This is a genomic window from Rhizobium favelukesii (genome assembly GCF_000577275.2).
Lineage (GTDB): Bacteria > Pseudomonadota > Alphaproteobacteria > Rhizobiales > Rhizobiaceae > Rhizobium > Rhizobium favelukesii.
The window spans coordinates 395,789-453,459 of record NZ_HG916854.1; the positions used below are offsets into that span (position 1 = coordinate 395,789).

Sequence of the window (57,671 nt, forward strand, 5' to 3'; positions counted from 1 at the left end):
CGGCATGGCGGGCTGGGTGTTGTCGTTGGAGAGCTTGCGCGGCTATCGATGACCGCCTCGCGCCGACTGCAGTTGGCCGCCGAAAGCTCAGGCACGATCGGGATTGCCGTCCTCTCCCTTGCCGGTTCCAGGGATCGGCCGGGCGCGCTGGCTGCTCGAGCTGATCCGCTGTCGCGCCGGCGAAAGTGCAGATTTCGAAGTGGAGGCTCCAGATGCCAAGGGTCGTATCGCTCTTCCTTCCGAACTGGTCCACGGATCGCCTCAGGAGGAAACTGGGCGACGCCGCGCCTCCGCCTGAGACGCCACTCGTCCTCGTTGGCCGCCAGCAGCGCCGGCGTGTCGTCCTGGCGGCGAACGCGGCTGCGATCGCCGGCGGCCTGAGGGTGGGCATGCCGGCAACCAAGGCGCAGGCGCTGGTTTCCGGTCTCACCCTTATGGACGCCGATCCCGCCGCCGACGCCGAGGCGCTTGATCGTCTGGCACTTTGGGCGCTGCAGCGCTATGCGCCGATCGTTGCCGCCGATCCGCCCGACGGGCTGGTGATCGACACGACAGGTGCCGATCATCTGCATGGCGGCGAGGAACTGATGCTGTCGGGCATGGTCAACCGCTTTTTCGCCTCCGGCATTGCCGCGCGCGCGGCAGTCGCCGACACCTGGGGTGCAGCCCATGCCTGTGCCCGGTTTCTGGCCCATCCGACACGTGTCGTTCCGCCGGGCGGCCAGGCCGACGCCGTCCAGGGTCTTGCGATCGCCGCGCTGCGGCTCGATGCCGCCATCGTCAACGGTCTTCGCGTTCTGGGCTTCAATACGATCGGTCAGGCGGCCAGCGCTTCCCGTGCACCGTTGACGCTGCGCTTCGGGCCGGAGCTTGGCCGCCGCCTCGATCAGGCGATGGGCAGGATCGCCGAGCCGATCGATCCGGTGCGCACCCCGGATCTCATCGAGGTTCGCCGCGCCTTCGGCGAGCCGATTGCGGCGGCCGAGACGATCGCGCGCTATACCGCCAGGCTCGTGGACCAACTCTGTCGGGCGCTTGAGGAGAAGGGGCTCGGCGCTCGGCGCGTCGATCTTCTCTTCCACCGCGTCGACAACTCTTATCAGGCAATCCGCGCCGGAACCGCGACACCGGTTCGCGACGTCAAGCGGCTGACACGGTTGCTGACCGACCGGATCGAGACCATCGATCCCGGTTTCGGCATCGAGATCATGTCATTGACGGCAACCCAAGCCGAGCCGCTCATTGCTCGACAGGTGATTTCCTCGTTGATCGGGGAACCGGAAGCCGACGTATCCGGGCTGATCGACATTCTCTGCAACCGCATTGGCGAGCGGCGGCTCTATCGCTTCGCGCCGGTCGCAAGCGACGTCCCCGAACGCTCGGTTTCCCGCGTTGCACCGATGGCCCCGGACAACGGCGAGACCTGGCCCGATCATTGGCCACGGCCGACGCGACTGCTGGCACATCCCGAGCTGATCGAGACCATGGCGCTGCTGCCTGATCATCCCCCCGTCAGCTTCACCTGGCGCGGCATCCGACGACGGGTCAGGCGTGCCGACGGGCCGGAGCGCGTCTTCGGCGAGTGGTGGAAACGCGATGCCGAACTGGCAGCCGTTCGCGATTATTTCCAGGTCGAGGATGATGCCGGCGAGCGCTATTGGATCTTTCGTTCCGGTGATGGCGAGCACGGTGACAGCGGCAGTCACCAATGGTTTCTACATGGGATATTCGCATGACGAAGACGCCACGCTATGCCGAGCTGCAGGTGACGTCGCACTTTTCCTTCCTGCGCGGCGCTTCGTCCTGCGAGGAATTGTTTGCGCAGGCGGCGGTGCTCGGTATCGAGGCCCTGGCGATTGTCGACCGCAACAGTCTCGCCGGCATCGTGCGCGCCCATCAGGCGGCCAGGGACACGGGAGTGCGGCTGATCGTCGGTTGTCGCCTGGATCTCACCGATGACGTGTCGGTCCTCGTCTATCCGACGGATCGGCCTGCCTATGCGCGCCTCTGCAGGTTGCTGTCGCTTGGCAAGAAACGGGCCGGCAAGGCAAAATGCCGGCTCGACTGGACCGACCTCGTGGCCTATGGCGAAGGCCTGATCGCCGTTCTTATCCCCGATCAAGCCGATCAAACCTGCCAGTTGCATCTGCGCCGCTTGAAGGAGGCTTTTGGCGATCGCGCCTATGTGGCGCTCACACTGCGCCGCCGACCGAATGATCAACTGCGGCTTCACCAGCTCTCCAACCTGGCGGCGGCCATGGATGTCGAGACGGTCGTCACCAATGACGCGTTGTTTCATGTGCCGGAGCGACGCGTCCTGCAGGACGTCGTCACCTGCATTCGCCACAACGTCACCATTGACGATGCCGGTTTCCGGCGGGAACGGCACGCCGACCGTTATCTGAAGCCGCCGGAAGAAATGGCACGGCTCTTTCCGCGCTACCCCGAAGCGCTCGCCCGCACCACCGAGATCATGGAGCGATGCCGCTTTTCACTCGATGAACTCGCCTATCAATACCCGGAGGAGCGATCCCACCCGGAAATGACGGCGCAGCAGACATTGGAACAACTGACCTGGGAGGGTGCGGCCTGGCGCTATCCGGAAGGGTTGCCGCAAAAGGTCAAGAGGAACCTCGAGCATGAACTGCAGCTGATCGAGAGGCTCCAATATGCTCCTTACTTCCTGACAGTGAACTCCATTGTCCGCTTTGCCAGATCAAAGGACATTCTCTGTCAGGGCAGGGGATCGGCTGCCAATTCATCCGTCTGCTATGTACTCGGCATCACCTCGATCGATCCCGACATAAATGACCTGCTCTTCGAGCGCTTCGTCTCCGAGGAGCGTCGTGAGCCGCCGGATATCGACGTCGATTTCGAGCACGAGCGGCGCGAAATCGTCATGCAATGGGTATTCGAGACGTATGGCCGCGACCATGCAGCCCTCTGCTCCACCGTCATCCGATACCGTTCGAAGGGCGCCATTCGCGATGTCGGCAAGGCGCTCGGCCTACCGGAGGACATGACAAAGATGCTCTCGTCGCAGGTTTGGGGTTGGGGCGAGGACGTTGGCGAGAAACACGCCGAAGAGCTCAATCTCAATCTTGGTGACCGGCGCCTTCGCCTGACGCTGGAGCTTGCCCGGCAATTGATGGGTGCGCCGCGTCATCTGTCGCAGCACCCCGGCGGCTTCGTTTTGACCCGCGATCGTCTGGACGAACTGGTTCCGATCGAGCCGGCGGCGATGGTCGACCGGCAGGTGATCGAATGGGACAAGGACGATATCGACATCTTGAAGTTCATGAAGGTCGATTGCCTGGCGCTTGGCATGCTTTCCTGCATGAAGCGTGGCTTCGATCTGCTGGCCAGCCACAAGGGCATTAATCTCGATCTTACGACCATTCCGGCCGAAGATCCGCGCACCTATGCGATGATCAGGAAGGCCGACACGCTCGGCACCTTCCAGATCGAAAGCCGGGCGCAGATGTCGATGCTGCCCAGGATCAAGCCGCGCACCTTCTATGACCTCGTCATCGAAGTGGCAATCGTCCGACCGGGCCCGATCCAGGGCGACATGGTGCACCCGTACCTGAGGCGCCGGGAGGGAAAGGAAGCGGTCGTCTATCCGAAGCCGGAACTGGAAAAGGTGCTCGGCAAGACGCTCGGCGTGCCGCTCTTCCAGGAGCAGGCGATGCGGGTGGCGATCGAATGCGCCGGTTTCACGCCAGGTGAGGCCGATCAGCTGCGCCGCGCCATGGCGACCTTCAAACATACCGGTGGTGTCTCGAGGTTCGGCGAGAAGCTGATCGCCGGCATGGTGGCGAATGGCTACGCACCGGAGTTCGCGGAGAGGACCTTCAAGCAGCTCGAAGGCTTCGGCAGCTACGGCTTCCCCGAAAGCCATGCGGCTTCCTTTGCGCTGATTGCCTACGCCTCGTCCTGGCTGAAATGCTGGCATCCGGATGTCTTCTGCGCGGCTCTCCTCAATGCGCAGCCAATGGGCTTTTATGCACCCGCCCAGATCGTGCGCGACGCGCGTGATCATGGCGTTGACGTCCGTCCCGTCTGCGTCAATGCCAGCCGCTGGGACTGCACGCTCGAGGCCACGGAAGACGAAAGCCGGTTTGCCGTGCGCCTCGGCCTGCGTATGGTCAAGGGGCTTGCCAATAACGATGCGGCGGCGATCGTCGCGGCGCGCGCAGAATCGCCCTTCAGCTCTATCGATGATCTCTGGCGGCGGGCGGGCGTGCCGGCCGCCTCGCTCGTCGAACTGGCGGAAGCCGATGCCTTCCAGCCATCGCTGAGGCTCGCCCGACGTGAAGCCCTCTGGGCGATCAAGGCGTTGCGCGACGAGCCTTTGCCGCTTTTTGCCGCCGCCTCAGCTCGTAAAGACCGGACGGTATCAGAGCTCAATGAGCCGCTGGTGGCGCTAAGACCCATGACGGCCGGCAGCGAGGTCGTTGAGGATTACGGCCATGTCGGGCTGACCTTGCGCTGCCATCCAGTCTCGTTCCTGCGCGACGATCTTGCCAAGCGTCGCATCGCCACTTGCCGTGATGCGATGCAGGCACGCGACGGCACGTGGCTCGAAGCCGCCGGCCTCGTGCTCGTTCGCCAGCGGCCGGGATCTGCAAAGGGCGTGATGTTCATCACCATCGAGGATGAGACCGGAATTGCCAATCTGGTGGTCTGGGTGAAGACCTTCGAGACGTACCGACGCATCGTGCTCGGCGCCGGCATGCTCGGCGTTTATGGCCGCATCCAGCGGGAAGGCGACGTGGTGCATCTCGTTGCCCACCGGCTGAGCGATCTTTCCGACGACCTTGCAAGCGTCGGCGATCGAGAGGCCGTCTTTCCGCTTCCGCACGGGCGAGGCGACGAGTTTCACCATGGATCGCCGGCGCCCGATCCGCGCGGGCTGCCGAAGGGGCCGCGCCCGCGCGACATCGTCGATCCCTATCTGCATCTCGAGGCGATCAAGGTGAAAACACGGGATTTCAGGTGAGGAAGACAGCGTCATGGACCGCGGGCGTGGGGAGGCTGCGTGCCACGCACCTTTGAATTCCTCGATCTGGGCGATCAGCGGCAGGATCTCAGGCGTGAGACGCGATTTCGATAGGTCGAGCGTAGTCATCCATTATCCCATCCGTTTCCATCCAATGGGCAGTGGCGCAGCGCGATCCATTTTCATCCACTGCCGGAAAGTGTGCAGCGTAAGTTACGGGGTTTGGACTGGAGGATTCCTGGAAGTAAAAACATCCGGCCCGACGCAGGTTGATCGGGAATTGCAAAAAGATGTGTTTGCGTGCGAGACATGAGGATCACACATTGCCTAACCATTACAAAGACAGGACGGAACGATGAGTGGCACTTTCTTTCAACCGGTCGATGCTGCTGAAGTGCCACGCTTTGCCGGCCATTCCACCTTCATGCGCCTGCCTGCCGTGCATACCGCAGCCGGGCTTGATATCGCACTGGTCGGCATTCCCTGGGATGGCGGTACAACAAACAGGGCAGGCGCCCGGCACGGGCCGCGGGAGGTTCGCAATCAGTCGAGCCTCATGCGCCGCGTGCACCATGTTTCGGGCACCGAGCCGTTCAGCATCGCCAATGTCGCCGATGTCGGCGATCTCTCCATCAACCCGATCGATCTTATCGACGGCCTTAGTCGCATCGAAACGGGCATGGATCAGATTGTCGCTGCCGGTGCCATTCCTCTCTCGGTGGGCGGCGACCATCTGACGACTTTGCCTGTGCTGCGTGCCGTGGCAAGGCACCGACCAGTCGGGCTGATCCATTTCGATGCTCATTCCGATACCAACGACCGCTATTTCGGCGATAATCCCTACACGCATGGAACGCCGTTCCGTCGCGCGATCGAAGAGGGATTGCTGGATCCCAAGCGGATCGTCCAGATCGGAATTCGCGGCTCGATTTATGATCCGGGGGAGCACGACTGGGCCAAGCAGCAGGGCGTGCGCATCATCTACATGGAAGAGTTTGTCACTCGCGGCGCCGAAGACGTGATGCGCGAGGCACGAAGCATCGCTGGCGACCTGCCGACATACGTTACCTTTGATATCGACAGCATCGATCCCTCCATGGCGCCTGGAACGGGAACGCCGGAGGCGGGCGGCTTCACGACCCGCGAGGCCCAGCAGATGATCAGGCTGCTTGCTGGCGTCCAGATCGTCGGTGCCGACGTCGTTGAAGTCTCGCCACCGTTTGACCTCGCCGGCATGACGGCGCTTGCCGGCGCCACAATGATGTTCGAACTTCTGTGCGTCATCGCCAAACAGGTCGGGGATCGACGCTACGCGGCCAGTGCCTGATGCCGAGCGATTGTCCTGTCAGGGACAGGTGACTGCCTCTCCGGACAGGCGTCGGTAGCCGCCACGCCAGTAGAGAAGCGGTTCGACATCCTCGCGCGTTTCGATCGCGCAGACGCGGCCGATGAGGATCGCGTGCGAATGGTGATTGAGGACCGTTTCAAGCTCACAATCGAGGACCGTCAGAGCATCCTTCAGGGCCGCAGTCCCGGTTGAAAGACGATACCATTGCGCGTCTTCGTAACGCTCAGCACCTTGCCGTCCGTCGAACCCTGCAAAGGACTGCGCGACGTGCCGCTGGTTAGCGGTGAGCACATTGACGCAGAAGCGACGATACCGCTCGACCACCGGCCACGAGGACGACCCGCGGTTGAGGCTGACGATGATCGAAGGCGCTTCTGCAGACAGCGAGGAAACCGAGGTCGCAGTAAAGCCTGTCCGCTCGTCGCCTTCGCCAACAGTGATGACGCTCACCGCACCGGCAAGCTGGCGCATCGAAAGCTTGAACGCGGATTGATCGACAATGGATCTGGTTGCTAACTCTTCCATCGACTTGCCCCTTCGTCAGCCTTTGGCTCGTGCCGTCGCGAAGCGATTGACCGGCATTGATAGGCCAAGGTTCTCGCGAAGCGTCTTGCCTTCGTATTCTTCGCGGAAAAGCCCACGACGGCGCAATTCCGGCAGGACGAGCTTTACGAAATCCTCAAGGCTCGACGGCAGCGTCGGGAACATCAAAATGAAGCCATCTGCCGCACGGGTCTCGAACCATTCTTCCATGAAGTCTGCAATCTGGGTCGGCGTGCCGGTAATGCCGTTGCCGGTGTGCTTCTCGGCATAGTGGCGCACGAGCTCACCGACGGTACGCCCTCCCTTGACGAAATCGACCAGTTCGTCGAACAGGGCGCGTGAACCCTTCGGTGTCGGCGGCAACCGATCCATGGGAAAGGGCCTGTCCAGCGGTACACCGCGCAGGTCAGCCTCGAGAAACTCCGAAAGCATCAACCGCCCGACATCCGGATGCATCTTGTCGATGAGATAGTCGACCTTTGCCTTCGCTTCGGCTTCCGTTTCGCCAACGTTCAGTACGACGCCGGGCATGATCTTGAGGTCGTCGGGATTGCGCCCGTAGGCTGGCATGCGGCCCTTGACGTTCTCATAGAATGCACGGTTCCGATCGATGTTTGAGGCAAGGCTGAAAACGATCTCGGCCGTCCGCGCCGCCATGTCCATGCCGGGTTCAGAACCGCCGGCCTGCGCGATGATGGGCCGGCCCTGCGGTGACCGGGCAATGTTGAGCGGTCCGCGCACCTGGAAGTGCTTACCCTTGTGATTGAGCGTGTGATGCTTGGTCTTGTCATAATAGACACCGCTCTCGCGATCGAGAAGCAATGCGTCGTCCTCGAAACTGTCCCACAGGCCGAAGACGACATCCACGAACTCGTTGCCGCGCTCGTAGCGTAGCGCATGCGGGTCGAGGCCTTCGCGATTGAAGTTATAGCCGGTCTCGTCGTGGTCGGAGGTCACGACATTCCAGCAGGCGCGGCCGCCGCTCAAATGGTCGATAGAGGCAAAGAGACGCGCGACATTGTAGGGCTCGTAGTAGCTGGTTGAAACAGTGGCCACGAGGCCGAGATCCTTCGTTGTCACCGACAGGGCTGACAGCAACGACAAGGGCTCGAAGCGATTCATCTTCGTCGGGATACGGGCGAGCGCGTCCGGATCGCCAACGGCTGCGGCCGGTGAATCGGCCATGAACATGAAGTCGAACTTCGCCGCCTCCGAGCGTTTGGCGACGTCGAGAAGATGGCTGAATTCATTGGCGCCGTGAACGTCACTTGCCGGATGCAGCCAGGACGCGGGATGAAAGCCGAACGTGTAGACGAAGGTGCCGAGTTTCATCTTGTCGGTGCGGGCCATCGTATTCTCCCCAGGCGCTTTGAACGACGATTGCCTAAGGTAACGTCACGCGACTTTTCACATCAATATCGCAACACTGATTTCCTTTTTAGTTTTTCTAAAGAGTCATGGTGCTGAGTCCTAAAAACCTTTGGGAGCGGAAATACGCTCAAATCTCGCACTTTCCATGCCAAAGGTGGGGTTGGAGATCAAAACATGGGAGGCAGATTGGATATCTGACCAAGTCGATGTCGCAGGCCTGTGAAGTGTGTACTCCAATCCGAGGCTTGCCCCCTCTGCGAAGTATCACGATGACTTGCGCGGTTCAAAAAACGCAACTGCAACGGCCTGCTTGTCCCTTGAAAGTTCTGGAAGCCTGCGGTCTTGCGGGATCTACCAGTTGCCTGGATCTACAGTGTGATCGATGCTTGCGAACTCATCCGCCCTTGCTTGATCGAGCATCACCTCTGTGGTCCTGTTAGTTTCATCAATTACGTGAAAGCTAAGTGGCGGCGGGCCTACTACGAGCTGCTGGTAAAAGAGCAAAGCGGCTTCTTCGACTGTGTCTGCTTGCAGCTTTGACGTGACGGCTACGGTGAACGTATGCATGCCATCGATCTCCGTTCTTGGTTACGTGCCGGGCCCCCATCAACAGCCCAGAAGCTGTATTAAGATGTCTTAGGGCTCGGAATTGACGTAACAGTAAAACATGCGTGGAGAAAGTGCGTTCCGTCGCCGATCTCGTCGAGTCGCCCATGCGTAACCAAGCCTGGCTGTTTGCGAAAGTTCAATGTAGGAGGGGTCGGAGAAGAGAGGCTTGTACTGCTGCATTCCTGCCTGCAGAGGAGCGTGGTATCGTTATGCGGCGCACGGATTCAATGCGAGTGAAATTAATGCCTTTGGAAAGGCAGAAGCCTTGTTATTGCTGGATCAGGCGTCCCACGATGACATAGGCAACCTCTTTTTTGTTCGTCTGACTTCCTGGAAGATAGCGGCGAGTGGCAATCTGCAACTATTGAGCATGCTTGAGAGCGAGTTGTTTTCAAGATACGCGCTTTGTCATAAACCTGTGATCGAAGCAAATTCCTTGCTGCTGGCGTTCGTGCATTGCATCACGGTTGCGTGGCGTGGCTGCGGTGTAAGGATGGCGTTCCAATCCGGTAATTCCTGTAAAGCTGCCCGTTGCCAACGAGAGGTCGGCATGTCTATCGCTTCCTTGCCTGCACCACCCTACTACGTGGTCTGCTTCTCATCGCAACGAACCGATGTCGAAGACGGTTATGGTGAAATCGGCGTTGCGATGGTGGAACTGGCAAAGCAGCAGCCTGGCTTTCTGGGTTTCGAAAGCGCCCGCCGTGCTGATGGTTTCGGCATAATCAACTCTTATTGGAGGAACGAGGAAGCATCCGAGCATGGAAAGCCGTTGTCGATCACGTTGAGGCGCAACGCCGGGGCCGGACAGACTGGTACACGCGTTATGAAATCCGCGTCGCCCTTGTTCAGAGAGCCTACGGATTTGAAGCTGATGTTGTCGAAGTGGGATGATTTCCGCCACAGACCGGCCCCGGCCAAACATGACCGATCCTCATGTTCAAACTTTTGTTGCTATTATTCTTGTTGAGCACATCAAACTCGAACCGTCTGCTCCGGGGGAGAACGCAGAGATGATGCTGGAAGACCTTTGCCGCCTGTTGAGAAGCGGGCATGTCTGGCACCAGGCGTCGTCGATACGATGACCCAGCCAATCGTCGTCCGGAGAATAGCCCTAGCTGCTGCCGTTCGGGAATGCTATTCGACGGCCGCCTTCCGCTCTCGGCCCAGAGCCGCCATTCGATTGCCGCAAAAGTCGGTATGGAACCGCCGATTTTTCCTACGCATAGCTGCGCCATGCGAGCAGTCAAGCGTGGTAGGCACGAACATTCGCGAAGCGTTCGTCAATCGGATGGGTCCAGTCCGCGTTGATGACAAAAGAAATGGTGGACCTTATTTCTTCAAAACGATGTGAGTAGCTTTCTCCGTCGCCTCATGGGCGGCGACCCGAAAGCCGAGCGAAGGCAGGTCGATGCCGGCAAACATTGCTTCGCCTCTCCCGAGCACAACTGGCGAAATGGCAAAGTGTATCTCGTCGACCAAGCCAGCCTGAAGATATTGGCGCACCGTGCTGACACCGCCGCCGATCTTGATATCCCTGCCACCGGCGGCGGCCTTGGCCTGCATAAGCGCCTCCTCGACCCCGCCGGAGACAAAATGGAAGGTCGTGCCGCCTTCCATGACTATTGGCGCGCGGGGATAGTGCGTCAGGATGAACGTCGGTGCATGATAGGGCGGATTGTCGCCCCACCAGCCTTTCCAGTTTTCATCGGGCCATTCGCCGCGAACAGGGCCGAACATGTTGCGGCCGAGGATGAAGGCACCAAAACCGGTATTTCCCGACGATGCGTATTTCGCGTCGGCACCTTCCGATTCGCCCTCTTTACCGAACATCGCCTGGAACGTCCGGGTCGGGAAAAACCACTCAAACAATTCCGCACCGCGCTTGCCCAGGGGGTCGTTCAGGCTTTGCTCCAGTCCGGCCCCGAAGCCATCGACCGAGAGAGAGAATGCTGCAACGCGCACTTTCGACATGATTGCCTCCATCTAATTGCAGATTAAAACTGGTTGCATCTTAAACACGACTGGTCCTACATTGCAATTGGCTCATTAAGGGAAGCAAATATGGATATCGAGCGGCGGTCGGGATGCCCGATCAATCTGACGATGGAGGTGTTGGGGGACCGCTGGAGTCTCATCATCATCCGGGACATCATGTTCGGTAATCGCCGGCATTTTCGCGAGTTGCTCAATCGGTCCGACGAAGGGATTGCCTCCAACATACTCGCCGCGCGCCTAAAGCGTCTCGTCTCGCTCGGCTTGGTCACCAAGCTGGACGATCCCACCCACAGCCAGAAGGCGATTTACAGTCTGACAGAACCGGCGATTCAGCTTGTGCCGATGATCGCTGTGATCGGCGCCTGGGGCCGGCGGCATCTGCCTGTCAGCGAAGACTTGAGCATCCGCGCCGAACTTCTTGAGACTGGCGGATCGGCCCTTTGGGACGACTTCATGAACGATCTTAGAAACATTCACATTGCGGACCCGATCGGCGGAGCAAATGGAAGTGTCACATCGCCTGTCTTGATAGGTCTTACCAACGCCTTTCTCGACGTCCGCGCAAAAATGGAACGCAAAGAGTGAGATTGTTTTGTGCCGACGACAACGGGAATGCTTCGATTTGGTGACAGCGTTCCAAATACCTTGGATTAGGCAAGATCATGTCCGGAAAAACAAAGAAGTACCGGAGCAAGTTCATAGATTTGGCAATGCCTTGGCCACGACATCAACAGCAAACATTCAATGCGTCTCAAGTGGTCTGGCGACAACCGCAATGTCCGGTAATGGCCCCTTTCCGGAATGACCGCTCAACCGCTCTGGGCCCCTTAAGCGGTCGCTATCACGCTCGAAAGATATCGCCAAACTCTGGAGAGACAGCTCGCCCAACCCGTCATATAGCTGTCAATCCGCCTTCTCCTCTCCGGGAAGCCATCCGTAAGCACTCAGAATTGCCATAGCGAGACCTGGAAAGCGTTCATCCAATTCCGAGCAGCGCGAATGGTTATGCATTTCGACGCCCTGACGCTCGCAGCGGATAAGGCCGGCCTCGCGCAGCACTTTGATGTGGTTCGATAGCGATGACTTGGGGATCACGCGCTCGCGCATGTTGGCAAACGCAGCGCACGTCCCGCCGGAGCCGCTGCCCGCAATTTGCGCGAATATCGCCGCGCGCTCCGGATCGGAGAGGGCATGCAAGATCGCCTCAGGCCGTACGTCCTCTATTGCTGGATGAAAGAGCGGTCTCATGACTTTTTGTATATGGGGGCTTGAAACCAAGATCAACAGTTCCGAATTTCCGAACTATGGAACAATGCCGCCAATTCCGACGGCACTCCGAGTTGAAAGGAATGCGCCATGGGTAAGCTCGCTGGAAAAGTCGCCGTCGTGACGGGGGGCTCCAAAGGGATCGGTGCCGCGATTGCCAAGGCACTCGCAGCGGAAGGTGCACAGGTGGTGGTGAACTACGCTTCGAGCAAGGCGGGAGCGGACGCGGTGGTCCAGACGATCACGGCGGCTGGTGGCAAAGCCATCGCGGTCCAGGGCGACGTTTCGAAGGCCGAACAGGCGCATGGACTGGTGGACGCTGCAGTGAAGGAATTCGGCCAGCTCGACGTGCTGGTCAACAACTCGGGGGTATACGAATTCGCGCCGATCGAGCAGGTGACCGAGGAACAGTATCGTCGCATGTTCGACGTGAACGTTCTGGGCGTTCTGCTGAGCACCCAAGCAGCGCTCAAGCATCTCGGCGAGGGTGGCAGCGTCATCAACATCTCGTCGGCGGCGACCAGTCTCGCTCCGCCAGCCTCCAGCGTCTACACCGGGACCAAGGGCGCATTGGACAGCATCACCAGCGTGCTTGCCAATGAGCTAGGCCCGCGCAAAATTCGGGTCAACGCGATCCTCCCGGGCATCGTCGAAACCGAGGGTACCCACACCGCGGGGTTCATCGGCTCGGACTTCGAGCGCAGCGCAGTGACCCAGACTCCGCTCGGCCGTATCGGCCAGCCGGACGACATCGCTGGGGTCGCTGTCTTCCTCGCTTCCGACGATGCCCGTTGGCTGACCGGCGAGCGATTAGTGGCCAGCGGCGGTTTTCGCTAATGATCAGTTGATGTTGTGCGTGCTCCTTCACGGGGGCACGCACCGCCTCGCAGCTGAAACGCGATGGCTTCGACGCGGGCTCGCTGCGCTCTCTGCAGCTAATGGTTCCCGATAGCCCCTCCTTTGAGGATAGATGGCAACGGTCTTTGGTAAATGGGAATGGCACCATGTCCGCATTTGGCGGCTTGCAGCCATTGCAACTGGCCGAATTCAAAAATTCCGGAAGTCCGTGTCAAAATTCCGAAATTTCGCATCCGGCTACAGCCGTTTTCAGGCCGCAAAGCGTCGGATAAAGCGAGAGAGCCGCAGAGGCACATTCGTTTCTACGGCACTTTCCAACATTCAGCCTTTTAGTCAAACCTCTTTGAGTTTGGTTGAGCCATCAAGACGTCCGATCAATGTTGCGCTTGCCTCGTTCAGGCCGCTGACTTGGGTCACGATTCCATGCGCTTTAAAGCGTTCAACGACTTTATCGAGCGCTGCCGCGGCGGTAATGTCCCAGAAGTGCGCTTGGGATACGTCGATATGAACCAACTTCCCTATCGCTTCCTCAATATCAAACGCATCAACGAAGACATCAGCCGACGCGAAAAACACCTGACCTGCTACTTTGTAGGTTAGGCGGTCTACACCAACGGCCGTCTCTATCCGCAAGAGGCGGGCCACCTTAAAGGTGAAAAATACACCGCTCAGGAGTACGCCTACGGTCACGCCCAGCGCAAGATTCGAGCTGGAAACCGTGACAATAACGGTCACTGCCATGACAGCGCTCGACATCTTGGGATGAACAACAAGCGTCTTCAATGACGACCAGTCAAACGTGTCGATGGACACCATGACCATAATCGCCACCAGTGCTGCGACGGGAACTTGCGAAACCCAGGGCTTGAGCAGGACCATTAGGACAAGCAGAAAAGCACCTGCGAATAGCGTTGAAAGTCGACCGCGTCCGCCGTACTTCACGTTGCTGACAGTCTGGCCGATCATCCCGCAGCCCGCGATTCCGCCGAAGAGGCTTGCCGCCGTATTAGCGATGCCGAGGCCAATACATTCCCTGTTCTTTGAACTCGGAGTGCCCGTAAGATCGTCTACGACACTCGCCGTCATCATGGATTCCATCAGGCCAACCATGGCTATGGCGAGCGCCGGTCCGGCGATGATCGTTAGGGTTTCCAGCGTTATGGGAACGGAGGGCCAGCTAAAGATTGGCAGGGAGTCAGGCAGCCTACCGAGATCGGCAATTGTCATGACCGGGAGTTGCAGAGATATTGATGCTGCGGTCAGAACGAGAATACAGATCAAGGGACTTGGGATAGCCGTCGTGATCCTCGGAACCAGGTAGATGACCGCAAGTCCACCGGCGAGCATGCCGTACGCCAACCAGTCTCCCCCAATGATGTGTGGAAGCTGGGCTGCAAAGATGAGGATCGCGAGCGCATTGACGAAGCCTGTGCGGACAGACTTCGAAACGAACCGCATCAATACGCCGAGACGAAGAAGTCCGAAGGCGATCTGGAACATGCCCGCGAGTAGTCCAGCGGCAAAGAGGTAAGGTAGTTCATGGGTGTGAACCAGCGGTGCTGCCACAAGTGCTACTGATCCCGCAGCGGCAGAAATCATGGCGGGACGGCCGCCCGTGAAGGCAATGACGATCCCGATCACGAAAGACGCGAAAAGTCCGATCTGAGGATCGACGCCCGCGACGAATGAGAATGCTATAACCTCGGGGATAAGAGCGAAAGTGGCGACGGCTCCAGCGAGCATTTCGCGCATAGGATTGGCGGACCAATCCCGACGAATGGATGAAAATTGCATGTTATAAGTTCTCGCAAAGCATGGCGAACGCGCTCTGATTGAGCGGTCGATTAAAATGGCATGCTGGTTTTGCGTGGTCTGGCGGATCGGCGGCCAGAAGAGCCACCCGGAGTTTCACCGGGTCCGTGGTGAGTGATTTCTTACTATCGTCTTTATTTCGCGACGCAACAAAAAAACTTCCTATGGCCGCTATTGGGGCGATGCGGCCACTGCCGCTCAAATGCAGATTGGCCAGAATGAGACATGGAGCGAACTGAAATCCAGATACGTCCTGCGGAGACTGGCGATTTAGCCACCATCGAAAAGATCGTCGTCTTATCCTGGCGGCGTACCTTTGATCGGCTGATATCCTCCGATTTCCTCAGCTCGATGCTCGGATGCTCTCAACTCCTGGCGCGGTCTACCGTGTCGCCACGACGGAAGATGGCGGCGTGATCGGATGTGCGTCGGGCGGGCCAAGCCGCTCGGGCTACTTCGCTGAAAACGAGCTATATGCCATCTACCTGATGCCCGGTTTTGAACGTCGGGGCATAGGACGAAGGTTGTTCGGGAGCGTAGTGCGTGCGCTTATTGCATCGGGGCGCAAGCAGATCTGCCTACAATCGTCGATAACGGCGGTTCCGAGCCGCAGTAAACGCTCATGGGTGCATTGCCGCTGCCGGCCTAATGGGCACCGCCAGGGCTAGAACTCCATCATCCTTGTCTCTCGACCTTTGTTGGATTGAAGCATCATCCACTTCCCGCGGGGCGGGGGTTCGCCGGTGGCTCCCCATCATGAAATATCGCTTGAAGACGGGTTTATTTTTGGCTCGGACAAAATGGACGGCGCGGAGATCTGCGCCTGCCGTCGGGAGATGGCAATAACCCAGTCGCGAAACTCCGGGCCATAAGGCTTTTGTAGCGCGGAGCGGTCCCAGGCGAGGAAATAGCTCTCGCGCAACGGCATTCTGATATCGACCGGAATGACTAGTGTCTGCGCTTCCAGTTCGTCGGCAATCATCGACATCTGCGCAAGCACGATGCCACGCTTGTTGACGGCAGCGTCGATGGCGCTGCTCGATAAGGTGAATGACAAGCCGGAAGGCGGCCCCTTGAATCCGGTACCGATCTTCGCGGCGAATTCCGTCCAGCTGGGGTAGGGCGTGAAGTGTCGCTCCCATTCGACATGCAGCAGCGGGTAGGACAGCAACTCGACGGCCGAAAGGCTGCGGCCGTCGATCAGCGCGGGGGAGCAGGCAGGCACGACCCAATCGCGAAACAGCTCTGCATAGTGGTCGTGCTGCAAGACGTCGGATCCGTAGCTGACGCGGAAATCGACCTCGTCGAAGCCCATTCGCGGCTCCTTGTCGCGGCCGGTGATCCTTACATGTGCATCGGGATGCAGCGCTTGCCAGTCAAAGATGCGCCTGCCGATCCATTTGTTGACGACGGAGGACAATGCGCTCAAGACGAGCGCATTCTCGTTGCGTGCGCGCTCCAACACCTGCTCGGCCAGCGCAAATTGTTCAAAGCCCTTCGATATCTCGCGGTGGTAGAGCCGTCCCCATTGCGTCAATTCGACGGTTCGGCCACTGCGTTCCAAAAGGGTCACACCAAGAAAGCTTTCGATTTTGCGGATCTGCTGGCTGATCGCGCCAGGAGAGACGTTCAGCTCCGCGGCAGCAGCCGTCACGCTGCCGCAGCGCCCGACGGCTTCGAACGCCTGTAGGCCTTTGAGAGGAATTCCCCGGAATATCTGCTCGTCGCTCACCGCGCTCCCTTTATGGTTACCGGCGTGACGCCCGCTTCTCGGCAGGATGAAAGACGCCCGCAAACTGGAAGCGGTCGCCAGGATGCGTGATCTCGACATAGGTCACCATGCGGTCATTCTGCCAAGTCTGTCGAATGAGACTGAGGCAGGGCTCACCACGCTCGATTTGCAGAATGCGTGCAGTCGTAGCGTCGGCCGAGACTGCCCGTATCACATGCTTGGCCCTGGACCAGGGCACTTGCGACAGAAGCCACTTCGCCGGTGGCACGGTCGCGAAGCTCTCGTTCCTCGCAAGCGGCACCGTATCCAGCAGAATGATCCGCCGCTCGATTGCCGTGGGCTTCCCGTCGACGATATGCAGACACTGAATCCGTAAAATTTCGGCACCCGTCGTGCCATGCAGCTGGGCGGCCTCAACTGGGCCCAGGGTCTCGATTTTTCGCGTCAGGATCTCATACCGATGCTCATAGCCCGCCAAAGTTGCCTCGGTGCCGATATCCTGGATATCCATGACCGTGCGGTCGATCTGCGGCGAGGCGACAAATGACCCGGTTTTCCGCTTTCGTACGACGAGACCCCGCTCGACGAGCGCGGTTAACGCCTTGCTGACAGTCATGCGCGAACAGCCATAGTCGTTGACCAGATCGTGCTCTTTCGGAATGCGAGCGCCCGGGCGCCAGTCGCCGCTCAGGATCTTGGTCTCGATATCCTTGAATATCCTGAGATAAATTGGCTCCAATACGCGACCTCATCACCCTGCAGGCGAAACGATGCAAACGCGAAATTCGCGCCTCCAAGCAGCCGTTCGGCATAAAAATTGCGTTCGCTGACTTTGACGTTGACACCTTAGGCTAGCCTATATCTATTTGTATAGTCAAAAGCGGAGCAGAGAAGTCCGCACACGGGACTGAAATCGGGAACTCGAACCCACCCTGGCGGGTGTGGAAACTGGAGAGATGACAATCATGATCGCACGTTCATTGCTTAAGGGCCTCGTCGGCGCCGCGTTTCTGGTGGGGGCGACACTGTCTGCGCATGCCGCAGATACGCTCGCCGCCGTCAAGGCCGCCGGCACCCTCAAGGTCGGCACGGAAACCGCCTTTGCGCCCTTTGATTTTATCGATGCCGGCGAGCATGCTGGTCTAAACGTTGATCTTTTTGCCGAAATCGGCAAGGAGCTCGGTGTTAAGATCGAGTGGGTGGCGCTTCCTTGGGATGGCGTCTTCCCGGCACTCGAAGCCGGCAAGTTCGATGTCGTCGCCGGCCCCGCCACCATCACCAAGAAGCGCATGGAGCGTTACCGTTTCACGCCACCGATTGCTGAAGCGACGATCGCGATCCTCAAGAAGGCGGGCGACACGACCATCAGCAAGCCGGACGATATCGCCGGCAAGACGATCGGCGTCGGCAAGGCCACCTCGCAGCTCGACCAGCTGAAGGAATTCTCGGCAACGCTGCCTTCGAAGGTCGATATCCGCGAATACCCGGCCTTCACTGAATCCTATGCCGACCTCGCTGCTGGCCGCATTGCCGGTGTTGCCAACTCGCTCCCGAATATCGCCTTCGTTGCAAAGCAGCGCGAGGGAACGTTTGAAGTCGTGCTGCCGCCGTTCGGCAAGAAGTCCTATTTCGGCTTCATTGGCCTGAAAGACACCGATCATGCGCCGCTGATGGATGCGATCGATGCAGCGCTGCTGAAGATCAAGGCTGACGGCCGCATGGCCGAGTTGCAGAAGAAGTGGTTCGGCGCGACCTTCGAGACGCCTGATGCCGTCAAGGATCCCGCATTCTAATAACAAGCCGATCGCCGATTGCGCCCCGCCCAGGGGCGCAATCGAAGACGCCATCGGTCTCCATGACAGCCAAGCGGGCAAAAGCGGGACATGTCGATCAAACTCTTTGAATTGCTACTTTACGCAACGATCTACACGGTGGCGATCAGCGTCGTCTCGATTTTGATCGGTTTTGCGATCGCGATCCTTCTTTCGGGCATGCTGCTGTCGAAGCAGGGGCTCTTCGTTGTTCCTGCGCAAATTTTCATCAGTTTCTTCCGCGGCGTGCCTCTGCTTGTGCAGTTGCTTTTGATTTACAACATGTTGCCTGCGATCGGGTTGAACGTGCCGAGCATCGTTGCCGCAATCGTCGGCCTTTCGCTTTGCACGGCGGCTTACCAGGCAGAGAACATGCGCGGTGGTTTTGCCAGCGTCCCGACCGGTCTCGTGGAATCGGCCGAGATGGTGGGCCTGACGCCGGGCCAGATCTTCCGCCGCATCAAGGCGCCGATCGCGCTGAGGCTGACTTTCCCGGCACTGGTCAATGAGGCCATCCTCATCCTCAAGGCGTCGTCGCTGGTGTCCGTCGTTGGCGTCATCGAATTGACCCGCATGGCGCAGGACCTCGCAGGCAGCACCTTCCTGCCGCTGCAGATATTTGCTGCTGCAGGCCTCATCTATCTCGTCATCAACTGGATCGTGGCGCTTGCCGGTAATCTCATAGAGCGCTCTCTTCCGGGAGTGCCGCGATGACTTTCGATATCAACATCATACTTGACCAGCTGCCGGCAATCATAAGCGGCGCCGGTGTCACGGTTCTGATCTGGATCGTCGGGACGATCGTCGCCGCCATCCTCGGATTTTTCGTCGCTGTCGGCCGGCGGTTCGGCGGCGTCCTGCTCGACAAGGCGCTTGGTCTGATCGTCGCCGTGCTGCGCGGCACGCCGTTTCTCATCCAGATATTCTTGGTCTACTACGGCGGTCCGTTCATCGGCCTGTCACTCGATCCGCTGCCTGCGGGCCTGATCGGCATTTCGATCTATGGTGCAGCCTACTATAGCGAAATCTTTCGGTCCGGCTTCATGGCCGTTCCAAAGGGTCACATCGAGGCAGGTGAGTGCGTGGGCCTGACGCAGGGACAGATCATTCGGCGCATCCTGTTGCCCGAGATGACCATGCTGGTGCTGCCGCCATCGCTCAACATGGCGGTTCTCCTGATGAAGGAGACCGCCGTCCTTTCGATCATCACCGTTCCGGAGCTGACGGCAACACTGAGCGCCATTGGCGCCCAGCAATACGCCTTCGTTGAAGCCCTCTCCGTGCTGGCGCTCTTCTATTGGGTGCTTGTGGAAATCACGGGGCGGCTTGGCCATCTCGTAGAAACGAAACTTACCAGATTCAGGTTTTTTAACGCATGAGCCTCTCCGCGATCGCAGTCAAAAATCTCGTCAAGAAGTTTGGGACACGACGGTGCTCCAAAACATCGATCTCGAGATACCGCAGGGGCAGGTCTCCTGCCTGATCGGCCCGTCAGGCTCCGGCAAGAGCACGCTTCTTCGTTGCATGGCGTTTCTTGAGGAAGCAACCTCCGGAACGATCACGGTCAACGGCGAGGTCTTGGGTTTCACCGAAAATGCACAGGGCGTGCGGGAGCGCATTGCGCCTGCGGCCAACCGTGCGATCCGTGCGCAGATCGGTATGGTGTTTCAGCAATTCAACCTCTGGCCGCACATGACGGCGCTCGGAAATGTCAGCGAGGCGCTGAAGACCGTTCACAAGATGAGCCGCAAGGATGCCGAAGAACGGGCAATGTCTCAGCTCGTAAAAGTCGGCCTGGAAGGCCGGGCAGGGCACTATCCGTCGCAGCTTTCCGGCGGGCAGCAACAGCGCGTGGCGATCGCCCGTGCGCTTGCCCTCAAGCCAAAGATCATGCTCTTTGACGAACCGACCTCCTCTCTCGATCCGGAGCTGACGGGCGAGGTGCTGAACGTCATGCGCGATCTCGCGGCCGAAGGCATGACGATGGTCGTCGTGTCGCACGAAATCGGCTTTGCGGCCACGGTCGGGCAGCAGATCGCGTTCCTTGACCACGGGAAGATCGTCTTCACCGGCCCTCCGAAAGAGGTGTTTAGAAAGCCGAGAAATGCGCGGCTAGAACAGTTCCTCGACACCTACCTCGATCGCGGAGCATCGATGTTGCTCTGAGGAGCGGCTAGAAAAGCCCGGGTGCTCGCTCGGCGATGTTGTCGAGGAGTACTCGAAGCGTTTGAGGAAGACCGGCCGAGAACTGCCGCAAGCCTTTACGGACCGGTGTCGGCAACTCTGCTTGGCGAACGACGATCGGCTGTCGGGCAAATCGGATTTCAAGCTAACGGCTCTGCCACCTGTTCGGCGGCACGTATCCCGCTTTGCCAGGCGCCATGTGCGGTAGAGAAGTCCGAAGGATGCGTTGCCTCTCCCGCGAAGAACAATCTATCGTCAATGGGGCTGGCCAGGATCTTGCGGGCGCCGGCGTATCCTGGCAGCGCATGGCTGTAGGAACCGCGTATCCAGTCGGTGTGGCACCAGGACGAGGCCGTCAGCGGCCGCAGGTGGCGGCAAATGTTGCTGCCCAATAGGGATGACAATTCATCCATGGCAAAGGCGAACGCATCCAAGAGCCCGCTGCGCGCAATGGCGACAGCGCCAGTTCCCCCGAAGAACGCCTCAATCACGGGTCGGCCGAGCGGTCGAATATAATAACTACCGGTATCGCTACTGCGGGGATTTCCGAGGAGGTGCGTTTCGGGCTCAAGCCCATGGTTGCCATGCAGTTCGAAGAATAGCTTGTCAGCCAGGCCGAGCGGTAAGTTGCTTGCGGCATGCAGGTGATCGTCGGCATCCGCGTCGAACGCGATCGCCCCGCTTGCTAGCACAGCGGTCGATACGGTGATCACAGCCGTGCGAGTGGTGATAGGGCCGCGGTCGGTATCCAGCCGGACGCCTCGATCAGTCAGGGCGATGCGGCGCACAGGAGACGACAGCCGCAGCGTCACGTCCGGAACGCTCGCCGCGATTAGATGGCCATAGCCTTCGCGCACCCGCCAGTTGCTGTCGGTCGCCGCATCGTCATAAGCCAGGAAGTCGGCAATCGACAGGCGCTCGAGGGGGGCGCCGTTCATATATCCGCTCAGCGACTGGAAATAGGCATTCCATTCGCCGTTAGGCTCGAGCGCGTCAGCGGCACGGTCGCTTATCGGCGGATCGCTTCGCATGCGACTTTCAAGTGCATTCCATGCAGTCGCCGCGGCCGCCTGATCGTCCGGCGTGAAGCCGAGATCATGCCATTGCTTTTGCCATGCTGTGGGTCCGCGTACGATCGTGAACCCGGCTGTGCGACCGAGGGCAATGAGCGGATTGCGCTCGGCCGAATGCAGCCAGCCACAACCCATATCCAGCGGGATTCCACCCAGTTCGATCGTCCAGGCGCGGCCTCCGACGCGGCCGCTGGCTTCCAGCATAATCACCGAACGGCCGGCCGCCGCCAGTGCGCGTGCCGTAGCAATCCCAGCCGCGCCGGCGCCGACAATCGCAACCCCGTAATCCACAGTCGCCGCTCCGTTGTGAGGGCTCCATCGCTATCACGGCATAGGTTTATAGAGGAACCGTTACTGCTTCAACGCTGGCGAAAGGCTGCTACTATGAGATGATGACTTTCTTTGAGACCCTCGTTGCGTTGCTTGCAGTCGCCATCTTGCTTTTGCAGGTAACCCGACGCATGCAGCTGCCTTATCCCGGCATCCTTGCCGCTGCAGGCGTCGCCGTGGCGATGTTGCCCGGCGCGCCAAGCATCCCGATCGATCCGCCGACCGCGCTTGCGTTGTTCATCGCGCCCGTCCTGATCGATTCGGCCTACGATTTCCCGGTAGGTGCGGCGCGACGCATGCTCCTGCCACTGTTCTTCTACGCCGTGTTGGCTGTACTGGTCACGACCGGTGTGGTCGTCTCGATCAGTGCGCTGACCGTCAGGCTACCCATCGCGGTGGCGATTACGCTGGGCGCAATCGTTGCGCCGCCCGATGCTGCCGCGGCCACTGCGGTCCTGTCCAATTTACCGGTCTCCCGTCGCGTCGATGCCCTGCTTAAGGGCGAAAGCCTGTTTAACGATGCAACCGCACTGCTGCTCTTCAGCGCCGCGCTGACCGTCCAGGCGCGCGGTGGGGTCGATGCAGGAACCGTGCTGCAACTTGTGTCTGCCGCACCCGGCGGGATTCTGTTCGGCATCGCCTTCGGGTTGCTCGTCTCGCGGCTGCGGCCGGTCACCGAAAACACCGTCGGCGGCACACTGTTTCAGTTCGTCTACGCGTTTGCGACATGGCTGATCGCGGAGCGTCTGCATCTATCGGCCGTTCTGGCGACGGTGGCGAGCGCGATGACGATCGCCACGCTTGCCTCGGTCGAGGATTCCCCACGCATGCGGGTGCATTCGTTTGCGGTCTGGACGACGGTCGTCTTCTTGCTGAACGTAGTGGCGTTCCTGCTGATGGGATTGCAGGCTCGTCGCATCGTCGAAGCGATGTCCGCGCCCGAGTTGGAGCGGGCGATTGGATTTGCCGCGGTCGTCGTTGCCGGCGTCATCGCAACACGCGTAGCGATGGCGTTCCTGTTCCACACTATTGTGGTTTATCGGCATCGGCGCGGCCATGATCTTGTACCCTTCGCGCCGGGCGAAACCTTGCTTGTAGGATGGGCCGGCATGCGCGGGCTCGTCACCCTCGCCACGGCGTTCGCGCTGCCTGCGAACTTTCCCGAACGAGATCTCGTTGTCTTGACGGCTTTTGCGGTCGTGCTGGCGACATTGGTTATCCAGGGTGCCACACTGGCGCCCATGATCGGTTTCTTCAAACTTGAGAGACGGGCCGAGGCGCGTCAGGAGCTTGAAGCGGCACGAAGATCGCTGGCCGAGGCCGCGCTCAAGCGACTGGACAAGGAGGAGGGTGTGGAGGCGGAAGCCGTACGGCTGGCTTATCGGCAGCTTTGTGAAGGCAGTGATCAGATCCAGACTTTGCCGCTCGGTCGCCGCCGCGGCCTGTCACTGGCCGCGGTGCTGGCGCAACGCCAATGCCTTGAAGAGCTGCGCGATGCCGACCGCGTCGGCCCTGGCCAATATCTCGAACTGCAGGAGGATTTGGACTGGAAACAACTTGCGGCCGGGTCCGATGAAGATCGGCGTATCACTGAAACCTAGAAATTAGCGCGATAGTGAGGGGCATCCGACGGGGTGTTCATGCCAGGTTGACAAAATTCCGTCTCAGCCATGACCAAGATGGGCCGCCATGAATGCACAAATCAGGATACCGAGCCAGGAGCACTGCGGCGCAACCAGTGTGGACGAACCATCCGCAGCAAAAGTGCTGAAAGCATTCGGGCCGAACACCAGCGTCTGCTGAGCCGCCTGCGTCGCACTCTTCGGCTGCGGTATTGGCCATTGCGATTGGATGTCACAGAAAACTTTTCAAGGCATTCAGCAGTTGGTCCGGTGCTTCCTCTTGCGGACTATGCCCGCAATCAATGGCGTGGCCGCGCACGTCGCTGGCTTTATCGGCCCAGGTTTCCAGCACATCGTAAAGCGCACCGACAGTTCCCTTTGCGCCCCACAATATCAAGAGAGGCACCTGGATGCGCTTGTCTTTGTCAATCGCATCATGAATGAGATCGATGCTCGCCGCCGCGCGATAGTCCTCGCAGATTGCATGACGCGTGGCTGGGTTGGCAAAACAGCGTCGATACTCCTGAAGGACAAGCGGATCGACCGCGTCCGAGTTCTTAATCTGTCTTTCGATATGCTGATCGAGAAAGAAATCCGGATCACCTGCGATAAGGCGCTCGGGCAGGGGGTATGGCTGAATGAGAAAAAACCACCAGAAATACCGGCGAGCAAATTCCATGTCGGTTCGTGCGTACATGGTCGCCGTCGGAGCGATGTCGAGAAGGGCAAGGCTATCGACCGCGTCGGGATGATCAAGCGCCATTCGATGGGCGACACGCGCGCCGCGGTCGTGGCCAACAATTGAGAAATGTCCAAACCCCAACGCTTTCATGACTTGTATCTGGTCTAACGCCATCGTCCGCTTGGAATAATTGATGTGACCGGGCCCTCCATCGGGTTTCGAACTGTCGCCGTAGCCGCGCAGATCAGGTGCGATGACGGTGAATTTTTTGGCAAGGACGGGTGCCACCTTGTGCCATGTCAGATGCGTCTGTGGGTGACCGTGTAAGAGGAGCAGCGGTGGCCCATATCCTCCAATTGCTGTTCTGATCGAACAGTCCTCAAGAGGAATGTCATACCATCTGAAACCCGGTAAAATTTCAGGGTGACCTCGTACCTGTTCCATGAATATTTACCTTGGCCAATGTTCAGGCTGAAGTTAGCAGCTTTAACGGCGATGGACCCTGCGTGATCGCATGGGATCTAGCGGGTTGAGTCGGTAACGCAACATTCAAGGGCTAAGATATTTGAAACTTCATTTTGCGAACTTGATGGTCTCGTGGTCAGCGTCAGAACTCAAGCTCGCAGCAGCTCTCAGCACGCAGCCAGAACTGCAGTTAAAATTTCAGCCGCATCTCGCGAGCGATCTCGAAACCGAGACAACGATAGAGCGCCTCGCCTGCCTCGGAAGAGTGGAGCACGATCCCGGTGCAGCCTACGTCCCGCAAATAGTCCAATATCATGCACATCAGTTTCTTCGAAACTCCCTGTCGCCGATAAGCTGGCTCCACGAAGAGGCTCCAGACGTATCCCTGGAGCAAGTGTTCCGATTTCAATGCCGCGGGATAGGGCATCTGGTGAAGCTGACATGAGCCCGATCCCGCAGCGATTTCGCCGTCAAACGCGATGAAGCTCGCCAGCGCACGATCCCGACGCCCTTCCTCGAGGAACTGGCGTGTGACGGCTTCGGCATCCGCTCGAAAATGGTCGGCAGGTGTCCCATAGCTCTCCCAAATCAAGAGATAATGTCGAACAACGACATCGTCGTCCTCAGGCGTGGCTTTCCTGTACTGCATACCTCTACAACGCTTGAGATTTCAAAAGGATGCATTGGCGATCGCGTCGCCATGGGCCTGTCGGGACGCGCCACGACGTCAGATACATCGCCCCGAAGGCGTCCCGGGCTCCAGTTTGGGTGTCGACTTCGTCGACCAAAATGGCCGCCGGCAAGCCAAAGGTTGAGCCGCTGCCTACGCTGCCGGTGGACGATACCGAATTGACTTCGCCTTTTCCAAGGCGTCGATCGTATCCTCGACGGTGAGGAGGACAGTGGTCTCAATAGAGCTGAGCGCGCCTCCTGCGCCGATAGCAAGCGCGACAGCCGCCATCGATACGTTATTAGGCGCCTCCCACAGATTCCAACCATCATGCTCGCCAAAGGCGTACCAGAACCCATGGAGCTTTCCGCCCACAGACTCGATGTAGGTCCGTGCCGCCTCTCGGCGATCCTCGGGGTTCTCGATCATGCGAGCCCACGTCTCGGGCGTGTAGCTGAAGCACGTAAGATACATGGCCATGGTTTGGTTCCTCCGTCAGAACAACACAGCTAACGCTCAAGCCGGAAAGAACGCGAGTCATTTCCAATGTGCGGATCGGGCCTCCCTTCCTGTGTCGGTCGCAAAGAGGCAAAGACTTATGGCAGGTGTCGCGCGAATGAGGGCAGGATGTCGCGGCACGGCGCCCTACATTCATTGAGGACGTAATAGCGACTGGAGGAGCGGTAGCGGACGCCTACCGTATGGCCGCCGAAGAAAGGGCTCAAGTTCTTGCTGTTGTCTGTGCCATTTGGCGCGGTGAAGTGCCCTCAGATCAGTGATGTGCCCGAACTTCCCGCGTTCTCAGCATTCGGCATGCCGACTTGGAAAATGCGTAAGGCTTGGTGTCCGTCAGCGACATAGCTTGACCGACGGACGTGACAGTGACTGCTCTTGGGGCGCATTGCGGACCTACAATACACAAGTTGTACGGCAGACCCTTTGGGGCTCATTTCACCATCGGAACTACCGCATAACAGAGAAATGCTTCGTTTCTCTACGCCCAACGCCGGTATCTATTGCTTGAAGTCAGCAACAGAAATTTATTAATCAGTTCAGTTAGTTCAACCTAACGGCATCGAAAGATAGCATTCTCAATCGACTGCGGATTGCCCGTGGCGGTCATGATATTGCCGAAGTCGGAACCGATCTTCCTCGAAGAGGAGGCCGGAGCCGATGAACGCTGACGACAATCGCTATGTCGAAATCACAACACGACTTCGCTCGGTTAAGTCATTCTGCGATTTCCTTTCTCGCGGTGGAATTGTTCGCATCGCCCAGTCCGATAGCGGACCGTATCAGGACGTGACTGCGGCTCTTCTTCAACGACATTGCCGGGAGGCGGAGGCACTAGAGCGAACGCGGAGACACCTCTTCCCCGACCGGGCCGACGAGGACGTCCAGCCGAGCCTTTACAGCCGACACGATCGCCGGCACTAACGGTTGGATGGCCAGGAAGGCCTCATACGCTCCGGTGAGACATCTCTTAGGTAAAGCCCGGGAGGGGCCAGGTGCGAGAAAATGTGCATATCTTATGCATAGGGCTTTGGTGGGAGTGAAATGGTCGAGGCTCGTATGGCGCACACAACGGTAGTCTCTGAGTTTGTCGATAGCGTGCAGGAACTGCGCACGCCCTAAATTTCCCCCAATCGCCTGTCCAAAGCTCTCGGTGTGCCCATTGCCGGCTTGGCGGAACCGACAGGCGTCCATCGCAGCACTGTACGCAATCCTTCTTCCGAAAGGCTGCAAGGACGCATGCGGGAAATGATCGAGGTGATCTCGGCTGCGGCTGAACTGACTGGAGCACTTGATAAGGCAATCGACTGGTATCGAAACTAGCGTCACAAGACGGCCGCGGAACTCGTCGCTGAAAGACATGTCGAAGCCATTCTGGCCTATATCTGTGATCTTGGTAACGGCGCGCGCGGGTGAGGCTTTATGCGTCTAGATCCGCTGAGCGAGATTTTTCACCGTTTCCTCGCCCCAATGGGGCGCGCGTCTTCCCACCAGTGGGCAGGGGCTGTGGTCGCAGCCCGTCAACGAACGCCTCGATGAAGCATACCGCATTGTCAGGACCGACATACTCCTCGACCGCTTCCGGCAGAAGCAACATCTGGGAGCGATCAATTCCTGATAAATGTGCCATGGAAAAATCTACGATGGCCCGCTACTTTGAGGAATCCCCGACGGCGGCCTTGGAGACAATTGCGTGTTTGAAGACCAGTCATTTAGCATCCCGGTTGATCAGATCGAATGCCGCGTTTTCGGAAATTTTCAGCTTTCTGAAGCTGTGGAAGAGACGAGGAAAGCAAATTGGGAAGCTCTCCTCATAAAGAATTCCGCCGCCTTCGACGGGGCTTTGCTCCGCATGGCAGATCATCGGATTGAAGATGGCCGCTTAATTGTTGGTGCAAATAGCACGTCGTTTTCTGCATATGTGGCAACACGCCATCCCAGATTCGGTGATAGGCATCCGCACGCGGCACGAGCTGATCCGCTCGGAATGACTGCTGTTGTCTTGACAGCAGACGACGGTGTCATCGTCACGAAGAGAAGCCTTTCGGCGGATCAGAACCCTGGCGGGCTCTATCTTATCGGAGGCTATGCTGAACCCGGTAAAGGCTCTGATACGGTCGATCTTTTTCAGGAAGTTGCTCGCGAGATCGCAGAGGAAATTGCTGTCTCTGATCTTACCCGCTCTGCATCGTTTGCAATTGGACTTGCTTACGATCCTGTCTTCTGCCACCCGGAACTATTCCTGTTGACAGTCAGCAAAACGTCAGCGGCCGATATTTTAAAAGGCGCTCAAAATGCGCCAGATCGAAACGAAGCCGCTCAACTCCTCGCGTATCCACTGCGCGACGTTCTTGATGAGGGCGGCCCACTGGCGAATGCGCCAAAAACATGGAGCTTCGTCAAAGCCAGAGATTTTCTTCGACAGCACTTGCTGGCGAGTGGCTCCATTTAGAGTTTTCGCACAGTCGCCATCAGTTTTGGGACAACGATAGGCTGCCTTTAGAACCGGAAGCTGTTTCAGTCGCACCTTTAGGCCCGCGGACGATCGCTCTTGGCGAAAGGGGTCTTACCTCAGATCAGACGGCGCTTTGCGACTTCGCTCACTTCGAGGGTGAGACCAGCCAGGCGGTCAGCGGCAAGACGGTTGATTTGCCAGTATAGCGGAATGTCGAGGGGCGTTTCCGGTATCAGCTCTATCAGACGTCCGGCGAGAAGATGCTCACGCGTCAGCTCGACTGGGTTCATGCCCCAACCCATGCCAGAGAGGCTGGCTTCGATGAAGCTATTGGTCGACGGAAGCCAATGGCTCGGGAAATTTACTGAGTGCCCCAGCGTGCGGCGTACCCAGTCGCTTTGAAGCTTGTCCTTCTGGTTGAAGGTAAGTGCCGGGGCGTTGGCGATAGCCTTGGGAGTTACCCCTTCGGGAAAATAGCGAGATACGAATTCTGGGCTCGCCGTTGCATGGTATCGAAGAGAGCCAAGAAAAAAGCGTCTGCACCCCGATATCGGCTTTTCCGCGCTCGTCACGGCGGCAACGACGCGGCCGCGCTGCAGCCATTCCGCAGTATGGTCTTGGTCATCAACTGAAATACTGACCAAGTAGCTGGAGGATTTCGAGAAGTTCGAGATGGCCTCCAGGAACCATGTTCCGAGGCTATCGGCGTTGGTAGCAATCTGGAGCATAACCCTGTGCTCGGGATCGGCAGGATCGACCAGCGACGGCAGATGCTCAAACAGCTCGTTTTCGAGCATGCCGACATTGTCCATATGCCGACAAAGCCATTCGCCCTTCTCGGTTGCCGTGCACGGATTGCCGCGGACGATCAGGGCAACGCCCAGACGCTCCTCCAGCTGTTTAACCCGCTGCGAAACGGCTGACGGCGTGACGTTGAGAAGAGCAGCCGCTTTTTCGAAGCTGCCCGATTGGACGACGGCCAGGACGACGCGGAGAGCAGAATAGTCGAGCATAAATTAGAACCGCTTCATTTGCTTTAGCAGATTTAAGTAGCCTAAATTGCTCTCTGGGCATACCGGGTCCAGAGTTTGTGCAAGGCGGGCATCAGAAATTGGATATCTCGGTCTACTTCACTGGCATGATGATGGGCCTCAGCCTCATCGTCGCCATCGGCGCACAGAATGCGTTTGTTCTTCGCCAAGGTCTTCGAGGTGAATATGTATTTGCCGTTTGCCTCGCCTGTGCCCTGTCCGACGCCGTCCTGATCGTGCTTGGGGTGACCAGCCTCAAGCAAATCGTGGAGCTATTGCCCTGGCTCAATCCTGTCATGCGGTACGGTGGAGCAGCCTTTCTCGCCTGGTATGGAGCCAAGAGCCTCTGGTCCGCATTCTTGTCTTCGGGAACGTTGACCGTTGGAGCAGGAAGTCCTTCAAGTTTAAAGAAGACTTTGGCCACCTGTCTGGCTCTCACCTGGCTCAATCCGCACGTCTATCTCGACACCGTCGTCCTGCTTGGCACGATCTCGACGCGATTTGCCGGCTATCAGCTGTCCTTTGCGGCAGGTGCAACCACAGGGTCATTCCTCTTTTTCTTTTTGCTGGGTTATGGCGCGACACGACTGCGGCCGATCTTTTCCCGACCCGCGTCCTGGCGCATACTGGAAATGGTTATTGCATTCGTCATGTGGCTGATCGCGTTCAACCTTCTGGGGGGCGTCTAAAAAATCGAAAGGTCGACATATTGTCAGCGGACTTCCACCAGCTTCTCATCGTTTTTACAGCCTATGTAATCGCCGCGGGTAGTCCAGGCCCGAGCAACATGCGGATCATGGGCGTCGCCATGAACCAGGGCAGGCGAGCGGCGCGCGTTCTCGCAGCGGGAGTTGCCAGCGGGTCGATTTTCTGGGGGATCATGGCCGCAACCGGTGTTTCGGCAGTTCTGAGCAGACACGCGCAGGCGCTGATTGTGCTCAAGATACTTGGAGGTCTCTACCTACTCTGTATTGCCCTTAAGGCTGGCAGAGCCGCGCTCACTCCTGATCACCGAATTTCGCAGCACACAGGGGACCAACCTGCGTCCGTCGCAGCCATCTATAAACGTGGACTGCTGATGCACCTCACCAATCCTAGGGCGATACTTGCCTGGATAGCGCTGATGACACTCGGTCTTGGCTCGGAAGCTTCTCCCCGTACCGTTGTCACGGTCCCCGCAGGCTGCGCCATGCTTGGAGTGTCCATCTTTTGCGGTTACCCACTCGTCTTCTCGACGGCGCCGATGGTTGGAATGTATCGCCGTGCCCGACGCTGGATCGAAGGAACATTGACCCTGTTTTTTGGCTTTGCAGGGCTGAAACTCTTGTTATCCCGCACCTGAACATAGGATTTTCCTCGTGCCGCTCTTCCACGGTTTATCAGCTTTTCCCATTACCCCCGCTGACGCTTTCGGCTTGGTCGACACGGCCGCACTTGCGCGCCTGCTGAACCGAATCCAGATCGCCGGCGCAGACGCCATCGGGCTGTTGGGTAGCACAGGAGGCTACGCGTTTTTGTCCCGGACAGAACGGCAACGCGCGGTGAATACAGCAATGTCCACGGTCGGTGGAAAGATACCGGTCATCGTGGGTGTTGGAGCCCTTCGCACTGACGAGGCTCAAGCCTTGGCGCGTGACGCCAGGATGGCAGGCGCTGATGGTCTGCTCCTCGCGCCGATGTCGTACACGCCACTATTCGAAGACGAGGTCTACGAGCATTTTGCCACCGTCGCGGATGCCGGAGAACTTCCGTTATGCATCTATAATAATCCCAGCACCACGAAGTTCACATTCAGCAGAACACTGATCGCGCGCCTAGCAAAGGTGGCAAACATCCAGGCCGTGAAGATGCCGCTGCCGGCTGACGGCGACTTCGGAGCCGAGTTGACAGCTCTCCGTACCGAGACGCCAGCGAACTTTGCTATCGGCTATAGCGGTGACTGGGGCGCGGGATCGGCAATCCTTGCAGGTGCTGACGCCTGGTATAGCGTCGTTGGAGGTCTACTGCCCGTAGAGGCCCTCGCCCTAACGCGAGGCGCTCAAGCTGGCGACATCGCCGAAGTGGAACGGTTCGACCGATTATTCCAGCCTTTGTTCAGCCTCTTCAAGGAGTTCGGCAGCTTTCGGGTCATGTACGCCATTGCGGCTGCCTTGGACCTCGGCAGATATGATCCGCCACGTCCGATCATGCCATTACCAGAAGCTGCTGCGTCCAGGGTGCAACGGGCTCTCGACCATCTCTCCGTGCGGTCCTAAGGCTTCTGCCTGCCAGAGCAAGATGCGCCTTGAGGTGACGACCGCGCATTGCGGGAGGCTCATCAACGATGACGCTCGATACGGGCGTCATCGGGATGTTGGAGGCATGCAGTCTTTGGACTCTGGGCGCCGTCTCTGCTAATTTTGTCCAGCAAGCGGAGGAGGAGACCTTCGTATATCTGGTTTCGAACCGGCCACGGTTCTAAATAAAAGACTTGCAGGGCTCAATTTACGCAGGAGGACGTCTCATGCGCGGGTGTGCTATTGCTTGCATATGCGCCGCATTGATGGCGCTACCGGCGGTCGCCGCGGACAAACCGCATAACGCCAAGGTCCCACCGTCTTCGCCCACAAGCTGCCGAACGTGCCTGGAAAGAGCATGCGCGGCGTTTTGGTTGAATACGGTCCCGGCGGATCCAACCCTTCGCATACGCATGCGAAGAGCGCCTTCATCTATGCAACCGTGATCGAAGGGCGCATCAAAAGCCAGGTCAACGATGGCCCGATCAAGGTCTTCAATACCGGCGACAACTGGATCGAGGTGCCTGGCGATCATCACCGCGTGAGTGCCAATGCCAGCGAGACTGCACCAGCGAAAATCCTCGCAGTCTTCGTGGTGGATACCGACGAAACGACGCTGACGATCCCCGATAAATGATCGAGGCCTTCGGCTTGATGTCTGCGAAAGCCAATTCGCTGCCGCATCTCTTGCGATCGCCTGCGCGAGCTGTGCGAATGCGCGCAAGGATAGGTCGACCGGCGCAGTGCCGCAGCAGCTGCCGGGATGCTATCGACGATGCGAGGAATGCTGCTGCTTTGAAAGACCTGAAATGAGAGGAGTAGGACTCATGAGGATTGTTATCATTGGCGGCTCCGGCCTCATCGGGACCAAGGTTGCGGAGCGTTTGAGAAGCCAAGGACACGACGTCCTGCGGGCCTCGCCCTCAACCGGCATCAATTGTGTCACAGGTGAGGGGCTCGCCGAAGCGCTTGCTGGGAGCTGCGGTCGTCGTTGACGTGGCGAATTCCCCTTCGTTTGAAACCGACGCAGTTCTTGCGTTTTTCGAGTGCTCAACGATGAATCTGCTCGAAGCCGAACGGGACGCAGGCGTTCGCCATCACGTGGCGCTTTCAATCGTTGGTATAGGGCGTTCGCCCGATAACGGGTATTTTCGGGCGAAGCTTGCTCAGGAGGGCCTTATCAAAAACGCATTCCATACACGATCGTTCGTTCAACGCAGTTCCTGGAATTCCTTGGCGGCGTTGCCGAGTCTTCGGTTGTCGATGGAACTATTCGCGTGTCGCCCGGCGCGTTCCAACCAATCGCGGCGGATGACGTCGCGAATTTCGTTGCCGAAGCAGCGAGTGCTCGCCCTTTGAGCGGTTCCTTTGACATTGCTGGGCCGCAGCAGAAACCGATGAGTGATTTCTTGTCCCACTATCTCGCCGCGGCCGGAGATGCCCGTAAAGTGGTTGCCGATCCTACGGCCAAGTATTTCGGTGCTGCCGTTGATGACGAATCATTGGTGCCCCTTGGGCCCGCCAAATTGGACCAGTTGGACTTCGACACGTGGTTCGCAAAGCGAGGATGTCGTTTGCCTAATTGGCCTCCGCCCGGGACGCCACGGGGCAATCTCGTCAGGCAAGGTCCAGGCGGTTTCAGGGGCTACCACAGCAAAGGCGATGGGATTGAGGGTGGGCCAGCGTTAGATTTGCATTCGACTCATCGGGCAGCAGGCACGCCGCGTCCCTTACTGTTCAGGCAAGTCTGAAAAGCTTCTCAGCTTTCAATTGCCCGTATGTACCTTTCCATCGACTGCATAACGGCACGCATGCCATCCTTTTTAATCGTGCGGCCTGCGAAGGCGCCGTAGATTGCCTCAAACGGATAGGGCCGGACTGCTTCTACAATTGCCTCCACCGTTCTGGCGTTGAGCGGGATAAGATTTGGATAGCTGCGCATGAAGCTTACATATTTGCGGTCGAGGGCGATCTGCATTGTGTCGCCCACAAAAAGAGCGCCCCGCCCACCCTCGAGCCAAGGACAGTGAAGCACCGAGCTACCAGGAAAATGACCGCCGCATCGCACAATGGTCGCCTGACCAAGCGGCATTGTGTCATCCTCCCATGAATGCAGCGCTGGATCGGATCTCTGCACCCACTCGCGGTCATCGGCATGAGCGTAGATCGGCACACCGTTAAAGATCGTGCTCCACTCGACCATCGAGGCGTAGAAATGAGGATGCGAGATAACAATCGCCGCCAGTCCGCCTGCTGCCTTGATCCGCGCCACGCATTGCTCGTCAACGAGGCTCAGGCAATCCCAGAGAATGTTGCCTGCTGGTCCATTGACGAAAAAGGCGCGCTGGCCGATCGCGAACGACGGTGAAATTTCGAGGCTGTGTATGCCCTCGGCTTCTTTCTTCCAGATAACTTCATGTGTTCGACCGATGGACGTCATATCCGTGAATTGCTGGCCTGTCTCAGGCACGAACTGCCGCTCATCTTCGCAGATCGGACACCTTTGCGGTGGTTCTTGACGCTCGTCAAACTGGGTGCCGCAAGCGGTACATATAAAGCAGATCATCTTCATATACCTGAGAGTCCAATTTCGTGTGATGTCGTCATAGAGGCGGAGGGGATGAAGATACTGACGACGGCGAAATTCACTCGTCCAACGATCGCGGAACGTTAGTGGTGGCAGGAGGCCGCCTCAGCCCATGTCGATATAGTCCGGATAGCGCTCGGCAATGTCATTGATCATCGAAAGCGTGCCTGACAGATGGATCTTCATCGCTTTTTCTGCGCCTACGGGGTCGCCGGCGGCAATGCCTTCGATGATTGCGTCATGCGCATCGACGACCCGTTGGGTGCCGACATTGAGAAGATTGAGCCGCCGAAGCCGATCGATATGGCCGCTGTGGCGGCGGATGATCGGCCAGATATGCTCAAGCCCGGCTTCTTCATAAATGATGAAATGGAAAGCTCGGTCAAGGACTAGGAAATCCGCATATTCGTTGGATGCGACCAGCGTCTTCAGCTTGGCATTGGCCGAACGCAGGCGATCGGCGACATGGCGCGCGGTTGCGCGCTCGGCGAGATTGAAGACAGCCTCCTGCTCGACGGCGCGCCGCATGAAATGTGTCTGGCGGGCAAGATTGATATCGATCTTGGAAACCAGCGTCGCATATTGCGGATAGACCGTGATGAGGCCTTCCTCCTCCAGTCGCATCAGAGCATCGCGCACCGGCGTCTGGCTGAGACCGAACTGCTTTTGCAGTTCGACGCGCGACAGGGCCGTGCCGGGAGCAAGCTCCAGGGCCAGAATGCGCTCACGAAGATATTCTACGATCTGCGGCGCAATCTGCCTCGTGCGATCAAGCCCACTGCGATGCTTGGCCGTCAGCAAATCCAAGGTCAAAGAACGATCCTTTGTTTTCATCGATCGTGTTAATGCATTAATGTGTTAGTTTAGGTCGCCATGCGCTGCATGTCCATATCGAGAGCATCGCAGAACAAGGAAAAGCTGATGCCGGAGCAGTTTCTTCCCGCAGAAACACGGCCGTCGAGCCATGCCGGCCAGATCCCTGAAGAGACAACCCCACATCCCGACAAGCTCGCGGGCCTTGTTGCGGAGAAGCCAGTGCACCTCGTCAAATACGCGATGGTGCGGCCGAACGCGGCCAACGCTGCCTATCTTAACGTCGGTTCTGCGGTCATCGGAAAGGACTTGGTTGCAAGGGCATCGGTGAATGCCACGTGCAGTTCGGTAAGCGTAAGCTTACGATCTGCACGTCGGGCGTCTGCATTGACCTGCTCGGGCATCGCGATCTGCCATAATCAAGCCTGGATCCGCAGCCGAAGGGGAGCAACTCAACTGCCCGTTGCTGGAGTTCGAGACGGTCCGCGTGCTGCCGCGCCAAAACGTGTGATTGCCGGGCCTTGGCTGAGTTGACAGTCCTGCAGTCGTTGACTAATACATTAGTGCTCTAGTGCGTGTAGCCGATGGAGGATCGTAGCTGACCGCAAATCAGCGGTCTGCCGCACAAAGGAATTTTGGTTTTTTGTTGAGGAGGAGAGACAATGACCATCCGTTATTCCACTGGCGCAGCAGCGCTGCTTTGCGCAGTTTTGCTTTCCGGTGCGGCGTATGCAGTTGAGGGCGAGGTTAAGATCGTGCTGCCGGAGCAGCCGGCAAACCTCGATCCCTGCCGATCGATCCGCTCCGACATCGGCCGCATCATCAATTCCAACATCACGGAAACGCTGACAGTCATCGAGCCTGAAAAGGGAACGGTCGCGCCTTGGCTCGCCGATAAGTGGGAACGGGTCAACGATCTGACGTGGCGTGTCCATCTGAAGAGTGGCGTCAAGTTCCAGGACGGTGCCGAATTCAATGCCGACGCCGTCGTCAAGTCCATTAACCGTCTCATGAATCCGAAACTCACGTGTGACAGCCGCTCGAAGTTCGGCGACGTCAAGCTGACGCCCAAGGCCGTCGATGCGCAGACCGTCGAGATCGTCTCCGACAGCCCGGTTCCAATCATGCCGACATTGCTTGGCACGGTGCAGATCGTCTCGCCGAACATGCCCTTTGACAAGGAAAGTAACAAGCCAGTCGGGACCGGTCCCTATGTCGTTGAAAGCGCATCGACCGAGGAGATCGTGCTGAAACGCGATGACGGCTATTGGGGCGCCAAACCGGACGTGACGCGTGCCACCTATGTGTGGCGCAACGAGTCGGCAATCCGCGCCGCGATGATCGAATCGGCCGAGGCAGACCTTACCCCGTCGATCGCGGTACAGGACGCCACCAATCCGCAGACCGATTTCGCATACCTCAATTCCGAAACGACGCGCATGCGCATCGATGCGCAGATTCCGCCGCTGGACGACGTGCGCATCCGCAAGGCACTCAACATGGCCATCGACTGGGATGGTATGGGCGAGGCGCTGTTCGGCAAGGACGTACTGCGTGCCTCGCAGATGGTCGTACCGGGCGTGCGCGGCCACAATCCCGACATCAAGGCCTGGACCTACAATCCCGATGAGGCGAAGAAGCTGGTCGAAGAGGCGAAGGCGGCCGGCGCTCCCGTCGACAAAGAGATCGTGCTCATCGGCCGAAACGGCTTCTTCCCCAACTCCTCGGAAAGCCTCGAAGCAATGCGCTCGATGTGGCAAGAGATCGGCCTCAATGTCTCGATCCGCCAGCTCGAGGCCGCCGACTGGGTCCGCTACCTCGACAAGCCGTTCCCGGAAGGCCGTGGCCCGACACTGTTCCAGCAGCAGCATGACAACAATACGGGCGATGCCGGCTTCACGGCACCTGTCATGTATCTGAGCGACGGCCAGTATTCGACGATCGCCGACAAGGATCTTGACGCCAGACTGAAGAAGGCGATGGCCGCGACCGGCGACGATCGTGAAAAGCTCTTCCAGAGCGTATTTGCCAAGGTCCACGACGAGATCGTCGCCGACGTACCGATGTATCATATGATCGGTTATGTCCGTGTCGGGCCGCGCCTCGACTGGAAACCCGATCTGAAGACGAACAGCGAGATCGCGCTCAGCGAAATCCACTTCAAGAACTGACTTCCACAGGGCGTGGCAGGTTTCGCTGCGCCCTTATCATTTCATTCCAGAAGGTAAGGAAACGCGGTGCTCGGCTTCATTCTCAGACGCTCGGCCCAGAGCTTCATTGCAGTGATCGGCCTGCTGATCCTGGTGTTCTTCCTTTCGAGGCTGACGGGCGATCCGGCCTATCTCTATCTGCCGCTCGACTCCTCGCAGGCCCAGCGCCAGGCGTTTTCACAGACGCACGGCTTCAACGACCCGCTGATCGTCCAGTTCGGCCGCTATCTGCTGGAACTCACAAGGCTCGATTTCGGCGAGGCGATGAGCCGCAATCGGCCGGCTATGGAAGTGGCGCTCGAAGCCTTTCCCCAGACGCTGAAGCTGGCAGTTATCGCGGTCGGCCTTTCCCTCTGTCTTGCGATCGTTGTCGGCTCGCTGGCGGCGGCGCGACCGAACAGTCTCTTCGATACGCTGGCCAGCACCGCCTCACTGGCTGGCGCCAGCGCTCCCGATTTCTGGGTCGCGATCGTCGCGATCCTCGTCTTCGCCGTCGGCCTCGGCTGGTTGCCGACGTCAGGCACGGGCACACCACTTCATTGGATCATGCCGATCTTCGTGCTGACGCTCCGTCCTTTCGGCCTGCTGGTGCAGGTGGTGCGCGGCACGATGATCAGCGCGCTCAGCTCCGCCTACGTCAAAACGGCAAGGGCCAAGGGCGTCAAGCGTTCGCAGATCATCTTCAAGCATGCGCTGCGCAATTCGCTGCTGCCGGTCATCACCGTTGCCGGTGACCTGGCCGCAAGCCTCGTCAATGGCGCCGTCGTCGTCGAATCCATCTTCGGCTGGCCGGGTATCGGCAAACTGATGATTGACGCAATCGTGCGTCGCGATTTCGCGCTCATTCAGGCGACGGTGCTGGTCACCGCAGTGGCGATCTTCGTCCTCAATATCGCGATCGACCTGATCTACGCCCGCCTCGATCCCCGCATAAGGTTTCAAACGAGATGAGTATGTCGGCCATGACAACGACCGCCGAGAAAAAACAGCACGATATCGGACGGTTCCACATCCTTCGACTGATTTCGCGCAACCGCCTGGCGCTTGCCGCGGTGATCTTCCTCGTCGTCGTGATCCTCTGCGCCGTGCTCGGACCCTGGTTGATGGGCGACCTCATCGACAAGCCGAATTTCCGCGCTCGCAATATGGCGCCTTTCAGCTTCTCGCAGGGCTGGGCCTATGTGCTCGGCGCCGATACGCTCGGTCGCAGCCTGCTCGCGCGCCTCGTCGTCGGCGCACAGAATACTCTTGGCATCGCCTTTTGCGCCGTCCTCTGCTCGATCGTCATCGGCGGCCTGCTCGGGCTGGTCGCCGGCTATTCCCGCGGCATCGCCAGCGCGATGATCTTGCGCGGCGCCGATATCGTCATGAGTTTCCCGTCGCTGCTGCTTGCGTTGATCGTGCTCTTTAGCCTCGGGCCATCGATCACCAACCTCGTTATCGTTCTCGCCATCACCCGCGTACCGATCTATCTGAGGACAACGCGCGCAGAGGTGCTTGAGGTGCGCGAGCGCATGTTCGTCAGCGCCGCCATGGCGCTCGGTGCCAGCCACAGCCGCATTCTCTTCCGGCATATCGCGCCGATCGTCGTGCCGACGCTTGTCACCATCGGCGCCATCGACTTCGCGACCGTGGTTCTGGCAGAATCCGCGTTGAGCTTCCTTGGCCTCGGCATCCAGGCACCGCAATTCACCTGGGGTGCCATGGTGGCAACTGGACGCGGCTATCTTTCGACCGCGTGGTGGATTGCCTTCTGGCCCGGCCTCGCGATCCTGTTGACCACGCTTTCGCTCAATATCCTTTCGAGCTGGTGGCGAACTTACGCCGATCCGCAGCAGCGCTGGCGCATTGAGCTCGCCCGTTCGAAGAAGGGACTTCAGGAGAAACGCACATGACCGGCACGCATCTGCTTGAGGTCAAGGACCTGACCGTCGACTTCCTGTCGCTTGGCGGCGCCTTCCGCGCGGCAAACGGCGTCAGCTTCCACATTGATGCCGGCGAGACGCTGGTCATTCTCGGCGAATCGGGCTCCGGCAAGTCGGTAAGCGCCAGCGCTATCATGGGGCTCATCGATACTCCGCCGGGCGATATCTGCGCCGGTTCCGTCACATATCGCGGTCGCGATCTTGAAGCGATGAGCGAGGAAGCGCGCCGCGATCTCAATGGACGCAAGATCGCGATGATCTTCCAAGATCCGCTGTCGCACCTCAACCCCGTTTACACGATCGGTTGGCAGCTCGCCGAGGTCTTCAGCGCCCATGGCGTCGCGACGGGGGCGCAGGCGCGCGAAAAGGCAATCGACATCCTGCGCCGCGTCGGCATTCCCGAACCCGAAAAGCGGATCGACCAGTATCCGCACCAGTTTTCAGGAGGCCAGCGCCAGCGCATCATGATCGGCATGGCGATCGCGCTGAGGCCCGAGATCCTGATCGCCGACGAGCCGACGACGGCGCTCGACGTCAGCGTTCAGGGACAGATCCTCGACCTCCTGAAGAAACTGCAGGCCGAGGATGGCCTGGCGATCATCATGATCACCCATGATCTCGAAGTCGCCGCCAGCATGGCGGACCGGGTGATCGTCATGAATTCGGGGCGCATCGTCGAGGAGGGGGAGGCGCGCACCGTCTTCGAGAACCCGAAGCACAGCTATACCAGGACGCTGATCAACGCGCTGCCGCATGGTGATCAGGACGCGCCGCGGCGGCAGGCCGGCAAGCCGGTCGGCAAACCCATTCTCGAAGTCAAAAACCTCGACAAGTTCTACGCGCTCTCGTCAGGGATATTCTCTGCGCCCACGGAGCTTCACGCCGTCAAGAATCTGAGCTTCGACGTCGCGGCCGGCGAGACGATCGGCATCGTCGGTGAAAGCGGCTCCGGCAAATCGACGGTGGCGCGCGTACTGCTGCGGCTGAACGATGCCTCGAAGGGGGAGGCGCTGTTTCATGGCCGTGACATTCTGAAGATGGATGGCAATACGTTGCTCGCCTTCCGCCGCAAGGTGCAGATGGTGTTCCAGGATCCCTATAGCTCGATGAATCCCCGCATGACCGTTTTCGAGATCGTTTCCGAACCCTGGCGGATCCATAAGGATATTCTCGACAAGCCGCGATGGCGCGACCGCGTGGTCGAACTGCTGGGGCTCGTCGGGCTAAAGCCGGAGCATGCTGCGCGTTATCCCCACCAGTTCTCCGGGGGGCAGCGGCAGCGCATTGCTATTGCTCGCGCGCTTGCCTGCGAGCCGGAGCTCGTTGTCTGCGATGAGGCTGTCTCGGCCCTCGACGTCTCGGTCCAGGTGCAGGTCATCAATCTACTCGCCGACCTGCGCGATCGGCTTGGGCTTGCCTATATCTTCATCACCCACGACCTGCCGATCGTGCGCCATTTCGCAGATCGGATCATCGTCATGAAGAACGGCGAGATCGTCGAGCATGCGACGACGGAGGAGATCTTCCGCAATCCGCAGCACGACTATACGCGACAGCTCATCAATGCGACACCGAAGCCGAAGTGGCAAAGTGCCGTCGAGGCGGCATGAGACGATAGCCCTGCCGGGGCACCGGTGCCCTGTTCATGTCGGTCGCTTATCGCCTTGCTATCCACGCCGCTGCAGGGGGCCGGCGGATGCTGCGCGGCCAGCTCTCATTTGCAGGCGACGAAACTTGCCGACGCATTGCTGCGCCTCATGGTCGATTTCGTGCGGCTGCCGATCGCCCTCGTCCGGCGGGCCGGTCAGGCAAGGGTCTACGCACCCTGGGAATGAAAAGGCCGCGCAGCTGGCGCGGCCTTTCTCGTCGGTCACCTACGTCTAACGTGCGCTGAAATGCGTGACCAACGCCTCGACCAGCCTGTCGCCCATCTGCTGGCGCGTCTCCTGGGTGCCGCTACCCATATGCGGCGACAGCACGACCCGCGGATCGTTCCGCAGCGCATCGGGCACGACTGGTTCCTTCTCGAAGACGTCGAGCGCCGCGCCGGCGATGCCGTCTTTCGCTAATGCAGCGATGAGGGCCGGTTCATTGACGATCGTGCCGCGCGAGATGTTGACGAGGAAACCGCGCGGCCCAAGCTTTTCAAGAACGGACGAGCCGATCAGGCCGATGGTTTCGGGGCTTGCTGGACAGGTGACGATCAACAGGTCGGCCCATTCGGCAAGGTCGTCGATGCTGTCGATATAGAGATGGTCGACAGGCTTCCTGCGCGGCCCGAAATAGGCAACGGGCGCGCCCATGGCGCCCATGGCGCCCATCCTCGCCGCGATCGCCGAGCCGATATGCCCGAGGCCGACGATGCCGGTGTTGAGCGAGCGCAGCGAGCGGCCGAGCGGGAAGCTCTGCCGGCCCCAGTTTCCGTTGCGCACGAAATCGTGGCCACGCATCAGCCCGCGCGTCGCCGAGATGGAAAGCGCGACGGCGAGGTCCGCCACGTCTTGTGCCAGGATCTTCGAGGTGTTGTGGATGGAAACGCCGCGGCTCGCCGCCGCCTCGACGTCGATGCCGTCGAGACCGGCGCTGTAGCTGGAGATGATCTCCAATGCCGGCAGCTTCTCCAGCATGCGCGCGTCGATATGCGCATGGCGGACGGCCATGCCCCTGATGGCCGCGCCGTGTTCGGCCAGAACCCCCGCGGCTTCCGCCTCACCCTTCGGGAGGCCGATGACGGTAAAGGCTTCCTTCAACTCGCGATCCGTCTTCTCGGGCAGCTCGGCTGCCTGAAGGATGGTGATGTGCTTGAACATGGAGACCGCCTATCGTCCATTGGCCAGTCGCCACCTGGCGAAATCGGCCTTCGTCTCTTCGTGGGTCGCCGGATAGAGGCCGATGATCGACCGGCCCTTCCGCACCTCTTCGGTGACGAAATCCTCGAAGGCGGTCATCTCGACTGCCTCGTCGGCGACTTCCTCGGCGAGATGGGCAGGAACGATGATGACGCCCTCGCGGTCGCCGACCACGACGTCTCCCGGCCAGACCGCGACATCGCCGCAGCCGATCGGCACGTTGATGTCCAGCGCCTGGTGCAGCGTGAGGTTCGTCGGCGCGGAAGGACGGTTGTGATAGGCCCCGGGATGTCGAGGTCGCCGATCTCGGGACTGTCGCGGAAGCCGCCATCGGTAACCACACCTGCAACACCGCGTACCATCAGCCGCGACACGAGGATCGAACCAGCCGAAGCAGCGCGGGGATCCTTGCGGCTGTCCATGACCATGACAAAGCCTGGCGGGCACTGTTCGACGGCGGCGCGCTGCGGATGCGCGGGATTCTGGAACACAGTGAGCTGGTTCAGGTCTTCGCGCGCCGGGATGTAGCGGAGCGTGAACGCCTGGCCGACCATGTTCTTCGCCTTCGGCAGTACCGGATGGACATCCTGCATGAACTGGTTGCGCAATCCGCGCTTAAAGAGGGCGGTGCAGAGCGTGGCGCAGCTCACGCCTTCGTATTTCTTGCGCGTCGCGTCCGAGAGAACGTAGTTCGTCATGGTTCCTCCAATCCTGAAAATAGCGGCAATCAAAAAATGTCGGGCTCGCCGGCGGCCGCACCGAAATCCTTCTCGAGGAAATCGAAATCGCAGCCGTCATTCGCCTGTTTGATGTGCTTTGAGAACATCCAGCCATAGCCGCGTTCATATTTGTCGGCCGGCACTGTCCATTCGGCACGCCGCTTTGCCAGCGTCTCCTCGTCCACCAGCATGTCGATGGAGCGGTTCGGAACGTCGACGCGAATGATGTCGCCGGTGCGCACCAGCGCAAGCGGCCCGCCTATATGGGATTCGGGCGCCACGTGCAGGATGCAGGCACCATAGCTCGTGCCGCTCATGCGGGCGTCGGAAATGCGCAGCATATCGCGATAGCCCTGCTTCAGGATCTTCTTCGGGATTGGCAGCATCCCCCATTCCGGCATGCCGGGACCACCCTTCGGCCCGGCATTGCGCAGGACCAGGACGTGATCGGCGCTCACGTCGAGATCATCGTCGTCGATCGCCGCCTTCATCTCGGGATAACTGTCGAAGACGAGTGCGGGACCTTCATGCACTCGCAGCCGTTCTTCGCAGGCGGAGGGCTTTATCACACAGCCGTCGGGTGCAAGATTGCCCTTGAGGACGGCAAGTGAACCCTCGTGGTAGATTGGGTCCGACAGCGGTCGGATGACATCCGCGTTGTAAACCACCGCACCCTGGAGTGTTTCGCCGAGCGGAAAGCCGCTCACCGTCATCGCATCGAGATGCAGGCGTTGCTTCATTTCTGCCATCAGAGCCCTCAGCCCCCCGGCATAGTAGAAATCCTCCATCAGATACTGCTTGCCGGAGGGTCGGATATTGGCGATGATCGGCGTCTTACGGCCAGCCTTGTCCAGATCGTCAAGGGTCAAGGGCACGCCGGCGCGACGCGCCATCGCGATCAGGTGCACCACCGCATTGGTGGAACAGCCTGTCGCCATCGCGATCGTCGTGGCATTCTCAACCGACTTCTCGGTGATGATCTTGTCCGGCGTCAGATCCTCGAAGATCATCTCGACGATGCGCCGACCGACGCGCGCACTCATGCGGATATGGTTGGCATCGGCTGCGGGAATCGAGCTTGCGCCCGGCAGCGTCAAGCCGAGGGATTCGGCGATCGCCGTCATGGTGCTTGCGGTGCCGAAGGTCATGCAATGACCGTAGGAGCGTGCAATTCCCTCCTCGACGCCGGTCCATTGATCTTCAGTGATGTTGCCGGCGCGGCGTTCGTCCCAATATTTCCATGCGTCCGAGCCGGAGCCGAGATGTTCGCCCTTATAATTGCCGCGCAACATCGGCCCGGCCGGCAGGAAGATCATCGGAAAACCGGCGCTGATCGCGCCCATGATCAGGGCAGGCGTGGTCTTATCGCAGCCGCCCATCAGCACGGCGCCATCGATGGGATGACCGCGAAGAAGCTCTTCCGCCTCCATGGCAAGAAAGTTGCGATAGAGCATCGTCGTGGGCTTCAGAGCAGTCTCTGATAGAGACTGCACCGGCAGTTCCACCGGAAAGCCGCCTGCCTGCAATACACCGCGTTTCACATCCTCGACGCGGTGCTTGAAATGCGCATGGCATGGATTGAGATCCGACCACGTATTCAGGATGGCGATGATCGGTTTCCTGCCCCAATCCTTCGCGTCATACCCCATCTGCATCAGACGGGAGCGATGGCCGGAAGCGCGTAGATCATCTGGTGCGAACCATCGAGCGCTACGGAGCTGATCTGCATTTTTGGGCATGGGGCACATCCGACTTGGGTTTCGTCACGACCGTATTACCATCGACAGTTTTCGATTTCAATACACTAATGCATTAGTGTTTCTACGGTTGCCTCAGACGGGCCGAGCGACCGGAAGGCGTTCACTTTGAATACCGGCACGCAGCGCCCGATCACTTAAGGAGCCTCTTTCTACCTGCGGTAACCTCGCTGCAGGCCAGGTTATCTCCGCAAGCTCGGATGGGTGAGGAACAAGTCAGCCTCCGCTCGGTTCCTTCGGCATGGGAAAAACCGGTACCATCCGCATCGGCCTGTCAGGCTGGACCTATGCGCCCTGGCGCGGCGTCTTCTATCCGACAGGACTGCCGCAAAAGCGGGAATTGGCCTATGCCTCGCGCCACTTCTCCTCGATAGAGATCAACGGAACCTTCTATGGTTTGCAGACACCCGAGGCCTTCGCGCACTGGCGTGAGGAGGTTCCTGACGATTTCGTCTTCTCGGTTAAAGGCTCACGCTATATCACGCACATGCTGCGCCTGAGGGAGAGCAAAACGCCGCTTGCCAATTTCTTCGCCTCCGGTCTGTTGCGACTGGGGCCGAAGCTCGGACCGATCCTCTGGCAGTTTCCGCCGAACCTGAAATTCGATGCGGATCTTTTTGCGTCCTTCCTCGCGATGCTTCCAAAAGATACGGAAGAAGCTGCAGACTTCGCCAAGCGCCACGACACCAGGCTCAACGGACGCGACTGGCTGACAAGCGAGGGCAAGCAGCCCTTGCGCCACGCGCTGGAGATCCGCCACGACAGTTTCCGCGACAAGGCCTTCATCGAGCTCCTCAGGGAGCATGGTGTCGGCCTCGTTTGCGCGGATTCGGTCGAATGGCCACGGCTGATGGATGTGACGGCCGACTTCGTCTATTGCCGCCTGCACGGCTCCAAGGAGCTTTATGTCAGCGGTTATGACGACGAGGCACTGGATATCTGGGCGAAGCGCATCGATGCATGGGCGCATGGGAAGGAGCCCGTCAATGCCGAGCGCATCACGCTGCCGCTGCCGGGATCTGAAAAAGGTCGCGACGTCTATGTCTATTTCGACAATGACGTGAAGGTTCGCGCACCGCTCGATGCGCATTCGCTTGCCGAGCGCCTTGGCGCCGCCGTCGAAGCAGACGAATTCAAGCTGCCGAAACGGTCTCGCAAGAAAAAGCGCGTGGTCGAGTTGGCACGGCGACACTGGCCGTTGACGAGCAGTCGTCATTAATACAGCAACGGGATCTGACTGTAGCCGGCAACAAGAACGGGCCTGTTGTGCCGGTATCCTGAATTCTTTCAAGGCCTCCGAAAATTGCAGATCTCGAGCGCGCAAATCCAATTTAACGGACGCGCGCTATCGCTTGAAACGCTTCAACACGTCGAGGTCTTCGCGACCGAAATTTCCCTCTAATAGCGCGAAAGGCTCGAAGACACGGCATTCTTCCGGATTTTTCGCGAACGAGCGCGGCCAAGGCGCAGATGCGCTCCCTATCGCAGCCTTTCTTGTGAGTGCGACAAAAGCGGCTTCAACAAGACGGCCGATTTGCCACGTTTTGAGGGAACAAGTTCCGGTGACCTTCCGTTAGACCCAAAACGCTGCGGCAAGGCATTACCCCATGGATACGCGCTCCCAGTTCGATTCCCGACGCTCCCTCTTGCGGCTGCCGCCGCAGATTTATTACGTGCATCCCTTGATGCTGAAGGGGTGCGATGCCTGGAGAGAGGTCTTTGCGCATGCCAAGGATCTTGGTCTCGACACGGTACTCACTGCCCCCGTTTTCGAACGCGGCCAAAATGCTAGTGTCTTTGTCGTCAGGAATTTCGACCGTCTTGACCCTGAACTGGGACTAGGTGAATCCGTCGAGGACGGGCTCACGGCGTTGGTCCAGGCGGCTCGAGAAAAAGACATCAAGCTGATGCTCGACCTTGTCGTCGACCGGGCAGCCCTCGATGACAAAGCTGCCGAGCCAATTCCGGCCGATCCGCGGGTGACACCGCATGAAAGCCGCAGCCGTCGCATCGATTTCATCAGCGAAGCCAACCACGTCGAGGATTGGCGCAATCGCATGATTTGGCTTGCCGGCCTCGGCATCGCAGGCTTCCGCTGCTTGGGGATCGGGCGCCTGGCGCCGCAAGCATGGTACGACCTTATCGCCGCGACCCGGAAATCGGCTCCGCAAACGACCTTTCTTGCCTGGACGCCAGGGAGCGCCTTCGAAGACCGCAACGCACTTGAGGGAACCGGATTTGACGGCAGCTTCTCCTCGCTTGCATGGTGGAACCTTGAGGACCGCTGGATCATGGACGAATACCAGATCCAACGGCAGATCGGCTATCAGATTACCTTCCCGGAAGCACCGTTCGGCAAGCGCGTCGCCAACGGTATCGACAGTTGCGAGGTTCTAGAGCGCAAGGCTGTGCGAGCACTGAAACTGGCTTCCACATTTGCCAGTGGCCTGATGATCCCCATGGGCTTCGAATACGGTGTGGCCACGCCCCTCGATCCGATGCATGGCGACGCAACCGGCTTGCCTGGACTTCGTGAAGTCGGCTCTTTCGATCTCTCAGGCGACATTCGCACTGTGAGCGCGGGAACCAACAAGACCGCGGCCGGCTTCGCCCGGCAGCCGCTCAGGTTGGTTTTTGCCAGTCAGGCGCCGACGGTCGCCTTGATGCAGACCGAGCAGGAGGACATCCGCACGTCGCAGAAGGCGCGCGTCGTCGTCCTCAATCGCGACCTGCGGCGGGTGGCGCATGCGCCATTTAACGCGGTCCGCGAAGCGGCCTCCGCTTTTCTGCCGCTGCAGGCACTCGATGCGGAAGACGAAACCTTTACCGCTCAGCTTAAATTGAGGCCGGGTGAACTGCGTCTGTTCGAAGGAACATCATCAATTCCGATCGTTGATGCGGTCGCGGTACCTCGTGTCGAGGACGCAGCGGCTTCTGCAAGGCTGGCTATTGAGAACATCGCGCCGGCGGTCGATGAGGGGCGTTTCGTCGTCAAGCGCGTCGTTGGCGAGACGGTGAAAGTCGAAGCAGATATTTTCGGCGATGGCCATGATCCCCTGTCGGCGGCCCTGCTCTGGCGACCGGCCGACGAGGCGAACTGGAACGAGGTCCCCATGCAGTTGATCGAAAATGATCGGTGGCAGGCGGAATTCACGCCGAAGCGCATGGGGCGGCACGAGTTTTTGGTCGAAGGCTGGCGCAATCCATTCGCCATCTTCCGCTACGAGTTCAGCAAGAAGCACGAGGCGCGGGTCGATCTGCGCCTGGAAATCCAGGAGGGCATCAACCACGTGCTCGATGCGCTCGACAATTCATCCGGTCGGATCAAAAACCGGCTGCGAACGGTCTTCGACAGGCTGACCGAGGTGCAGGACCCCCAGCGGATCGAAATCCTGCTCGCCGCCGAGACGGCCGAACTAATGGCTAAGGCCGATCGCCGTCCGTATCGGGTTCGCTCGCAGACCATCCCGCTCGATGCGGAACGCGCCGCAGCTGCGTTTGCGAGCTGGTACCAGATTTTTCCACGCTCCCAGAGCGGCGATCCAAACCGCCACGGCACCTTTGACGATGTCATCAAACGCCTGCCAGCCATCCGCGCGATGGGCTTTGACGTGCTCTATTTCACGCCCATCCATCCGATCGGCCAGACGAACCGCAAAGGCAAGAACAACAGTCTCCAGGCCGCGCCAGCAGATCCCGGCAGCCCCTACGGGATCGGCTCGGAGGCGGGCGGCCACGAAGCGATCCATCCCGAGCTCGGCACGTTCGACGATTTGCGTCGGTTGATCGAAGCAGCTGGCGACACAGGTCTCGAAATCGCGCTCGACCTGGCAATCCAGTGCTCGCCCGACCATCCCTGGTTGAGTAAACATCCCGGCTGGTTCGATTGGCGGCCGGATGGCACGATCCGCTATGCGGAAAATCCGCCGAAGAAATACGAGGACATCGTCAACGTTGATTTCTACGCCCATGACGCGATCCCCGCACTATGGATTGAGTTGCGCGACATCGTACAAAAATGGGTCGACAACGGTGTCAAGCTCTTCCGCGTCGACAATCCGCACACCAAACCGTTTCCGTTCTGGGAATGGCTAATCGCCGATATCCGCTTGCGGCATCCAGAGGTCGTCTTCCTATCGGAGGCCTTCACCAAGCCGAAGGTCATGTATCGGCTCGCCAAGATCGGCTTTTCACAGTCATACACCTATTTTACATGGCGCAACGCCAAGTGGGAGCTCGAGCAGTACATGCGCGAGATCACCACGCAGGAACCGAAGGAATTCTTCCGGCCCCACTTTTTTGTCAACACGCACGACATCAACCCTGATTTCCTGCAGAACGCGCCGCGCCCTGCCTATCTGGTCCGTGCTGCGCTCGCCGCGACACTGTCTGGACTTTGGGGCGTCTATAATGGTTTTGAGCTTTGCGAAGGCCGGCCCGACGCAAAGCGCAAGGAATATGCCGACTCGGAAAAGTATGAGATTCGCGCCTGGGACTACGACCGGCGGGGGAACATCAAATCCGAGATTGCCATGCTCAACCGGATCCGAAACGAGAACCCGGCTCTGCATTCGCATCTCGGCCTTCAGCTTCTCACAGCCTGGAACGACAACATCATGTTCTATGAGAAGGCAAGCACGAGCCGTGAGAACGCTCTGCTGATTGCCGTCAACCTCGATCCATACAATGCACATGAAGCCGATGTGGAAATTCCACTCTGGTCATGGAACCTGCCGGACGACGGCGCGCTCGACCTCGAGGACTTGATCACCGGTTTGAGATCCACATGGACCGGCAAGATCCAGCGCATTCGGCTCGATCCGCATGCAGGCCTGCCGTTCGCGATCTGGCGCGTGAGATAAGGGAGGAAAAACGAAATGGACACGATGACCGTAAGCCATGGCCCACTCACTGACACCGACGCGCCCGAGCCCGATCCCCTGTGGTACAAGGACGCGGTCATCTACCAACTTCACATCAAATCGTTCTTCGATGCCAATGGCGATGGTATTGGCGACTTCACGGGCTTGCACGAAAAGCTCGATCATATTGAAGCGCTTGGTGCCAATACGATCTGGCTGCTGCCGTTTTTCCCTTCGCCACGTCGTGACGACGGATATGATATCGCCGACTATACCAATATCAGCTCGGACTACGGCACGACGGAAGAATTCAAAGCCTTCGTCGAAGCGGCTCACCAACGCGGTCTTCGCGTGATCATCGAGCTCGTCATCAATCACACGTCCGACCAGCACCCATGGTTCCAGCGAGCCCGCTTGGCCCCTCTTGGCTCTCCGGAGCGGGAGTTCTATGTCTGGTCGGATACGGATCAGAAATTCCCGGAAACGCGCATCATCTTTCTCGACACCGAAAAGTCCAACTGGACCTGGGACGCAGTGGCTGGCGCGTATTATTGGCACCGGTTCTACTCCCACCAGCCCGACCTCAATTTCGATAATCCGCTGGTCCTGGAGGAACTTCTGGGCGTAATGCGGTTCTGGCTTGAAACCGGCATCGATGGCTTCCGGCTCGACGCCATCCCTTATCTGGTCGAGAGAGAAGGCACGATCAACGAGAACCTTCCGGAGACGCACGCGATCCTGAAGAAAATCCGCTCTGCTCTCGATGCGACACATCCAGGCAAGATGCTCCTTGCCGAAGCCAATCAGTGGCCGGAGGATACGCGCGAATATTTCGGCGACGGCGACGAGTGCCATATGGCATTCCACTTCCCGCTCATGCCGCGCATGTATATGGCGATCGCCAAGGAAGATCGCTTCCCTATCACCGACATTATGCGGCAGACGCCGGAAATCCCTGAGAATTGTCAGTGGGCGATCTTTCTTCGCAACCATGACGAGCTGACGCTCGAAATGGTGACTGATGAAGAGCGCGACTATCTCTGGAACATCTATGCCGCCGACCGCCGCGCCCGCATTAATCTCGGCATCCGGCGCCGTCTTTCACCGCTCATGGAGCGCGACCGTCGCCGCGTCGAGTTGATGAACGCCCTGTTGCTCTCCATGCCGGGTACACCGGTGATCTATTATGGCGACGAGATCGGAATGGGCGACAATATCTATCTTGGCGACCGCGATGGTGTGCGCACGCCGATGCAATGGTCTCCGGACCGCAACGGCGGGTTTTCCCGAGCCGACCCGGCACGGCTCGTGCTGCCGCCTATCATGGATCCTCTTTATGGCTACGAGGCGGTGAACGTCGAGGCGCAAGCAGCCGACGCGCACTCGTTGTTCAACTGGACCCGACACATGCTGGCCTTGCGCAATAGGCACATGGCCTTTGGACGCGGCACCTTGAGGTTCCTGGCGCCTGGCAACCGCAAGATCCTGGCATACTTGCGTGAATACGATAACGAGACGATCCTTTGCGTCGGAAACCTTTCCCGGCTGCCGCAGGCCGTCGAACTCGATCTCGCGCAGTTTGACGGCCGCGTGCCGATTGAGCTGACGGGCATGTCTCCATTCCCGCCGATTGGTCGGCTCACCTACCTGCTCACGCTTCCGCCATACGGGTTCTTCTGGTTCAAGCTCGCTCAGGACGCAGATGGACCTGCCTGGCGCACCGAACCTCCCGAGCAGTTGCAGGACATGATGACCGTAGTGGTGCGGCGCAATCTGCAGGAATTGGTCGACGAGCCAACGCTTTCGCGGACGCTCTCGAACGAGGTTCTGCCGGCCTATCTCGCCAAGCGGCGCTGGTTCGGCGGCAAGGGCGAGCCGTTAAGGCGTGCCTGCCTCGTGGCCGCGACGCCACTTCCCTTTGCCGGCAACCTCCTCTTGGGAGAACTGGAGGCAGAGCTTGATGGGCGCGTCGACACCTATCTCCTGCCGCTTGCGGTTTCGTGGGACGACAGTCAGCCGACTGCGCTTGCGCAGCAACTGGCTTTTGCCCGCCTCCGTCAAAGCCGACGCGTGGGGTTTTTAACCGACGGTTTTGTAATGGAGGGTCTCGCACGCGGCGTCGTCCGCGGGCTCTGTGAACATGCAGTAATCTCCGGCCGCACCGGCAGACTGGAATTCCTCGGCACGGAGCAGCTGGACTGCATGCACGTCAACGATGACGTGCCGGTGCGGTGGATCTCAGCCGAGCAATCCAACAGTTCCTTGATCATCGGCGACATGGCGATGGTAAAGCTCATCCGCCATATCTTCCCAGGCACCCATCCCGAGGTGGAGATGACCCGCCACCTCACCCAAGTTGGGTACAAAAATACGGCGCAGCTGCTCGGCGAAGTCGCGCGCATTGCCCCGGATGGCAGCAGGTACACGTTCATCATCGTGCAGGCGGCCATCCGCAATCAAGGCGATGCCTGGGACTGGATGCTCAGCAATCTTCGCCGCTCGATCGATGAGATACTGGTTATCGGCCTTGACGAGGAAATGATGGACGAGCATTTCAAACCGCTCGTCGACTTTGTCGCTGCAGCCGGCAAACGCCTCGGCGAATTGCATGCGGCGCTGGCGCGGCCAACCGATGATGAGGCTTTCAAACCGGTCAGGATGTCCAACGCGGATGCCGAAGCACTGGGAAACGCCGTCAAGAAGCAAATCAAGGCCAGCCTCGCCATTCTCGAGGAGACCCGCGACAGCCTGGCTCCGGCGATCGCTCAACAGATCGGGCCGCTCATCGAAGAACGCGAGGACCTGTTGAATGCAGCCAGCCATCTTGCTAAGGCTGCAGCTGGTACCCTCATGATCCGCAATCATGGCGACTTTCATCTTGGCCAGATCCTGGTCTCGGAGGGCGATGCCTACATCATCGATTTTGAGGGCGAACCCACCCGAGATCTTGACGAACGTCGCGCCAAGACCAATCCGCTGCGAGACGTCGCAGGGCTACTGAGATCACTCAGCTATTTGGCGGCGTCGGCAGATCTTGACACAGACGTGGTGAGCCAGGTGGATAGCGAGAGGAATGCGGCGCTCGTGGCACGCTTTATCGAAATGGCCGAAGCAGCATTCCTCCAAGCCTATTTCGACGCGATCGACAACGCCCGAGACCTCAGAATTCCAGCACATTCACGCGGTCGCATCATCGATCTGTTCCTGTTGGAGAAGGCGGCCTATGAGATCGCCTATGAGGCCCATAACCGTCCCAATTGGCTGGCCCTACCGGTTGCCGGTTTGTCGGCCATCGCATCCAGGCTCTTGGAGAACGTCGCATGAGATACGAGCGCGCAGACCTGATGATTGGCACTGTCCAGGAGGCTCTTCAGGAAATCGTCGAAGGCCGCCACGGCGATCCGTTTTCAATTCTTGGACCTCATCAGTACGGCGATCTTACCGTAATAAGAGCGCTGTTGCCGGCTGCGATCTCCGTGGATGTCGTGGAGGTTGGCACCAATCGCGTGCTGACGCGGCTGGAAACGATACACGCGGGTGGGCTCTTTGCTGGGGCGATCTCCAGCCCGACCAGGTACCTCTTTCGCATCAACTGGCCCGATGCCATGCAGGAGACCGAGGACCCTTACGCGCTCGGCCTGCTGCTCGGCGACCTTGACCTGCATCTGATCGCTCAGGGGACCCACTATGATCTCGGCCGCACACTCGGTGCCCTTCCGATGGAAATTGATGGCGTCCAGGGCGTGCGTTTTGCCCTATGGGCACCGAATGCCCGGCGTGTGTCCGTTATCGGCGACTTCAATTCCTGGGATGGAAGACGCCATCCGATGCGGCTGAGGCCCCAGGCAGGCGTGTGGGAGCTTTTCATCCCCCGCCTCACGCATGGCGAGCGCTATAAGTTCGAACTGATAGACGCTCATGGCAATCTCCTGCCGCAAAAGGCAGACCCGGTTGCCCGTGCCAGCGAAGCCGCACCCTCGACGGCCTCGATCGTCGCCTCCGCGAAACCTTTCCGCTGGAGCGACGAGGATTGGATGCGCACGCACCGCGCGGACCGAGCTCTCGACGGTGCTCTCTCGATCTACGAGGTGCACCTCGGGTCCTGGCTCAGGATCACCGAGGAGAAAAACCGACCGCTCGATTGGGTCGAACTTAGCCAAAGGCTGGTTCCCTATGCCCGAGACCTCGGCTTCACGCACATCGAATTGCTGCCGATCATGGAACATCCGTTCGGCGGTTCCTGGGGCTATCAGCCGCTTGGCCTCTTCGCGCCGACCGGTCGACATGGCACGCCAGAAGACTTCGCCTATTTCGTGGATCGCTGCCATGCCGAAGGCATCGGCGTCATTCTCGATTGGGTGCCAGCCCATTTCCCCACCGATGTCTGGGGGCTCGCCCGCTTCGACGGGACCGCACTTTATGAGCACGAAGACTTGCGGGAGGGGTTTCACAAGGACTGGAACACTTTGATCTACAATCTCGGTCGCAACGAGGTGAAAGGTTTCCTGATTGCCAGCGCCCTCGAATGGCTGGAGCACTACCACGTGGATGGGCTGCGCGTCGACGCAGTCGCCTCGATGCTCTACCGTGACTACAGCCGCAACGAGGGCGAATGGATACCGAACGAGTACGGCGGCCGCGAGAACTTCGAAGCAGTCGAATTCTTGAAACACCTGAACAGCATCATCCATCACCGCTGCCCCCATGCCTTCACAGTCGCCGAAGAGTCCACCGCCTGGCCCGGCGTCACGAAGCGGCTGGACGAGGGCGGCCTCGGTTTTGATTTCAAGTGGAACATGGGGTGGATGCACGACACGCTGCATTACATGCAGGACGACCCGGTCTATCGCAAGTATCACCACTCGGCGATGACCTTCGGCATGATCTACGCCTATTCCGAACGCTTCATTCTGCCACTCTCCCATGACGAGGTGGTGCACGGCAAAGGCTCGCTCTTCGGCAAGATGCCGGGCGATCACTGGCAGAAGCTCGCCAACCTACGCTCCTACTACGGCTTCATGTGGGGGCATCCGGGCAAGAAGCTGCTCTTCATGGGCGGAGAAATCGCCCAAGAGGGCGAATGGAGCCATGACGGCTCCGTACATTGGGATCTGCTCGACCGGCCGGATCATGTGGGCATGCAGCGCCTGATCCGCGACCTGAACAGTCTCTACACGCGAGAGCCGGCATTGCAGTTCAGCGACCTGGATGCCACGGGCTTCGAATGGGTGGTTGCGGATGATGTGGAAAATTCGGTCTACGGCATGCTGCGCAGTGCGAAAGACCGTTCCTCGCATGTCCTGATCATATCCAATCTTACGCCGTTGCCAAGGAAGGATTACCGCGTTGGGGTTCCGGCGGGAGGCCGCTGGGAGGTGATGCTCAACACTGATGCCGCTGTCTATGGAGGAGCTGATCTCGGGCAGATCGAAGCACGAGCGGAGCGCCAGCAGACGCATGGCAAGGAGTTCTCAATCCCGCTCACACTCCCACCGCTTGCGACGGTTTTCCTGGGATGGACGGGTTAAGCATTATTTGTCGCTCGACAGCCAAGCGGCGATTCCCTGTCGCTGACGGGCTTCCGGAATGCGCCAACTTAAGACCTGACTGAGATCTCCTGTGCGTGACGGGACTCTCCTACGCGAACCGGATCGCCGTTCTCGCGCGCGCCTTTGCCGCCACTTCCTCGCGATCGCGAGGAGGTTGAGAAGTCTCCAGCGAATCGAGCAGCTCGCGGGCGCATGCCGCGATCGAACCGACCGCGCGCTCGAACGCGATCTCATTGCGTTTCGACGGTTTGCTCGTTCCGCTCACCTTACGCACGAACTGGAGCGCGGCATCATGGATCTCGTCGTCCGTCGCTGGCGGATCGAAATTGAACAGGGGTTTTATATTTCGGCACATGACTTGCTCCCGGTGATCTTCTCTCTGCCACTGAGGGGAGGGTGGCCAGCATAGCAAATAGTCGCGCGAGCGCTAATTGCAACCGGGCCAAGCCGGGCCACGGCGGAAAGCTGTGCACCGCAAGGCAGGGCGCAGCTTTCCGCACTTCGGTACGCGACGTCGGCCGTAGCGGGGCTAGACGCTGCCGGCCCCAAATGCAGCAACCCCAGCCAGCGTAAAGTGGCGTGTTCCTACGGAAGGCCACGACTTCGACAATAAAGGCGTTGAGTTCCACCCGGCTGTTAATGTGCTTCTGCACGTCGTGGACGGCAAGCTTCATGAACTCGAACTCTTTCGAGCGCGCGAGATTACTTCCTCGATCCGGAGCGAAGTCTCGCGGGTTCGTCCCTCGCGTGCGAGCCGTGTTCGAGGGGCCGCTGGAATCGCGGCCCATTTGTGCGCGGCGGGTCGTCATCAAAGGCGGATGTCTCGTTGTGAGCGGATCTCGATCACGGGCTTGGTCGTGTCAACCAGGGATTCCGGGCCGACTGGCCGTGTCACGAGTTCCGGATGACCAATGATGTCAGCCGCCGAGTGCGCATCGAAATTGAGCTCGGTCTTCCTAGCGAGCTCGGGCAGCGACACCTGGTAGATCCGGAACGGATCGAGATCCAAGGTTTCAAGATCGTCCAGAAGTTTTTCCTGAGAAAGGATGAATGCGGCGCAACGCAAACTATCGTCTTTGCCGAGATAGGCGATCATCTTCCAGAAAGAGCGCGGGATCAGTGCGTTACGATACCCAATGTCCTCGCTTCCGAAAACTGGACCGCCGAATACCGACAGCTTGAAGTCCTTGAGGTCTGCCTGATCGAAAACGAGGTTCTCCAGTTCACCCCAAAGCCCTTTTCGAGAGGACTGATTGAAGCGTTCGTGCTGGGGAGCGATATTGGTGAAGTAGAATGAATCGCGGTTGGCTTGCTCTGCCTCCGGTACCGGTCCCCAGCAAACGTCCGCCCGCCTGGCGATATGGCCCCGGTCGACGCGGTTGTCGACGTAGAGATCGTCGCCTAACTGGTACTTGGCCTCGATCCTGGGATCGACGGAAAATCCGCGGCGCGGGAGTGCCACCAACCGGGATCCGTCGATGTTCCAGCCGACATAGCGCGCCATTCGGCGTTTTGCGCTGAGGCAGACCGAAAAATGCGTGTATGGGATCGTCTGAGCGCGCTCGAAATTGACAGCATCACGCTTCTGGGCCGTAGACAGGCCGGGCTCGGGAACGGCTGTTCCAAGGAAGCTCGCATCGTAGCCACTACGGGGGACAACGACTTCCATCCCCGCGCTCGCATCAGTTGCCGCGCCCGTTGGCTCGAGAACGAAGTCGAGCTTCTTCTGAATGGAGCCTGGATAGCAGGCGAGCGCGTGCTCGTCGCTCCTCCTGTCGGTTTCACCGGCGAAGTGAAGGCCGGCGAATATGTCGGTCGCCTTGCCCCTGTCGAAGATGAGCCAAGCGGATCCTGAATCCCCGCCCTTGCTTATTTCTCCGTCTGCGGGAAGGTTCTGGGGATCGGGACCGATTTCGAAGCAGCCGATCGCCTGCTCCCCGGACGGAATCCCATAGTTGATCTTCGCCATGACGTCGACGCGGCGCACGATGCCTCTCGTGATCGCCGTCGTTCGTCCCGATTTGATCACTTTGTCGCCAAGTGCAACGCGCGCCATTCGGGTCGGTACGACGTCGAGTTGATAGACCGAGCGGTCGTAGCCACGTTGGCTGATCCTTGCAAGCGCGCAGTCACCAGCCGCGCCGAGATGGCTGCGCAGAAGCGTGCCTGCGACATTGAGCGCAACGTTGTTGTCGTCGTAGGGGCCAGGCTGCACGATGGTGTCGCCAACCTTTCCGGCGTTGCCATTAAGGACATGCCAGTTGGAGAGCACACAAGGGGCACCTGTCGTGCGGTCGAAGACGATCAGGCCGAGCGTGCCGGCGGTCTCGGCGGGATGAGCGATGCTGACGCCCGGCCGGATCGGGTCGATCCTCTTTCGGCGCAGATCAACTTGTTCCTCCGCAACGATTTCGAAGGAAGGGCGATAGTCGCGCTGCAGGACATCGGTGGGGACCATCTCGCCCTCGACCTCGATTGCTTCCGGAATGCGGCGGCTCCCAAGTGCCTCGATTGCGGAGTCACCCTTCGTGCCCACCGTGAATTGCAGGCAGATCGGTCCGTCTCCGTTCTTCAGTCCGATGCCCACGGATGTAATGTTCGGGTCCTGCAGATAATCGGCGCCTTTGGCACGAATATGCCGGCGCAATGCCTCTTCGGAAATTCCCCCGGTGGATTGCCGTGTTCCGCGCGTCGCCTTGCGTGCCATGATTTGCCTCCCAGTGGGTGTTTCAGTTGATATAGCATTCCA

Annotated in this window: 41 protein-coding genes, 8 pseudogenes and 1 other annotated feature (1 of these 50 cut by a window edge); of the genes and pseudogenes, 28 read left to right on the forward strand and 21 right to left on the reverse strand. The window is 59.2% G+C overall.

Translation table 11 applies throughout. The features are described from left to right. From LPU83_RS61940 to speB, 4 genes and pseudogenes are all read left to right on the forward strand, one after another. Nucleotides 1-298, forward strand: a pseudogene (locus LPU83_RS61940) (ImuA family protein) (it extends 378 nt beyond the left edge of the window). Continuing rightward, nucleotides 213-1,736 carry a Y-family DNA polymerase gene (locus LPU83_RS61945; RefSeq protein ID WP_024314206.1) on the forward strand — a complete coding sequence of 508 codons (1,524 nt, stop codon included), beginning with the start codon at nt 213-215 and terminating at the stop codon, nt 1,734-1,736. Before LPU83_RS61940 ends, LPU83_RS61945 begins: the two are co-directional and overlap by 86 nt. Next, nucleotides 1,733-5,002, forward strand: coding sequence for an error-prone DNA polymerase (locus LPU83_RS61950; RefSeq protein WP_024314205.1), 3,270 nt, complete (start codon nt 1,733-1,735; stop codon nt 5,000-5,002). The genes LPU83_RS61945 and LPU83_RS61950 overlap by 4 nt, the downstream gene beginning before the upstream one ends. 355 nt (nt 5,003-5,357) lie before the next feature. Further along, nucleotides 5,358-6,329, forward strand: coding sequence for an agmatinase (speB, locus tag LPU83_RS61955; protein ID WP_024314204.1), 972 nt, complete (start codon nt 5,358-5,360; stop codon nt 6,327-6,329). Between the two features lie 18 nt (nt 6,330-6,347). On the opposite strand, the gene LPU83_RS61960 is transcribed toward speB, so the two are convergent. The 4 genes and pseudogenes from LPU83_RS61960 to LPU83_RS75445 all read right to left on the reverse strand — a co-directional run. Then, a complete protein-coding gene (locus LPU83_RS61960) occupies nt 6,348-6,875 on the reverse strand; it encodes a flavin reductase family protein (RefSeq protein ID WP_024314203.1) in 528 nt (175 codons plus the stop codon). 15 nt (nt 6,876-6,890) lie between these two features. Next, complete coding sequence (locus tag LPU83_RS61965) at nt 6,891-8,243, reverse strand: LLM class flavin-dependent oxidoreductase (RefSeq protein WP_024314202.1); 1,353 nt, start codon at nt 8,241-8,243, stop codon at nt 6,891-6,893. Between the two features lie 372 nt (nt 8,244-8,615). Beyond that, the gene (locus LPU83_RS61970) at nt 8,616-8,831 is read right to left on the reverse strand and encodes a hypothetical protein (RefSeq protein ID WP_024314201.1); all 216 of its coding nucleotides are present in this window, start codon (nt 8,829-8,831) and stop codon (nt 8,616-8,618) included. Between the two features lie 104 nt (nt 8,832-8,935). Beyond that, nucleotides 8,936-9,117, reverse strand: a pseudogene (locus LPU83_RS75445) (hypothetical protein); the annotation flags it as partial. 306 nt (nt 9,118-9,423) lie between these two features. Here LPU83_RS75445 and LPU83_RS61975 point away from each other — a divergent pair. Continuing rightward, nucleotides 9,424-9,767, forward strand: a pseudogene (locus LPU83_RS61975) (antibiotic biosynthesis monooxygenase family protein). Between the two features lie 438 nt (nt 9,768-10,205). On the opposite strand, the gene LPU83_RS61980 reads toward LPU83_RS61975, so the two are convergent. Beyond that, nucleotides 10,206-10,847 (reverse strand): dihydrofolate reductase family protein, encoded by a 642-nt coding sequence (locus LPU83_RS61980; RefSeq protein WP_024314200.1) that lies wholly within the window; start codon nt 10,845-10,847, stop codon nt 10,206-10,208. A 90-nt stretch (nt 10,848-10,937) separates the two neighbouring features. Between LPU83_RS61980 and LPU83_RS61985 the strand changes: the two genes are divergently transcribed. Beyond that, complete coding sequence (locus LPU83_RS61985) at nt 10,938-11,456, forward strand: winged helix-turn-helix transcriptional regulator (RefSeq protein WP_024314199.1); 519 nt, start codon at nt 10,938-10,940, stop codon at nt 11,454-11,456. A 318-nt stretch (nt 11,457-11,774) separates the two neighbouring features. On the opposite strand, the gene LPU83_RS61990 is transcribed toward LPU83_RS61985, so the two are convergent. Further along, the gene (locus tag LPU83_RS61990) at nt 11,775-12,119 is read right to left on the reverse strand and encodes an ArsR/SmtB family transcription factor (RefSeq protein WP_024314198.1); all 345 of its coding nucleotides are present in this window, start codon (nt 12,117-12,119) and stop codon (nt 11,775-11,777) included. A 108-nt stretch (nt 12,120-12,227) separates the two neighbouring features. On the opposite strand from LPU83_RS61990, the gene LPU83_RS61995 reads away from it, so the two are divergent. Further along, nucleotides 12,228-12,974: a glucose 1-dehydrogenase gene (locus LPU83_RS61995; RefSeq protein ID WP_024314197.1), complete on the forward strand. Its 747-nt coding sequence runs from the start codon at nt 12,228-12,230 to the stop codon at nt 12,972-12,974. A gap of 354 nt (nt 12,975-13,328) precedes the next feature. Here the strand turns inward: LPU83_RS61995 and LPU83_RS62000 are convergent, their stop codons facing one another. After that, a complete protein-coding gene (locus LPU83_RS62000; RefSeq protein WP_024314196.1) occupies nt 13,329-14,789 on the reverse strand; it encodes a SulP family inorganic anion transporter in 1,461 nt (486 codons plus the stop codon). A gap of 72 nt (nt 14,790-14,861) precedes the next feature. After that, nucleotides 14,862-14,917: a sequence feature (sul1 is cis-regulatory element that is thought to sense ions involved in sulfur or methionine metabolism; They are found in Alphaproteobacteria), on the reverse strand. A 249-nt stretch (nt 14,918-15,166) separates the two neighbouring features. Between LPU83_RS62000 and LPU83_RS75925 the strand changes: the two genes are divergently transcribed. Next, entirely contained in the window at nt 15,167-15,475 is a 309-nt protein-coding gene (locus LPU83_RS75925) for a GNAT family N-acetyltransferase (RefSeq protein WP_112334118.1), read from the forward strand. A gap of 86 nt (nt 15,476-15,561) precedes the next feature. On the opposite strand, the gene LPU83_RS62010 is transcribed toward LPU83_RS75925, so the two are convergent. Both LPU83_RS62010 and LPU83_RS62015 read right to left on the reverse strand, forming a co-directional pair. Further along, a complete protein-coding gene (locus tag LPU83_RS62010) occupies nt 15,562-16,539 on the reverse strand; it encodes a LysR family transcriptional regulator (protein WP_024314194.1) in 978 nt (325 codons plus the stop codon). A gap of 16 nt (nt 16,540-16,555) precedes the next feature. Then, nucleotides 16,556-17,278 (reverse strand): histidine utilization transcriptional repressor HutC, encoded by a 723-nt coding sequence (locus LPU83_RS62015; protein ID WP_029709952.1) that lies wholly within the window; start codon nt 17,276-17,278, stop codon nt 16,556-16,558. Between the two features lie 226 nt (nt 17,279-17,504). On the opposite strand from LPU83_RS62015, the gene LPU83_RS62020 reads away from it, so the two are divergent. The 4 genes and pseudogenes from LPU83_RS62020 to LPU83_RS62035 all read left to right on the forward strand — a co-directional run bounded on the left by LPU83_RS62020 (nt 17,505) and on the right by LPU83_RS62035 (nt 20,516). After that, nucleotides 17,505-18,332, forward strand: coding sequence for a transporter substrate-binding domain-containing protein (locus tag LPU83_RS62020; RefSeq protein ID WP_024314193.1), 828 nt, complete (start codon nt 17,505-17,507; stop codon nt 18,330-18,332). 90 nt (nt 18,333-18,422) lie between these two features. Further along, nucleotides 18,423-19,064, forward strand: coding sequence for an amino acid ABC transporter permease (locus LPU83_RS62025; protein ID WP_024314192.1), 642 nt, complete (start codon nt 18,423-18,425; stop codon nt 19,062-19,064). Beyond that, nucleotides 19,061-19,729 (forward strand): amino acid ABC transporter permease, encoded by a 669-nt coding sequence (locus LPU83_RS62030; protein ID WP_024314191.1) that lies wholly within the window; start codon nt 19,061-19,063, stop codon nt 19,727-19,729. Before LPU83_RS62025 ends, LPU83_RS62030 begins: the two co-directional genes overlap by 4 nt. Further along, nucleotides 19,726-20,516 (forward strand): annotated as a pseudogene (locus tag LPU83_RS62035) (amino acid ABC transporter ATP-binding protein). The gene LPU83_RS62030 and the pseudogene LPU83_RS62035 overlap by 4 nt, the downstream one beginning before the upstream one ends. Before the next feature lie 158 nt (nt 20,517-20,674). Here LPU83_RS62035 and LPU83_RS62040 read toward each other — a convergent pair. Then, nucleotides 20,675-21,898 carry a flavin monoamine oxidase family protein gene (locus LPU83_RS62040; protein WP_024314189.1) on the reverse strand — a complete coding sequence of 408 codons (1,224 nt, stop codon included), beginning with the start codon at nt 21,896-21,898 and terminating at the stop codon, nt 20,675-20,677. Nucleotides 21,899-21,999: 101 nt separating this feature from the next. Here LPU83_RS62040 and LPU83_RS62045 point away from each other — a divergent pair, with 101 nt between their 5' ends. After that, nucleotides 22,000-23,538 carry a cation:proton antiporter gene (locus tag LPU83_RS62045; protein WP_040680843.1) on the forward strand — a complete coding sequence of 513 codons (1,539 nt, stop codon included), beginning with the start codon at nt 22,000-22,002 and terminating at the stop codon, nt 23,536-23,538. Nucleotides 23,539-23,791: 253 nt separating this feature from the next. Here LPU83_RS62045 and LPU83_RS62050 read toward each other — a convergent pair whose 3' ends face one another. From LPU83_RS62050 to LPU83_RS62060, 3 genes are all read right to left on the reverse strand, one after another. Further along, nucleotides 23,792-24,685: an alpha/beta fold hydrolase gene (locus tag LPU83_RS62050; protein WP_024314187.1), complete on the reverse strand. Its 894-nt coding sequence runs from the start codon at nt 24,683-24,685 to the stop codon at nt 23,792-23,794. Between the two features lie 211 nt (nt 24,686-24,896). After that, on the reverse strand, nt 24,897-25,355 hold the full coding sequence (locus LPU83_RS62055; protein WP_024314186.1) for a GNAT family N-acetyltransferase: 459 nt from the start codon (nt 25,353-25,355) through the stop codon (nt 24,897-24,899). 174 nt (nt 25,356-25,529) lie between these two features. Further along, nucleotides 25,530-25,856, reverse strand: a complete 327-nt coding sequence (locus tag LPU83_RS62060) for a GYD domain-containing protein (protein ID WP_024314185.1) — start codon at nt 25,854-25,856, stop codon at nt 25,530-25,532. 1,077 nt (nt 25,857-26,933) lie between these two features. Between LPU83_RS62060 and LPU83_RS74480 the strand changes: the two are divergent. Both LPU83_RS74480 and LPU83_RS62070 read left to right on the forward strand, forming a co-directional pair. Then, nucleotides 26,934-27,305, forward strand: a pseudogene (locus LPU83_RS74480) (hypothetical protein). A gap of 277 nt (nt 27,306-27,582) precedes the next feature. Further along, entirely contained in the window at nt 27,583-28,341 is a 759-nt protein-coding gene (locus LPU83_RS62070) for an NUDIX hydrolase (protein ID WP_024314183.1), read from the forward strand. 119 nt (nt 28,342-28,460) lie between these two features. Here LPU83_RS62070 and LPU83_RS62075 read toward each other — a convergent pair whose 3' ends face one another. Beyond that, on the reverse strand, nt 28,461-29,357 hold the full coding sequence (locus LPU83_RS62075; RefSeq protein WP_024314182.1) for a LysR family transcriptional regulator ArgP: 897 nt from the start codon (nt 29,355-29,357) through the stop codon (nt 28,461-28,463). Between the two features lie 125 nt (nt 29,358-29,482). Between LPU83_RS62075 and LPU83_RS62080 the strand changes: the two genes are divergently transcribed. The 5 genes and pseudogenes from LPU83_RS62080 to LPU83_RS62100 form a co-directional block, all read left to right on the forward strand. Beyond that, entirely contained in the window at nt 29,483-30,064 is a 582-nt protein-coding gene (locus LPU83_RS62080; RefSeq protein ID WP_374046195.1) for a LysE/ArgO family amino acid transporter, read from the forward strand. A 20-nt stretch (nt 30,065-30,084) separates the two neighbouring features. Further along, complete coding sequence (locus LPU83_RS62085) at nt 30,085-30,717, forward strand: LysE family translocator (protein WP_024314180.1); 633 nt, start codon at nt 30,085-30,087, stop codon at nt 30,715-30,717. A 16-nt stretch (nt 30,718-30,733) separates the two neighbouring features. Further along, the gene (locus LPU83_RS62090) at nt 30,734-31,630 is read left to right on the forward strand and encodes a dihydrodipicolinate synthase family protein (RefSeq protein ID WP_024314179.1); all 897 of its coding nucleotides are present in this window, start codon (nt 30,734-30,736) and stop codon (nt 31,628-31,630) included. Between the two features lie 248 nt (nt 31,631-31,878). Further along, nucleotides 31,879-32,288: pseudogene (locus LPU83_RS62095) on the forward strand (cupin domain-containing protein). Between the two features lie 190 nt (nt 32,289-32,478). After that, nucleotides 32,479-33,210, forward strand: a pseudogene (locus tag LPU83_RS62100) (SDR family oxidoreductase); the annotation flags it as partial. A gap of 200 nt (nt 33,211-33,410) precedes the next feature. Here LPU83_RS62100 and LPU83_RS62105 read toward each other — a convergent pair. Both LPU83_RS62105 and LPU83_RS62110 read right to left on the reverse strand, forming a co-directional pair. Next, on the reverse strand, nt 33,411-34,217 hold the full coding sequence (locus tag LPU83_RS62105) for an MBL fold metallo-hydrolase (protein ID WP_024314177.1): 807 nt from the start codon (nt 34,215-34,217) through the stop codon (nt 33,411-33,413). Between the two features lie 126 nt (nt 34,218-34,343). Beyond that, nucleotides 34,344-35,051 (reverse strand): GntR family transcriptional regulator, encoded by a 708-nt coding sequence (locus LPU83_RS62110; RefSeq protein WP_024314176.1) that lies wholly within the window; start codon nt 35,049-35,051, stop codon nt 34,344-34,346. A gap of 662 nt (nt 35,052-35,713) precedes the next feature. On the opposite strand from LPU83_RS62110, the gene LPU83_RS62120 reads away from it, so the two are divergent. From LPU83_RS62120 to LPU83_RS62135, 4 genes are all read left to right on the forward strand, one after another. Beyond that, nucleotides 35,714-37,222, forward strand: coding sequence for an ABC transporter substrate-binding protein (locus LPU83_RS62120; protein WP_024314175.1), 1,509 nt, complete (start codon nt 35,714-35,716; stop codon nt 37,220-37,222). Nucleotides 37,223-37,288: 66 nt separating this feature from the next. Further along, nucleotides 37,289-38,212, forward strand: a complete 924-nt coding sequence (locus tag LPU83_RS62125; RefSeq protein WP_024314174.1) for an ABC transporter permease — start codon at nt 37,289-37,291, stop codon at nt 38,210-38,212. Further along, nucleotides 38,209-39,156: an ABC transporter permease gene (locus LPU83_RS62130; RefSeq protein ID WP_024314173.1), complete on the forward strand. Its 948-nt coding sequence runs from the start codon at nt 38,209-38,211 to the stop codon at nt 39,154-39,156. The genes LPU83_RS62125 and LPU83_RS62130 overlap by 4 nt, the downstream gene beginning before the upstream one ends. Further along, on the forward strand, nt 39,153-40,796 hold the full coding sequence (locus tag LPU83_RS62135) for an ABC transporter ATP-binding protein (RefSeq protein ID WP_024314172.1): 1,644 nt from the start codon (nt 39,153-39,155) through the stop codon (nt 40,794-40,796). Before LPU83_RS62130 ends, LPU83_RS62135 begins: the two co-directional genes overlap by 4 nt. A gap of 270 nt (nt 40,797-41,066) precedes the next feature. Here the strand turns inward: LPU83_RS62135 and LPU83_RS62140 are convergent, their stop codons facing one another. From LPU83_RS62140 to araD, 3 genes and pseudogenes are all read right to left on the reverse strand, one after another. After that, on the reverse strand, nt 41,067-41,996 hold the full coding sequence (locus LPU83_RS62140; RefSeq protein WP_024314171.1) for a 2-hydroxyacid dehydrogenase: 930 nt from the start codon (nt 41,994-41,996) through the stop codon (nt 41,067-41,069). Nucleotides 41,997-42,005: 9 nt separating this feature from the next. Then, nucleotides 42,006-42,733: pseudogene (locus LPU83_RS62145) on the reverse strand (ribonuclease activity regulator RraA). A 29-nt stretch (nt 42,734-42,762) separates the two neighbouring features. Beyond that, the gene (gene araD / locus LPU83_RS62150; RefSeq protein ID WP_029709951.1) at nt 42,763-44,493 is read right to left on the reverse strand and encodes an L-arabinonate dehydratase; all 1,731 of its coding nucleotides are present in this window, start codon (nt 44,491-44,493) and stop codon (nt 42,763-42,765) included. A 259-nt stretch (nt 44,494-44,752) separates the two neighbouring features. On the opposite strand from araD, the gene LPU83_RS62155 reads away from it, so the two are divergent. From LPU83_RS62155 to glgB, 4 genes are all read left to right on the forward strand, one after another. After that, on the forward strand, nt 44,753-45,730 hold the full coding sequence (locus LPU83_RS62155; protein WP_024314169.1) for a DUF72 domain-containing protein: 978 nt from the start codon (nt 44,753-44,755) through the stop codon (nt 45,728-45,730). A gap of 388 nt (nt 45,731-46,118) precedes the next feature. Next, nucleotides 46,119-49,373: a maltotransferase domain-containing protein gene (locus LPU83_RS62160; protein ID WP_024314168.1), complete on the forward strand. Its 3,255-nt coding sequence runs from the start codon at nt 46,119-46,121 to the stop codon at nt 49,371-49,373. A gap of 24 nt (nt 49,374-49,397) precedes the next feature. Then, entirely contained in the window at nt 49,398-52,697 is a 3,300-nt protein-coding gene (gene treS / locus LPU83_RS62165; protein ID WP_112334130.1) for a maltose alpha-D-glucosyltransferase, read from the forward strand. Next, nucleotides 52,694-54,901 (forward strand): 1,4-alpha-glucan branching protein GlgB, encoded by a 2,208-nt coding sequence (gene glgB / locus LPU83_RS62170; RefSeq protein WP_024314166.1) that lies wholly within the window; start codon nt 52,694-52,696, stop codon nt 54,899-54,901. Before treS ends, glgB begins: the two co-directional genes overlap by 4 nt. Before the next feature lie 109 nt (nt 54,902-55,010). On the opposite strand, the gene LPU83_RS62175 is transcribed toward glgB, so the two are convergent. Together LPU83_RS62175 and LPU83_RS62180 are read right to left on the reverse strand one after the other, a co-directional pair. After that, entirely contained in the window at nt 55,011-55,277 is a 267-nt protein-coding gene (locus LPU83_RS62175) for a DUF2277 domain-containing protein (protein WP_024314165.1), read from the reverse strand. 453 nt (nt 55,278-55,730) lie between these two features. Next, the gene (locus tag LPU83_RS62180; protein ID WP_051509112.1) at nt 55,731-57,629 is read right to left on the reverse strand and encodes a DNA/RNA non-specific endonuclease; all 1,899 of its coding nucleotides are present in this window, start codon (nt 57,627-57,629) and stop codon (nt 55,731-55,733) included. Nucleotides 57,630-57,671: the final 42 nt, after the last annotated feature.

Bases quoted from the DNA above. Each gene is read 5' to 3' on its own strand.
- LPU83_RS61945 (WP_024314206.1), top strand. From the start codon at position 213: ATGCCAAGGGTCGTATCGCTCTTCCTTCCGAACTGGTCCACGGATCGC.
- LPU83_RS61950 (WP_024314205.1), top strand. From the start codon at position 1,733: ATGACGAAGACGCCACGCTATGCCGAGCTGCAGGTGACGTCGCACTTT.
- speB (WP_024314204.1), top strand. From the start codon at position 5,358: ATGAGTGGCACTTTCTTTCAACCGGTCGATGCTGCTGAAGTGCCACGC.
- LPU83_RS61960 (WP_024314203.1), bottom strand. From the start codon at position 6,875: ATGGAAGAGTTAGCAACCAGATCCATTGTCGATCAATCCGCGTTCAAG.
- LPU83_RS61965 (WP_024314202.1), bottom strand. From the start codon at position 8,243: ATGGCCCGCACCGACAAGATGAAACTCGGCACCTTCGTCTACACGTTC.
- LPU83_RS61970 (WP_024314201.1), bottom strand. From the start codon at position 8,831: ATGCATACGTTCACCGTAGCCGTCACGTCAAAGCTGCAAGCAGACACA.
- LPU83_RS61980 (WP_024314200.1), bottom strand. From the start codon at position 10,847: ATGTCGAAAGTGCGCGTTGCAGCATTCTCTCTCTCGGTCGATGGCTTC.
- LPU83_RS61985 (WP_024314199.1), top strand. From the start codon at position 10,938: ATGGATATCGAGCGGCGGTCGGGATGCCCGATCAATCTGACGATGGAG.
- LPU83_RS61990 (WP_024314198.1), bottom strand. From the start codon at position 12,119: ATGAGACCGCTCTTTCATCCAGCAATAGAGGACGTACGGCCTGAGGCG.
- LPU83_RS61995 (WP_024314197.1), top strand. From the start codon at position 12,228: ATGGGTAAGCTCGCTGGAAAAGTCGCCGTCGTGACGGGGGGCTCCAAA.
- LPU83_RS62000 (WP_024314196.1), bottom strand. From the start codon at position 14,789: ATGCAATTTTCATCCATTCGTCGGGATTGGTCCGCCAATCCTATGCGC.
- LPU83_RS75925 (WP_112334118.1), top strand. From the start codon at position 15,167: ATGCTCTCAACTCCTGGCGCGGTCTACCGTGTCGCCACGACGGAAGAT.
- LPU83_RS62020 (WP_024314193.1), top strand. From the start codon at position 17,505: ATGATCGCACGTTCATTGCTTAAGGGCCTCGTCGGCGCCGCGTTTCTG.
- LPU83_RS62025 (WP_024314192.1), top strand. From the start codon at position 18,423: ATGTCGATCAAACTCTTTGAATTGCTACTTTACGCAACGATCTACACG.
- LPU83_RS62030 (WP_024314191.1), top strand. From the start codon at position 19,061: ATGACTTTCGATATCAACATCATACTTGACCAGCTGCCGGCAATCATA.
- LPU83_RS62045 (WP_040680843.1), top strand. From the start codon at position 22,000: ATGACTTTCTTTGAGACCCTCGTTGCGTTGCTTGCAGTCGCCATCTTG.
- LPU83_RS62050 (WP_024314187.1), bottom strand. From the start codon at position 24,685: ATGGAACAGGTACGAGGTCACCCTGAAATTTTACCGGGTTTCAGATGG.
- LPU83_RS62055 (WP_024314186.1), bottom strand. From the start codon at position 25,355: ATGCAGTACAGGAAAGCCACGCCTGAGGACGACGATGTCGTTGTTCGA.
- LPU83_RS62060 (WP_024314185.1), bottom strand. From the start codon at position 25,856: ATGGCCATGTATCTTACGTGCTTCAGCTACACGCCCGAGACGTGGGCT.
- LPU83_RS62075 (WP_024314182.1), bottom strand. From the start codon at position 29,357: ATGCTCGACTATTCTGCTCTCCGCGTCGTCCTGGCCGTCGTCCAATCG.
- LPU83_RS62080 (WP_374046195.1), top strand. From the start codon at position 29,483: ATGATGATGGGCCTCAGCCTCATCGTCGCCATCGGCGCACAGAATGCG.
- LPU83_RS62105 (WP_024314177.1), bottom strand. From the start codon at position 34,217: ATGATCTGCTTTATATGTACCGCTTGCGGCACCCAGTTTGACGAGCGT.
- LPU83_RS62120 (WP_024314175.1), top strand. From the start codon at position 35,714: ATGACCATCCGTTATTCCACTGGCGCAGCAGCGCTGCTTTGCGCAGTT.
- LPU83_RS62130 (WP_024314173.1), top strand. From the start codon at position 38,209: ATGAGTATGTCGGCCATGACAACGACCGCCGAGAAAAAACAGCACGAT.
- LPU83_RS62135 (WP_024314172.1), top strand. From the start codon at position 39,153: ATGACCGGCACGCATCTGCTTGAGGTCAAGGACCTGACCGTCGACTTC.
- LPU83_RS62140 (WP_024314171.1), bottom strand. From the start codon at position 41,996: ATGTTCAAGCACATCACCATCCTTCAGGCAGCCGAGCTGCCCGAGAAG.
- araD (WP_029709951.1), bottom strand. From the start codon at position 44,493: ATGCCCAAAAATGCAGATCAGCTCCGTAGCGCTCGATGGTTCGCACCA.
- LPU83_RS62155 (WP_024314169.1), top strand. From the start codon at position 44,753: ATGGGAAAAACCGGTACCATCCGCATCGGCCTGTCAGGCTGGACCTAT.
- LPU83_RS62160 (WP_024314168.1), top strand. From the start codon at position 46,119: ATGGATACGCGCTCCCAGTTCGATTCCCGACGCTCCCTCTTGCGGCTG.
- treS (WP_112334130.1), top strand. From the start codon at position 49,398: ATGACCGTAAGCCATGGCCCACTCACTGACACCGACGCGCCCGAGCCC.
- glgB (WP_024314166.1), top strand. From the start codon at position 52,694: ATGAGATACGAGCGCGCAGACCTGATGATTGGCACTGTCCAGGAGGCT.
- LPU83_RS62175 (WP_024314165.1), bottom strand. From the start codon at position 55,277: ATGTGCCGAAATATAAAACCCCTGTTCAATTTCGATCCGCCAGCGACG.
- LPU83_RS62180 (WP_051509112.1), bottom strand. From the start codon at position 57,629: ATGGCACGCAAGGCGACGCGCGGAACACGGCAATCCACCGGGGGAATT.